Below are 57,671 nucleotides of genomic sequence, written 5' to 3' on the forward strand. Positions count from 1 at the left end.
CGTTCGCGGTGGACGTGCTCGAGCCGATCTGGCGCCGTATCGCGAAGGCCGTGCTCGATTCGAGCTACGTGCGATGCGACGACACGGGCCTGCGCGTGCTCGATCGAGACCACCCCCAGGGCGTCAAGAGGGGGCATGTCTGGGCCTACGTGGGTGCGGGTCTCGTCGTGTTCCACTACACGCCGAATTGGAGCGCCGAGGGGCCGGCCGCGTTCCTGAAGTCGTTTCGAGGCTACCTGCAGGGGGACGGCTACGCGGGGTACGACAAGATCCTCGCGGGACAGGTGGGCGGCGACGGTGAAAACGACGGTATGGCGCTGGTATCCACGGAGCGTCGCCTCGGGTGCGGGATGCACATCCGGCGAAAGTTCGAGGAGTCGGCAAAGCTGGGAGATGCGAGGGGCGCCGTGGCACTCGCATTGATACGGCGAATCTACGAGCTCGAGCGAGACTACAAGGAGCGCGGTCTATCGGCCGAGGAGCGCCTCGCGGAGAGAAACGCGCGGAGCGTGCCGATCCTGGACGAATTCTATCGGTGGGTCCACGAGATTCACACGCAGCAGATCCCGTCGACGCCCCTGTACAAGGCGACGCGATATGCCATCAAGCACGAGGCCGCCTTTCGGCGCTGCTTCAGTGATGGGCGCTTCGAGATCGATAATGGCGAGGTGGAGCGGCGTCTCCGGTGGGTGGCGCTCGGGAGGAAAAACTTCCTGTTCGCCGGCTCGGACAAGGGGGCGGAGAGGCTGGCGATTGCCTACACGATGACCGGCTCATGCCACATGAACGGCGTCAATCCGCTCGCCTACCTGACAGACGTCATCGAGAAGCTGCAATCAGGCTGGCCCAAGGACCGCCTCGATGAGCTGCTGCCGAACGTCTGGAAGCCAGGCCTGGCGACGTCGGAAGGCTGACGGGCGGCGAGAGCGCCGCGCGAGTGTCGACAGACCCGGCCGGGGCGCGGACAGCGCCGGTGCCGGGCGCGGCGCTGGGGGATGTAGTTGGCCGGGCGGTTACGCACGTTCGGCTATGCGATCAAATCCGAACTAGAACGCTCCCGGGGACCTTATCGTTGACCCCCCTGGAGCGCGCGCGTCCCCACGCTGCGCGCCACAGCACCCAAGCACGGTAGCCGAAGCACCAGAGCGAACGCTCCCCTCCGTCGGCGCTCGGCGCGGTCGTGCTCGACGGTGCAGCTCTCCGGGCGCTTATACTAGCGCTCCCCCCCCGTCCTGACCCGCCGGCCGTCCCGTGCACGCGCTCCGGGTGCGCCCGTTTTGTCTTGTAGAACCGGACCTGCCTGTGAGATCCATTCTCGTGTGGGCTTGGGTGGCGTAGAGAGCTTCTGGTCAGCGCGCCTCGCTGCGGCTGTTGAGACGCGAAACGGGATCGTCACGACGCACGGCGGGCACGCAGGAGCTCGCGGCCACTGGTATAGGTTTTGTCAGGGGTTAGCTGGCGGCGGGCAAATGACACAGGTAGACGCCAAGGAGACATCATGACGGTCAAGCGTATGGACAACATTGGCATCGTGGTAGAAGACCTCGACGCCGCCATTGCGTTCTTCACCGAACTTGGCCTCGACCTCGAGGGGCGCGCCCCCATCGAAGGAGACTGGGCAGATGGCGTCACTGGATTGCGCGACATGCGCGTCGAGATTGCCATGATGCGTACGCCGGACGGTCACAGCCGGCTCGAGATATCCCGATTTCTGGCGCCGCCTGTGGTCGCCGATCACCGCCGCGCCCCGGTGAACGCTCTGGGGTACTTACGCGTCATGTTCACCGTGGAGAACATCGACGATACGCTCGCCCGGCTGGGCAAACGCGGCGCGGAGCTCGTCGGCAAAGTGGTCCAGTACGAAGACACGTATCGGCTCTGCTACATCCGGGGCCCCGAAGGAATTCTCATCGGGCTTGCCCAAGAGCTCGGGCGGCAGACTTCCCGATGAGCACATGTGACAGGTACAGACCTGATAGGGGTGCGTACGCGCGGTGGCGAATGACCGTTTGAGGGGGTCTAACAAATCGCTCAAGCCGACCCCTCCGGCCTTCGGCCTCCGGGCGGCTTAGCTCAACCGTTGGGCAACGTTCTGGAACGTACCCGTGGAGAGGTACAAAATGACAAGCTGGCTGCGATACTGGAAACCGACGGAAGCCGAATATTGGTGGTCAAAGCCTCAAGAGATCATCGTCCGCTCATGGTCAAAACAGTATGTCACACGGAAAGTGAAAGTCGGCGATGTCCTCTGGTTTATGTCGGTTGTTGAAGGCACGCTATACCTGATAGGTCGGCAAGATGTCGCCGAGATTCTGACCGCGGACCAGGTGTCGCGCCGTCACCCGGATCTGATGGATGCGCCATATGCCTTCAGCGCGAAAACCCCAATCTACCCTTCGGTGAAGGCGAGTCTGATGGGCATCGCGCCACATCTTAGGTTTGTTGGAAAAGTCGACCGTCTAAACATAAAAGAAGGAATAGATGGTCGGTACCTGCAGAATCTCTGCGAGCTTACCCCCAAGTCGCACGATCTGGTGCTGGGCGTTTACGAGACAGCGCGCGCAACCAAGATTGGCAAAGTTCGTGGTGGCGGCGGTATTCGCGATGCCTCGGCCCCGAAGGTGGCGCAGGCTCCAGAATCTATGAGTAGCGTGGTAACGGCGCTGGAACGGGCTAGAGCCCAGACCTTTCTTGTCGAACGAGAAGCGCAGGCCACAATCGCGGTTAGACGAGAAGCGGCATTGCTCCGACGCTACGTCGAATATTTGAGCAAATCAGGCTGCATTGTAACATGCAGAGTGCTGAATAGGGGCAGCGAGCGGCTCCGAATTGATGCGTTCAACGAAACGAGAAAGCAATTGATTGAGGCGAAGAGCGACGAAACGCGAGACAGTGCGCGTTACGGAATCGGTCAGCTCTTCGATTATAGGCGGGATTTTGACCGTGATGTCGATTTGGTTCTGCTGGTGCCGCGGCGGCCCAAAGCGGATGTCGAAAAACTGCTCGCTGATTGTGGCATCGTGTGCGTTTGGGAAGCAGGCGGGAGTTTCGAAGAAAGTCGTTTGCGCAGATCTTGCTAAGTACGCGAAACGCTTAGCTCGATCACCAGCGTCGGGCTCAACCGTTTCGAGCACTTAGGAAGATGCGATAGATGGTCAGGCCTCACGGGGGGAGGCTCCGTTCGTGACGTCCAGCGTCCGCCCGTGACGAACACCTTGCGCAGCCTCGCACGGCCCACGCAGACTGTTTTCACCTTGGCGCACCGAACGAGGAACTTCGCGGAACGGCGGCGTTCAACGAGCTGGACCACCCGAAAGCTCGTTCCTCTCTCACCTGACCAAGAGGTACCCCTGTGCGTCGACTCGCTCAACTCACCCTCGCGCTCTCCCTGAGCGCATGTGCGCAGTCCGCTCTCCCCCCACCCGCAACCACGTTGACCCCGAGCTCCGCCGCCGGCCCGACGAGCGCCGCCCAGGAGCCGCACGTCGCCAACGTGCTCCGCGGCCTGCGCCCGTTCGTCGAGGTCACCGGCCGGCCGCCCGTTCGCTGGACGCTCGAAGAGCGCATGGCCCACCACCATGTGCCCGGCGTCAGCATCGCCGTCATCGAGGGCGGGCGCATCGCGTGGGTCCGCGGCTTCGGCGTGAAGACGGCCGGCTCGGCCGACCCGAAGGACGCGGTCACGCCCGACACGCTCTTCCAGGCCGGGTCCGTCAGCAAGCCCGTCACCGCCACGGCGATGCTCCGCCTCGTCGAGCGCGGGACGCTCGAGCTCGACACCGACGTCAACCGCTACCTCAAGACGTGGAAGGTGCCCGACAACGAGCACACCACGAAGGAGAAGGTCACCCTCCGCCGGCTCGCCAGCCACACCGCCGGGCTCACCAATTACGGCTTCCCAGGCTACGAGCGGAACCAGCCGATCCCGACGCTCGTGCAGATCCTGAACGGGACGGCTCCGGCGAACACCGATGCGGTGCGCGTCGACGCCGTCCCGGGCTCGATTTCGCGCTACTCCGGCGGCGGGACGCTGGTGATGCAACTGCTCATGATGGACGTCACCGGCAAGCCCTTCCCTGACCTCATGCAGGAGCTCGTGTTCGGGCCGGCCGGGATGACCCACAGCACCTTCGAGCAGCCGCTGCCCGCCGCGCGCGCGGGCGAGGCGGCCCGCGCCCACCTCGGCGAGGGCAAGACGATCCCTGGCGGGTGGCACGTGTATCCGGAGATGGGCCCGGCCGGGCTCTGGACGACGCCGAGTGATCTCGCCCGGTTGGCGATCGCGATCGCCGACGCGCACGCCGGGCGGTCCAAGGCGCTGCTCTCGCAGGCGACGGCCGAGCAGATGCTCACGCCGGTGAAGGACGGCTACGGGCTCGGGCCCGAGGTCGGCGGGAGCGGTCGCTCGCTGGAGTTCGGGCACGGCGGCACCACCACGGGGTTCCTCTGCAACCTCACGATGTACCCGGAGATCGGCGTGGGCGCGGTGGTGATGATGAACAACGAAGAAGGCGGGCAGGGCCTGCTCGGCGAGATCCAGCTCGCGCTGGCCGCGGAGTACGGCTGGCCGGGTCGCGCGCCGATGCGCGTGACGGCCATCGAGCTCAGCGCGGCGTCGGCGGCCGGCGTCGCGGGCAGCTACGCGCTGCCGGCCAGTATGGGCGGCCCGGCGGAGGTGAAGCAAGAGGGCGGGCGCCTCGTGCTGTACGCGCCGAGGCTCCCCGCGGAGGAGCTCATCCCGCAGTCGGAGACCGAGTTCGTGATGGGGACGCTCGGCTGGCGCGTGACGTTCAAGCGCGAGGCAGGCGGCAAGGCGACCGGGATGACCGTGGACGGGGGGGGGCAGGTCGTCGAGGCGACGAGGAAGCCGTAGAAGGCGGACGGGGGGGCGCGTAGCGTGATCGGGCAACGACCATGACGTCGAAGAGAGCCGCAAAGGCGCCGTTCGCGGGCAAGATGTACCTTCAGGGCGTGTACGCCGTCGCCGAGCGTATCCCCGGCGAGGCCCGCTTCCCGTTCAACCTCCCCTTCGTTCGGGGTCTCGACGTGGGGCTCGATCAGCCGGTGACCTTCTTCGTGGGCGAGAATGGCTCCGGGAAGTCGACGCTGCTCGAAGCCATCGCGGACCTTTGTGGCCTCCACGTGGCCGGCGGAGGGAGCGCCGATACTTTGTACACCTCGCACGAGCAAGGCTCCGAGCTCGCCCGTGTGCTGCGTCCGCGCTTTCGTCATCGGCCCCGGGACGGCTTTTTCTTCCGCGCCGAGACGCTCGTGAACTTCGCGACGCTCCTCGAAGAGCGCCAGCGCGATCCGGATTTCCTGGGAGATCCCTACATGCGTTACGGCGGCAAGTCGCTCCACCGCCGATCGCATGGCGAGGCGTTCCTCGACGTCTTCCAGCATCGCATCCACGACGGGCTCTTCCTCATCGATGAGCCAGAAGCGGCGTTGTCTCCCCAGCGGCAGCTTACGCTCCTTTATCTCTTGCGGGATCGCGTGGAGCGCGGCCGGGCGCAGTTCATCATCGCCACACACGCGCCCATCCTGCTCACCTTTCCGGGGGCCGTCATCCACGACTTCGACGACCCCGCATTGCCCGAGATCGCCTTGCAGGATACGAAGCATTACCAGATTACGCGAGGGATCCTGGAGCACCCCGAGCGGTACTGGAGATCCGACGGAAGCGACGACCCAGCAGGTTGAGCGCGGAAGGAAGCAGCCGCAGCCGCTGCCGGGGTCCACAACATCGATGGGTTCGTCGCTTCGTCCTCGATCTGGCCGAGAAAAACCGCCATGCAATCATTCCCCTTGACCAAGCCTGGCATCGGGAGTACTCGCACGCCCCGAACGCAGGAAAAAGAGAGGCATATCTCATGGTCAGCACGCGATCGTCCCTTGCCCTTGTCGCCATTGTGCTTTTCGGTCTGGTTGGTGCGGGTTGCGAGAACAAGCCCGCGGCGGAGGGCGCCAAGCCCGGAGAGGCCAAGCCGGAAGGCAAGGCCGAGCCGAAGGCCGAAAAGAAAGCAGCGCCTGCGAGTGCGAAGGTCGCCTCCTGCAACGTCATCAAGGCCGAAAGCATCTGCCGGCAGTACGGCGATGCGAACATCTCGGCGGCAGGCGAGGACTTCCTCAAGAACATGTGCACCGGCGAATTCAAGATGGAGGCGTGTCCGGCCGACAAGCGCGTCGGATCCTGTGCGACTCCGGAGGGAACGAAGGTCTACTACAACGAGGGCCCGCTCCCTATGGCGGCGGATGCGGCGGCCAAGGCGTGCAAAGAGGGAGTGCCCGCAGGGGAATGGAAAGCGGGACAGTGAGCAGGGCAAACCCCCCGTCTTCACGCCTTTGGCTTCGTGAAGGGAAGCAAGCGGCGGGGATTGTCGATGAGCAGCTTGCGCAGCTCGGCGTCGGTCAAGCCCACCTTGCGGAAGCGCGGCACGACCCGCTTGAGAAGGTGACCATACCCCCAGCCGCCGCGGCCCTCTAGCATCATCTTCATGCAGATGTCCTGGGCGACCAGCACCTGGTCGCCGTGGCCCGCGTCGAAGAGGTGTTTGACCGCCCGGATCCGCGTGTCGTCCTGTGGCATTTGCATGTCGATGCGCGCCCAGTAGGACTCCATGCCGAACACGTCGTATTCAATGGTGACGCCGCGCCGGATCAGGCTGGTCTGATATTCGAGGTCCTCCTCGCTCCCGTCCATGTGACTGAAGACCGTGCGGCTCAGATCGCCTCCCGCGGCCTCGATGGCGTCCGCGATGGCGTGCCCCTGGCGCTTGAGGACCATGTAGATCTGGTGGATGTTCAGCATGGCGCCCGTGGCGCCCTGGGCGCGGGCGGCGGCGCGCACCACCTTCATTTCGTTGGGGGTCATCGCGTCGACGCCGATTTCGCCGATGTGACCACACTTGATGCCCGTGCCGTCGACCCCCTCATTCACCTCGCGCACGATCTGCTCGTAGATCTCGCCCTCGCTCAACGCATCCATGTCGGACGGGTGAGAGACCGCGGCGTAGTAACCTGCGCCCATCGTGACATGCAGCCCCGTGGTCTCGGCGATGCGCGCGAGCGCCCGCGGATCGCGGCCGATCCCGAGGGTGGTTGTGTCGACGACCGTTCCTCCGCCGGCCTTTTTGAACTCGAGGATCTCCGCGATGGCCTCCTGCTCGTCGAGCAGCATGACGTTGTCGCGGTTGCCCGCGGGATCCGAGAGGATATCCATGCGCCGCTCGATGGCATAAGGCAGCTCGCCGAGCGAGGGATCACCCTCGGGCGGCAAGTATCGGCAGCGCATGTCGATGAGCAAGTGCTCGTGCATCAGGGTCGTCCCCATCTGCTCCGGCTCGATCAACCCCAGAACCGTCTGCACCTTGCCCACGCGTTCGTTCTGCATTGGCACCTCCTTCGAGCGGCCAGGATAGCCTCCCACAAAGTCCGCGTATGGATATACACGACCGCGCGGGTGGCCTCCACGGACGTGACCACGCACGTGGTGCGCCGGCCTCGCGCGAGGTCGAGGACTTCGGCCATGCGGATCTGCTCCACGCGAACGACGCGCTCGCGCTCGCGTGGGCGCCGCTCGCGCTGTGGCTGCTCGCCCACGGAAGCGGGAGGGGGCACGGGGAGGGCGCGCGACGGGAGGGCCGTCGTCGTGGTGGCTCAGGCCGACGGACATGGCGGAGACCGTAGCGCATCCTGTACGCTGGGGGCCGATGAAGATCTTGGCGCGCGGCGCGGTGATGGCTGACGAACTCCCTGTCTTCGAGGTGGTGGCTGCTCGGGATGACGAGGATCGTCTCGTGCTGACGTTCGAGGGCGTCCTTCGGGTCGACAATCCTTATCGTCACCTGTGGAGCTTCCTTGAAGAGCTCGGCCGGATCCTACCCGAGCGCGCCTTCGCGTCGGTCCGGATGGACTTCACGCGGATGCGGTTCGCCAACGACAATTGTTTCTACGTCATCATGGATATCGTGGACGCGGTTTACCTCGGTGTCCCCGGCGCACCCGTCACCGTTCGCCGCGGCGCGAACGAAGATTGGCAACAAGAAACATTGCCGGTCCTCCTCAACCTGAGCGAAGAGGCCAACGCCGCGAGGACGACGTTCGAGGATATCGCGGTGCGATGACGCAACGATCGGGGCACCTGTTCGCACGGGCGCATAGGGCAAACCCATGTGGAGCGCCCGTTTCTTGCCCTGAGGCTCCCCGCGCTTCGCGGGCTACCGCATGGGGCTCGTCCCCTCCGCGTGCCCTCGAGAGGACGTCACGAAACCGGATCCCATGAATCCGCGGCGGCGAGCCAGCGCGCGTGGATCAGGTGTTTTGGATGCGGGAGCCAAGCGTTCGAGCCCTCGACCGATGGTATGTACTGCGGAGCTGGAATCCGCTACGATCGGCCGTCCTGATGGTTCGCACAGGCCTGCTCATCGCGCTCCTCTTGGTTCCCTCCTGTGCCAAATCGGCGTGGACCGCGGACGAGGTCGTTGGCGAGTTTCGCGCCTACGGCCTGCCGACGCGCGGCGCGCGGGAGCCTGGCCCAGGGGACTGCCCCGTGGGCGGCGCACATCCTCGCAACGTGCGCCGCTTCGACGGTGACACGGCCAGCGCCGCGGGATGGGCGTGTATCCTCCAGTTCGACGATGCGTCGACGGCGTCGACGGCGCACACGGAACTTCGTGGCAGCAAGGGTATCGGCAGCGCTTCACGGCGAGACAATATCGTGTTGCTGCTGAGCGCCGACTTTGATGGCGCTTCCGCGGCCGCGTACGGGAAGGCGCTCCAGGAGATGTGGGGCGGCGAATGAGCGCCTTGGACCCGGAAGGCTCCCTTTTACAGAACGCAGCGGCCTTCTACGTTGCATTCGAACTCGATCGGGTAGCCCCTCAGTTGGCAGTCACCGGGCAAGATGCATTCGTTCTCGCACTGGGTGCCGTTCCAAACCGTCCCCATCGTCGCGCATGTGATGCCGTCGGGGCCGTCGAGCGCGTCGACGCACATCGCATACAGGCCACCTTCTTCGCGGTGATAGCAAACGCCCGTGTTGCCGTACATCATCGTACAGTCGGCCTGGCAGTCCCACGAAGGCAAAGCCTCGCTCACCAGGACGCACTTGCCCGACGGGTACGTCCCTAACCCGTTGCTGTTGTAGCCCGTCGTCGGGATGCACATGAGCTCGGGGCTTTGCGCGCCGCACGAATCCACGTGGTTCGGATCGCACTCGCAGCCCGGCCACTTCGTCTCGTTCGTGCACGTGCGGCAAATGCCGACGTGTTCGTTGGGATTGGTGCCATACGCGACGCACACGCGCTCGATGCCTGTATCGGGATAGTCGTCCAGGCAATATTTGTTCTGCGCAAAATTGCCGTCCGGGTGCCAATACTCATCCGTCGCCGAGAGGGGCGGCGACTGCTTGACGGTCGCGCACAACCCGCCCTCGACGGTGCCACAGCCCTCGGGCGGGCAGTCGACCGGCGGCCCAGGCGGAGGCTCCTCCGGCGACCACGGCAAGGAAGCGATGTCGCCGCAGCAGAGGGTGCCCGCCCTGTTGGTCGTGGCTGTGCCGCAGCCTCCGAACCACTTGTTCTGTACGCTCCCGTTGAGCCCACATTGAATGATGTCCACCTGTCTGCCGAGCGCGTCGGTCGTGTTGTCCGTCGTGACGCGCATCGGCCCCTTCCCGGTCGGGCACTGAATGTAGGCCGAGCCTGTGCCAACTGTACAATTGCCGGACGGCGGCATTCCGCCCGCGGCTACTCCCCGATATCCGAGGTTGTCGTCTGTCCAGTAGTTGTAGAGGGGCCGCTCGTTGTCCGTATTCAGAGCCACGTATTCGCTCGCGTCGCAGACATGGAACCCAGGCGCGCAGAGGTCCGCGCGGTTTTGCCAGGTCACCGAGCCGGAGCAGCCGAACATCTTCGTCGAGCTGAGCGTCTGGGTCTGGTTCGTGTAGAAACGCTGGACATTCAAGACGCCGCCGCCGTTTTCGTCCGTGCACCCGTGGGAGACCCCGAGCTCGGACGTGCTCTCGCAGCTTCCCGTGAGGGGACAGTCTGCATTTCTGTCACACCGCAACTCGGTGCACAGGCCGTTATCGCATGTGCCGCTGTCGCACTGCGCGTTCGCGTTGCACGCCACAGGCGAACCATCGCATACGCCGAGATTGTTCTTGAACGGGTAGCGTTGCTTCAGATCGGCGAGGACCTTGCGGACCGCGCCGGAATCGTCTCCCGTGTTGTGCACGAAGGCGATATAAGCGATGTCGGCCTCGGGCACGAACTGATACCACGTCGTCCCGTACAGCTTGCCGTCGTGTTGTAGAAAGGTTCGATTCTGGACGAAGTCCAGGCTGGTCGTGTTCACGCGATCCAACGTCAAGTTTCGGCCCGTGGCCGAGAAGAACGCCGGGTCCCTCGTCATCCGCTTGATTTCCGGCGAAAGATCGCGGTTCATGCGCGTCAAAAACCTCGCTGCGTCCTCCGCGGTGGCGGCGTAAGAGCCCTGCGGCGCGGGCGGGACCCAGCCGCGGGTGACCCAACTGTGGGTCCCCGGTACGATGTAGCCGTTCTCGATGGCGTAGTTCTTCGAAGAGATCAGCGGGTGCGTCTCCTGGAACAGATTTCCAACCCAATTCGCCTCTTCGACCGGGTCGTCGGTGAAATCCGCCGAGTCTCGGTCCAGGCTCGCCGGGTATCCACGGAAGGTGTTGGACACGCTCGGCCCCCAGGGCTGCGCGGTTTGGATGTAAGTCTCGAGGCTGGTCTGAGACCAATGGTCGATGACCGCGGCGGCCATGAAGATGCCGGTGTTCGAGTAAATCGTGTCGCTGTCGTCGTCCCCGTCGGTGTAGTCGACGGTGATGGGAATCGGGCAGTTGGGTTCGCCGTTCGTGCGGTCGTTGTAAAACAACGCGACCTCTTGTCGCATCTGGGCAGGCGTGCGCGGCTTCCAGTAGTCTGCCGCCGGCGTGGGGTATTCCTTTCCAGGGAGAGGGAGCACGCAGGTCCCGACGCTGCATTCGTCGTCCGACTCGCAGAGCTTCATGTCGCACGTGTCGTCGGCGCCACACGATCCGCTATCACAGTCGTCCGTCTCGGTCCCTTCTGTACATGCGTCTCCTTTCGTCGAGCAATACCCCTTGTCCGGACGACCTGGCTCTTTGCAGTACCCTGCTCTGTGGGAGACCAGGTGTTTGAGCTTCTTCAGCTTCCGAATGTTCCATTCCGGCGTGTTGAGGTTCACCCACGGCATCGCGTCAGCGAGGGTCGACTCCCAGGTGAGCGTGTGGCCATTGATCGTCGGGGCCGATTCGACGAGCTTCGACAGCGCGAGGACGGTGTACACCTTGGAGATGGAGCCGAGCTGAAACGCGTCCTGGATCTCCATTTCCTTGGTCACAGGAGCGCAGGGCGGATCACAGAACGAGCGGTCCTTGTACGCCAACCCCGACGCGCCGATGGCGACGATCCGGGTTCCATGGACGACGGCCGCGATACACCCCTTCTCGTGCTCCGAGTTCAGGCGATCCGCGAGTTGCATCCCGCAATGGGTCGCTGACAACCACGGGCCCAGATCTTCGTAGTTGTGCGCGAGGTTGGAGGGGAGGCCCGAGGCCTGCTGCGTGGAAGCGATGTTCTCGGCCGGTGAAGTCGATTCATTTTGGGGCTGCGCGTCCTGCGAGCATGACCATGTCATGACGCCGGGCAACAGAAAGAGCCCAACCGTTGCAGCATTCAGCTTGCGCGTCCGGTACATTGAATTGTCCTCCAGAGGAGTGGATAGGACGTGATGTGCCTACGCGATTTCCAGCAAGCCACGTGCCGACGCCCGTGCGTTGCGGACAGAGACCTCGGTGCCGCCGGTGCGTACGCGCCAGACGCGGATCCCACGCCTCACCGGGAGGACTGGTACGTGCGCGTGACAGAGGCTGTCACGGCAACGTGACAATGTCTCAGGCGCGTGACACTGGCCGCTCCCTGGAAAACCGATGAACGTTTTCCCGCGACCGGGCACAGAGGGCGAGCGTCCTCTCGGCAACCATTCTTCGCGATCCGGGAGACCACCGGTCACTCACACGGAGAGCCATGAATCTTCGCAACTTCTTCTTCAAGACCGCCATCTCGTCCCTCACCCTCGCCCTGCCGGCCCTCGTGGGCTGTGGCGGCTCGGAGCCCGCGCAACCCGGGCAGCCTGGGCAGGAGCTGCTCGCGCCCCCGGAAGCGGGCAAGGGCGTGCAGTTCAAGATGGTCACGAAGCTCGACCCCGGCACCGAGGGCGAGCATTGCATGTTCGTGAAGGCGCCCGCGGAGGGGCTCTTCGTCAACCGTGACGAGGTGCGCTACTCGAAAGGGAGCCACCACTTCCTGCTCTTCCAGACGAGCTACGACGACATCCCGACCCAGAAAGAGGACGGGACGATCGTCGACACGAGCGGCGTGTTCGACTGCTCCGACGGTGCGACCGATGGCTGGGAAGTGGAGAAGCTCGTCGCCGGCTCGCAAAACGCTGACGGCGACTCCATGCTGCGTTTCCCCGAGGGCGTGGCCATGAAGGTGCGCCCGGGCGCCGTGCTTCTCATGAATGCGCATTACATCAACGCCTCGATGAATGTCATCGAGCCCGAGGTCCGGGTGAACCTCTACACGATCCCCGAGGCCGAGGTGAAGACGGAGGGCGACATCCTCTTCATCTACAACCCCTTCATCTACGTCGGGGCGCAGGCCGAGGGCCGCGCGCGCATGCGGTGCCCGGTGCACACGGACATCACGATCGCGAACGTGCAACCGCACATGCACGCGCGCGGCGTTGGTTATGCCGCGTCGATCGTCGGGCAGGCGGATCCGTTTTATACGAGCACCGAATGGGAGAACGTGACCGTCAAGGATTTTGGCGAGGGCCTCCAGGTCAAGGCTGGCGAGTGGTTCGATTACTGGTGTGACTACTCGAACGCGGAGGCGAGGGACGTCTTCGAGGGCCCGCGCTCGACGGACGAGATGTGCATGCTCCTCGGCTCGTATTACCCGGCCGATCCGGCCACGGCGCACTGCCGCGCCGAGCCCGTCGGCTCCGACCAGCCGAACTTCATCGGTGCCGAGTGGGTGGGCAATGGCAAGGCGACGTGCGCCGAGTCGTTCACCTGCGTGCAGCAGGCCCTCAGCGCGGGCCAGGAGATCACGCCCTGCGTGACGAACGCTGACGCCGCGGTCTCGCGGGAGTTCTCCGACGCCTTGCGTTGTTTCCTCAAGAAAGCCGGCCCGAGCCAGGATCCGGCGATCGTCTGCAAGACCGAGCTCGACGCCTGCCTCGCGAAGTGACCCGCCCCCGCCGGCTCACGCTCTCAGGGCCCGACGTCTTCGTTCGGCTGCACGCTCTCGATGTAGCTCTCCAGCGGGCGTCCGTCGTCGAGCAAGACATCCACGAAATCCCCGAGATCGACGCCGGCCTCCTGGATCTCCGTCCCCACGTAATCGAAGACCGTGCCGCAATGGGAGTTGTTGCGCTCGCGCCAGTAAGGAATGAAGTACGCGAGGTTCTCGCGCGTGTCGAACTGCGCGGTGAGGAGCTTCGTGTCCTCGGCCCATAACGCGAGGATCTCCTCCTTCTCGAGCCCGGGATAAAAACGCTCGTACGAATAGAGCGAATAATCCATGTCGCGCTGGAAGAACGTGATGCCCAGCCGGTCGTCGGGGAAAGCGTCGGCGAGGGCCGTGTTGATGCTGCCGAGATCGCCGGGCTCGATGGCGACGGGCAGGTCTTGGTACACGGAGTCGACGTCCCACGCCTCGCGGATCGTCTCGTGCAGGTATTTCGAGGGACCCGCGCTGGGGAAGATGGGGCCGGAGTCGTCGAGCATGTAGCCTCGACCGACGGGGAGGCCCTTGCGCAAGAAGTAATAATTGGCGAGCGAGCCCGCCCCGCCCGCGCTGCAACCCGAGACGAGCAGGCGCGGGATGTGCTCGAATTGCTTCGCGAGCCAATCGGTGACGAGCAGGTTGTTCGGGTGGCCGCTGTGGTGGAACTCGACCGCTCCCTCCCCGGGGGCGCCGACGTAATCCGTTACGCGGTTGCCGGAATGGATGTCGCCCGTGCAATAAGGGAAGTAGACGAGGTTCCAGTCGCGCGCAGGGTTCCCCTCGTCGCGCCGCAGGAGCGGGAAGACATGCTGCATGATGACCATGTGGTCGTCGTCGATGCCGTTGGGGTTGGCGGCGCCGCGAATGCCCGTCTTCCCCGTACAGCTATCGTAGTCCCAGCACGCGCCGCCTCCCTCGAACATGACGGCGAGGTCGTTCGACCTCTCCGACCAGTTGACGAAGAACTTGTACTGGCTGCCGTTGCCGCACACCGTCCCGGGCACCTCGACCTTGAGCCACTCGCCATAGACGCGCGGCTCCTCCACCGGGGGCGCCGAGACCACGTCGTCCCCGCACCCCACGAGGCACGCGGCCGAGGCCGCCACGAGGAAAGAAAGAACGGGGGCGAACGAGCCTGCGCGGGGACGGTTCATTGGCGAAGGATAACCGGCGTCGCCCGGAAAGGCGGCAAAAATCCCCCCCCGCGGCCCCGCTTGTATCCGTAGGCAACATCACGCCGAGGCAGGCCCGGGAACTCTTTCCGCTCTCAGCGGTCCTTGCCCAAATGCTCTCGCGCCGCGCCTTCGCCTGCGTCGTCTTCCTCACCTCTTGCGCGCCCACGCCACCTCCCGCCTCGAAAGCGCCTGAAGCCTCCGTCGACCCTGCGCCTCCCATCTCCTCCCCGCCTGCTCTCACGAAAGACGCCGAAGCGAAACCTGCGCTCAGCCTCGAACCGCTCGTCGCGGGCGATGTCGCTCGGTGGAAAATCACCAATCGCACATCCGCGCCTCTCCAGCTCGGCATCGAGAACGCACAGCAGCATTGGGCACGCGATTGCCGCTCGCCGCTGCGACGCATGGGCGACGACGGGCGCGCTTGGTGCATGCCGATCCACGTCAAGACGGACGTCCCCGCTTATGCGACGCTCGACCCGGGCGCGTCCGCGGTGCTCACGCTATCGCTGCAGTTCGATTCGCGCGGCCCCGAGCCCGCGCTCCCCGCAGGTCGATACCAGCTCGCGATCCCCACGACAAACCCACACGACCGCAGCAGCGGCCCCACGGCGAGCGTGAGCTTCCGCCTCGAAGGCCTCGACGAAGACGAAGCACGCTCGCTCGCCCAGCGCGTCGCATTCGCCACAGAGCACGGCTGCGCCCAGACCTCCGAGCTCGGACAACGAGCCCTCGCATGGACGGCGCCCGAAGCGATCGCGCTTTCCGCCATGGATGCGCCTGGTGTGCCGTGGATGCGCGCGCGTTATGCGCGGTTCCTGGTGATGTTCCCGGAAGCCCAAGAGCGCCTGCGAAGCGCCTTGCGGGGCAGCTCCTTTGACACCGCCGTCGCGGTGAACGCGCTGCTCTCGGTCCGAGCGCAGCCTCCGACCGAGGTGCGCGAAGAAGCGCTCCGCGCCCTGCCGAGCGCGCTGGATGTGAGCGGCTTCGATCCGATCCTCGTGCAAGCCGTCGCAAACAGCGACTATCGTGCGAGCATCCTCAGAGCCGTCGCGTGGCGCGTCGAAGGCCGCTCGGAGGCCGAGCTTGGCCCCTGGGAAGCAGGCCTCGCGTGTGCGAGAGCGCGCGTGGGCGACGAGCTGCCCTTTGCGGACCTGATCCATGCCTTTCGCTTGCGCGCGCAGAAGGCCAAACCAGAGCTCGCCGTAGCGCTCCGCGCCCGCGCAGACGCCTTCGAGGCACAACTGCGCGAGCGACGGGACGAGATCGACCAAGCGCTTCGAATTGCACGCGCAGGGCGTCCTCCCTCGGACGGCCATCACGCTCCGAACATCGGAAGGGGCTGCGGTTATGGCACAAGCGGCCCCCGTCCCGAGCCTGCATGCGCAGGCGCCGAGATCACGCCGAATGACCCTGCGCTGCGCTTCTTGTCTGCGCCCATGAAGCTCTTCATCGAGTAGGTGCCGCGGGGCAGCGTGGAGCGGAACGAAGAGCTGAAGCGGCTCGCGGAATCCGAGGGGTGGCGGGGGGTCCTTGTCGGGGGGCTAGCCCCTGGAGCCCTCTCACGCCCCCTGTAACATGCACTGTTACAGGTACACCTGATGAGGGACACCCCGCGGCTCCCCATCCAGCCGTCTGGCGTCAGACTGCGGACCCTCGGACCGCCCTGAATTGGCAGTTTCCTCTCAGGAGGTTGCCGTGCCGAGCCGTGGAGCGGCGACTGGCACGCTCGCTGCAGTAGACGACCCCCGTCCCACGCCCGATCAGAAAACCCCCAGCAGGAAAAATTTCGATGAGCGACGACGTCAACGACATCCGTACCAAGGTCCAGGCGCTGATGGCCCAGGCCCAGGCCGATCTCGCCCAGATGGTTTCTTACGAATCGGTGTTCGCGCCGGCGGACAATCCGCCCGCGGATTGCAACAAGATGGTCGTCTGGCTGGCGAAGGCGTTCACCGCGGCGGGCTTCACCGATATTGCCGTTCACGTCACCTCCGACAAATCCAAGACGGTGACCGGTTACAAGAAGGGGCCCCCGGGCGCCCCCACCGTGCTCCTGTACTTCCACCACGACGTGCAGCCCGTGCCGAACAGGGCGGAGTGGAACACCGACCCGTGGACGCTGACCCCGCAGAACGACGGGCGCTGGTACGGGCGCGGCGCGGCCGATTGCAAGGGCAACATCGCAGTGCACCTCACGGCCATCCGTGCGCTCGGCGACGACCTCCCGGTCAACCTCAAGATCGTCGGCGAGGGCTCCGAGGAGCAGGGCACCGGCGGGCTCGAGGACTTCGTCGCCGACCCGAGCAACCATGATCTGCTCGCAGCCGACGCCATTCTGGTGGGGGACGCGGGCAATTTCGCGGACGGGACGCCGACCCTGACCACGTCGCTGCGCGGCGTCGCCAACGTGATCGTCGCCGTCGACACCCTCGAGGGGCCCATGCATTCGGGTCAATTCGGAGGACCGTCCCCCGACGCCCTCGCCGCGCTCATCTCCATGCTGGCCACCCTGCGCGACGCCAAGGGCAACACCACGGTGCGCGGGCTCGACAACAGCATGACCTGGTCGGGGCAACAATACCCGCCGGATCAATTCCGCACGGATGCGCGCGTCCTCGATGGCGTGGATCTGCTCGGCAGCGGCACCGTGTCGGACATGCTCTGGGCGCGGCTCGCGGTGACCGTCTGCGGAATCGACTGCCCGTCCGTGGACGAGGCCACCCCGGCCGTGCAGGGCCACGCGCGGGCGCTCGTCAGCCTGCGCATCCCGCCCGGCATGACGGCGGAGGCGGCGCAGCACGCCTTGATGAATCACTTGAAGTCGGTCGCGCCCTGGAACGCGAGGGTCACCCTGACCCCGTCCGCGAGCGGCGAGCCATTCCGCACGTCGACCTCGGGGCCGGGCTACAATGCAATGGTCGCCGCCATGGGCGCCGCCTACGGCAAAGAGGTCGTCGCCATGGGCCAGGGCGCCTCCATCCCGCTCTGCAACGTCTTCCAGACCTCCTTCCCCAAGGCGGAGATCATGCTCTTCGGCGTCGAGGAGCCGAAGGCGTTGATCCACGCGCCGAACGAGAGCGTCGACCCCTCCGAGATCGAGAACATGGCCGTCTCCCTGGCGGTCTTTCTGCAGAAGTTCGCGAAGGCCACGGGCTGATCTTCCCCCGCCCCCCACCCGGGTTGCCCGGGACGTGGATTCCCGTCAAGCCCTCGGGCCGAACGCTCGTATCCCTTCAATGGCTGACCCGGAGGAACCCCCAGCACCCGTTCGTGTATCCGAAGCTTCCCTCGTCGCGGTACAGGAAATCGCCGACCACGCCGAATTTCCCGCCGGCGCCGTAAAGGGGCAAGACGTTGTGCGCCGTCTGGACGCTGGCCCCGCCTTGCGTGGAGACCACGAACCAGTCGGGGTTCGGCCCGATCACGGTCGAGTTGAGAAGGAACGGGCGGTAGCCCCATTCGTGGCCCCATAACGTGAAGGCGTGCTGCCGCGCATGCCCGGAGGGCTGGAGCTGCCGGATCCGCAAGGCTTGCCCCGCCTTCGCCCGCAGGATCGGCGTGGCCGGATCGCCGAACACGTACGAGTTGTGGATGTCACCGAGCTGGTGCTCGTTGTACGCATTGAAATCGGTCTCGGGCCGGAGGCCGAGGCGCGCCCAGATCGGCTCGGTGGCGTAGTTCCACGCCTTGTGCCCCGTATCCTCGGCGTCGTCCTCGCCGCCGAGGTTGCGGATCGCATTGCCGCAGTTGAGATCCCCATCTTCGCAGCGGAACCGAGAATCGTCCGACCGCATGGGCACGTCGTCCTGGAGCAGGAGGACGTGCTCGCGGAACGATTTCGCCCCCCCGAGGCCGGGGTGCGTCACGGTGGCTTGTGCTTCCGTGCCGGGATCGGTCGCCCAGGTGGCGAGCTCCGGCTCGATCACGAGCGCGCCCACGCCGCCGTGGGCCCCGCCGTGCACGACGTCCGCCATGTTGCGCAGGTTGATCGCGCCGAACTCGATGGGCCGGGGCTTTTTGCCCTGCCAATCGCCGGCGTACCAGACGTACGTGCGCTCCTCTCCCGGAGCCACGGTCTGCGGGGGGTTGTGGCCGACGTTCGCGCCGTCGGAGACGGCCACGTCGTAGGTCACGAGCTGCGGGTGCAGCGAGACGTGATTCGATTTTCGCACCTGGTTCACATTGAACCCGTCGGTGATCGGCGGGTGGTAGTTCCAGTGCGGCGTCTGGGGCAGGACATGGGGCAGCTCGTTGCGCAAGGTCACGCGAATGCACTCCCCCGCGGCCGCGCGCAGGATGAGCGGCTCGGGGCGCCGGAGCCCATGGCGGAGATCGGAGAGGTGCTCCTCGCGCACGAAGAGGATGGCCTCCGGATCGTAGAGGTCGAAGTCTTCATTGTACGTGAGCCGCCCGTCCGGCAGGTGGTCCGCGGCGGTGATGGCGACGACGTGGTATTCGCGCTCTTTCGCGCCCGCGGGGCAAATGCGCGCATCCGTGTCGTAGTACGAGCTGCCTATGGGGACGCTCGCCCAGGAAGATCCGGGCAGCGGCCGGAGCCAGGGCTTTCGCTCCCCATAGCAGCGCATGAGCCCCCACATCCCGTTCCAGAGGTCGTCCGTCGGCGCGCTTGCGTATAGGTAATCGACGTGGTCCGCCCCCGTGCTCGTCGACCATTGATTGCCGGGCATGACGAATTCGAGGTGCTCCGAGATCCCGATCGGATTGCTGTTCGAGTATCCGCTCTCCGGGTCGGCGAACTCGTAGAGCCACTTGTTTCCGTGCAGGGTCCAGACGTGTTGCTCCTCGTGGGCCCCTTGGATCAATCGTATGTGCACCTCGTCTTCGGGGTACGCTTCGAGGATTGGCGTCGAGGGCTCGCCGTGCAGATCCGAGCGGAAGACGTTCTGCATCTCCCCGACCGGGCCGTCTTTTTGCACGAGCGTGTCGTCCGGGCCGGGCTTCCCGATGCGCAGCGGGATGGGCTCGTTCCGGTAATTGATCAGCATGGTCCCCGGGTCCGCGGCGGAGATGGCCTCCGGCGGGAAGGGCTCGTGCGTGACCGCGAGCGGCAGCGGCGCCTCGACGGTCCCAGGCGGGTTCACGGGCTCGCCGTAGGCGTCGTAGGCGAGCGCGAAGTCCGCGAAGGCGATGTTGAACTCGCGGAATGACGTGCCGTCGCCCCTCGTGATGTCGGCGCGGAAGCTCGTCGGCCCGCCGTCCTTTCGTGTGCCGAAGGCTTGCCCCGTCCTCGAATCGCGGTAGGTCGAGCCCTCGGGCTCGATGACGAGCGCGCCATAGAGGCCGTGCTGCTGGTGCGAGGACGGCGACAAATGGTCGTGCGTGAAGACGGTGCGGCTCGTGCGATCCCGGCCGATATCGTCGAGGATCCGCGCGGCCCATTGGCGCTGCACCGTCGTCTGCGCAGCGAAGGCCTTGGGGATGCGGGGGTGCGTCTTGGGTGTGAGGAAGACGCGGTTTCCTTTCGGCGTGATGGCGCCGCCGCTCGCGTTTGCCGCTGCGATGCGATCCTCGACCTCCCCCGGGGCAAACGTACCGTCCTCGTAATTAAACCCGTTCGCCCCTCCGTCCGAACTCGTCACGTCGAATTGCACGAGATGGATGTGCTGGCCCACGATGTCCGTGGGGGTGCGGATCTGGAAATCGTCCTCATCGAGCACCTTGGGGAGCAGGTTCGTGGCCTCGGCATGAATGCAGTCGTTCGAGTTCACCCGCATGTACAGCGGCTCCGGGGGCCGCGTCCCTGCGTAGGTCGCGGGCAGGTCCTGCTCGAGCACCATCATCCGGAGCTGCGGGTCGTGCCAGTAGTTGTCGTTGAGCAGGCCGTTGATTTCCACGAACGCGAATTGGAACGTGCGCAGCGGGACGTTTTTCGGGCAGGGGTCGGCGAACGGCGCGCCCATCGCCGGCGGCCTGCCATTGACGAAGAAACGCGCGACCTGACCGAGAGGCGTGCGGGTGGGGTAACTCGCGCCGGCCCAGCCGTAAAGCGTTGCGTCTGGCTTGCCGCCAGGGAACGTGCCGGCGTGGAAGGCCATGGCCCCCTGCTCCGAGGCCGTTCCATTCTGCGGCAGGAGCACGAGGTCCGCCTCGAGGATCTCCACGTCGAATCGTGCGACCCCGCTGCCCCGCACGATCGCGTTGTCGGGGACCGCGTCGATCTTGTGCCGGGGCAAGCCGCCGTCGAAGACCATGTCGAGCGGCGGCTGCGGCGGCCTGTGCCCCGCGTCGGCGGGGACGTAGAAGGGATATCCTGGCATCGCCGGGCGCCATACCTTCTTGTTCCCCTGGACGACCAGCGTGGGCTCGTAGGTGGGCATGAGCGCCATTCCACGCTCGGGGATGGGGACGAGGGCGGGCGTCGGGGTGCCTTTCGGGATCTCTCCGTCCGGCAGCCTCCGCGACGGCGATCCGTTCTCGAATACGTCGTGCACGCGGAGCAGCCCCCACATGCCTTGCGCGAAATGGGGATAGAGGTGGCAATGGAAAATGGCGTCGCCGGGCGTGAGGACGCGGTTGCCTGCTCCCCCGAACAGGAGGTCGTAGGTGAAGGTCGCGCCGGGGCCGATCGTCTGCGAGTCGCGGGCCATGGCGTCGTCATGGCCCGGGGACTGGAGCCACTGGTGGGCGTGCATGTGGAAGACGTGCGTCTCCTTGGGCCCCGCGTGCAGGTTCCGGAAGCGGACCGGATCGCCGAGGTAGGCGTGGTGGACGTTCGAGGGATCCTCCGGGAAGAGGGCTTCGAGCGCTCCCCCGTCCTCGTCCCGCGACAAGAGCATCGCCGGATCGCCGTTCGCCCACGACGAGAGGAAGAACTCCTCGAACTTGCATTCGGCGCAATCAGCCGCGGGCCCGAGGCGGGCGCGGTTGGCGAGCAGCTCCGCGCCCAACCCCGCAGCGCCGTAGTTGATGCCAAAGCCGTCGCGGACGCCGTGGAGGCTCGGGTCCTCGTCGAGTTCGGGGAACGCCTGCACGGCCCTGAGCTCGTCGTGGAAGAGCACCGTCATCTCGCGGAAATGGCCCTGATCCTTGGAGACCGTGGTCCCCGCTTCGGTGTGCGTGTAGCCGGTGATGATGGCGTAGAGATCGCTGTGCACGATCTCCAGCTCGCCGTTTCGGTCGTCGAGGATACGAAGGATGGGCGTACCATCGGGAAACGTCGCGTCGTAATCGATGCGGGGCGGCAGGAGCGGGTCCTTGTCGTACGTCGCCACGGCCGCGAGCTCCTTGCCCGTGACCTGCGAGCGATACCAGACCGCGTTCTTCGGCTCGACGTGGACCGCGCCGAAGAGCCCGAGCACGATTTGCCCCCCGAGACCCTCGCCGCCCGCCATGGCCCCGCCGCTATGGGCGAGGAACGTGCCTTCACGGTCGGCGAAGAACCGATACGTGCGGGTCTGGCCCGGCGCCGCGAGGGCGGGCGCGTTTTTTCCGACGTTCCCGGCCAGCGATTTCTGATCGAGGACCTGGAGCCCGCTCACGTGGAACGACGCGCGCCTCGTCGCGGTCGAATCCGATCCGATGTCGCCTCCCACGTGGAAGGGGACCTCCGCGTCGGGAGAGATGTCGCCCACCGTGGGGGCGAGCAGGTTCTTGAAATGAACGACGAGCTCGTCCCCGACGTTGACGCGAAGCACGAGCGGCCTCGGTCGCTTGTCGGGCGCGAGCATGGCGTTGCCCGGACCGATCGGCTTCGCGTCGTCAATGGGGACGACGTCCCGCTCGAGGGCGAAGATCATCCCGTCGGGGTTGAACGAGCCAAACCTGTTGTATACGTACACCTGATCGAGCGCGACCACGCGCGCGACGATCGTGCGGCCTCCGTGGGGGGGGTTCGGGGAGGGCTCGCTCGGCGGAGCGACGACGGCGAGTGAGGCCGCCCCTGCCGTCCCCGCGCCGGGCGGTGACTCGTCGGGGTCGCTCCCTCCGCACCCCGACGCCAACAAGAGGACGAACGCCAACCATCGCAACAAAGAAGGTCCAGGTCTGGACACGGTATACCCCCATCACATGGATTCGATATGCCTACGAAAAAAGCGCGAGGGCCCGAGATCACCGGTAGGGGGCGACCGTGAGCCATTCCGATACACGCACGATCTCTCGCGCGACCGGATCGACGCGGACGACGTATGCGCCCGTCACACCGACGTGATTCCCGCGGCTGAAGCTGAGCGGCGCCGAGAGGCCGACCTCGAAATCGCGCAGCGTCTCGAGCGCCGCGACGAAGGCTCGCCGTGTCGGACGCCCCCCTGCGCGGCGAAGCCCCTCGATCAAGGTCCGGGCGGCGACCTCCACTGATATCGCGAGCCCGATCCGCCCTGCCGGGGCGCCTCGCGCTTGCAGGCGGGCGCGGAGGTCCCGGACCCTGGCGGAGACGCGATCGTCGACGGGGCCCGCGTGCACGAAGAGCGTCCGCTGCGCGGCGCGGGGGTCGAGCGCGGCGGGCGCGTCGCCGAGGATCGCGGACGGGGCATAAATCGGCACCTCGTCCGCGGAGGAGAGCGCCCGGACGAACGCGCCGAGCTCCTCGGCGGTCCCGCCGAAGAGAATGGCGTCGGGCACACGCGCGCGCGTCTCCGCGGCCGCCGCCGCCGCGTCGAAGGAGCCTGGCACGAAGAGCCACGCGGAGGGCGCGGGCATGTCTCGCCGCGCGGCCTGGCCGCGCGCGAGTCCGTCCCGGAGCAGCCTGCCCGCGGCGTCGTCGGGAGCGATCACGTGGAATGCGGGGGTTCGCCGGGACGTGGCCGCGTGCGCGAGCACGATCTGCGCCAGCATGTCGAGGCCGGGTCGCACCTGGAAGACGCGCTCGGCGTCCGGCGGCGTCGGCCCGAGGGGCGCGAGATGGGGGATCTCCTCGCCCTCGTCGTCCCGGAGCGGCTCGGCCGCGATCGGGCTCGACATCATGGCGAAGACCTCGCGCCGGGCGAGGCGTGCTGCCGCTGCATGCGGGCCTCCGGGGCCATTCGAATCCTCGAGCACGAGCTCGATGCGACGTCGAAACACCCCGCCCTGCACCTCGATCTCGGCGAATACGTCGGCGGCGGCCGCGGCCATCGCCGCCCCTTGCGCCTTGGCTGGGCCCGACATCGGCCACGCTGCGCCGACACGGATCACGCCCTCGGAGACGCCCGGCTCGCGCTCGTGACCGAGGCAGGCGAGGTACGCTCGCAGATCCGCAAGGGCCGACGTATCGAGCGTGAACCTCGGCATGGCGGGACCGAGGCGCCGCGCGCCGACGTGCCCTTCCCGGATTGCGGCGAGGAGCGTCGTTTCGTCGTGTCCGGGGCGGCCCGTGCGTGCATCGGGCGAAAAGAGGCTCTCGGGCGTGAGCGCGGGCGCGGCGATGCCTCCCTCTTCGGTCCCTTCCCCCGAGAAACCATGGCAACGCGCGCACGCCGCGCTCGCCCCCGAGAGCATGGCGGAGCCGTCGCCGACGAGCCCCACGAGGGGCTCTCCCTCGGCGCCCCGGCCCTGGTGATAGATCGCCTTGCCGCGCCGCGCGGCGGGGCCGAGGCTCGCGCACGAAGCGCCTCGGTCGCGCGGCGCCTCGGGGCGGCTCTCGCTCCCTCCGAGGAGCAAACAAGCGCCCATGAGCACGAGGGCGCCCATCCCCCAGCGCTCGATCACGGCGCCTCCGTGTTCTCCGCGGGACGACGCAGCGCCGCGATCTCGGCGCGCAGGCGCGCGGGGGAGGCGAGCCCGTCGACAAGGACGAACTTGCCCTGGCCGTCTCCGATCACGGTGAGCGGGCGATGCTCCTCCTTGACCCTCGCATCGCCGCCGAGCGCGCGAAGGGCCCGCGACAAACGATCCGGCTGTCCCGTAAGGAACGTCCAGCCCTCCCGCCGCCCGAATCGGTCCGCGTAACGGCGCAACGCCTCGGGGCCATCGATGGCCGGATCGAGGGTGAGCGATACGAGACATATATCGTTTCCGAACGAATCGCCGAGGTCGTGGGCGAGCCGCGCGAAGACGGCCGTCATCGGCGAGCAGATCGTCGTGCACGTGGTGAAGACGAACTGGATCGCAAAAGCGCCCGGGCCGAGGGCGTCGCGCAGCAGCACCGTTTGCCCGTCCTGATCGACGAGCTCCACGTCTGGCACGACGACCTTGGCGAGGGGCGCGACGCGGACGTCGGCGCCCGGGGGCGGAAGCGGGACGGGCGGCGCGCCCTTGCTTTCCCCCTCGCATCCCGCGGCGAACATGGCGGCACCCACGAGGACCAGGGCGCGCGCGTACCGGAGCGGATGATTTGCAAGGGCCATGCTCATCGCTTGGGGTCGTCGAGGTGGTCGACGAGATAGACGATGTCCTCGGGGCGCGACGTTGCCTGGGTCTTCACCCAGTTTCCGGTCGAGAGATTGCCGACGTAGAGGGTCGTCGCGTGGTCCTCGGGCTTGCGCAAGAGGCCCCCGATGCGGCCGAGCACCTTGTTCACGTCGTCCGGTGCGCCCGTCAGGAAGTACCATCCGGCCGTGGCTCCGTGCCGATCGGCGTACTGCTTGAGCACGGCCGGGGTGTCGTTCTCCGGGTCGGCCGTGACGGTGATGATGTGGATCTCCTTGCCCATTCGCGCGCCGAGGAGACGCTGCACCTTCGCGAGGTTCGCCGTCATGGCGGGACACGCGCCCTTGCACGACGTGAAGGCGACGTTGATGAGCACTTTTTTTCCCCGCAAGAGATCGTCGTGGAAATGGCGGACCTTTCCGTCCTGATCCACGAGCTTCGTATTGGTGAAATAGCGCGCCGCCGCGTCTTCGTTGGCCTTCGCGCCCGACGCCGGCGGCGCCTCGGCCACCACGGGCGCCGCGGCGAGCGCGGCCAGGAGCCCGAGCGAGACCTGCAATGTGACGACCAGGAGCCGCTTCACTTCCGACCCCCCTTTCCCCCTTCGCTCGCGGGCAGAACCTCGGAGTCGCCTGCCCTGACGCCCAGGGTCCATGTCGCGCGGCGCATCAAAGGCCCCGCCTTCTGGTTCGGACGCACGACCAGCCGATATCGGCCGGGCGTGGAGGGTTTCACCGTGATCGCATAGACCGAATCCCCCTCGGCCTTCGGCACGCCGCGCCACACGTATCCCGTCGGATCCTGCGTGAAGAGCGCCGTGAGCGCGCGCGGGGCGATGGGCTCCCGCAGCCGGAAGCGGAGGGTCGTGGTCTGACCCGCGACGAGCTTTTCGCCAGGATCGAAGAGGGGCTCGATGCCGAATGCATCCTCGCCCGGGCGCGAATCCCCGTCCGGGAGGGACCATTCGAGGCAAGCCGTGACCTTGCGGGGTCCGTCGATTTGCACGGCCACGTCGTGGACGCCGCCGCCGTCCATGCGGAACGGCGCTTCATAGACCCCCGGTTCGATTTCGTGGAGCGAACGATCGACGATCCGCACGGCGCGTGGCGAGCGCCCGTAGGCGGGGTGCGTCGCGATGGGCGCCATCATCCCCTCGGCGTATCCATAAAGCGTGCGGTCCACGGGGTGCGCGACGAGCATTCCGCCCCCCTCGGGCAAGGGAGCCATCGGAGCCGCGAAGCTCGGCGCGAAGTCCCCGTCCGGCGCCGCTTGCCCCATGGCGACCTGGACGAGCTTCGGCGGCTCGTTCGCCGGGTCGCCCGCGAGCCCGAACATGGAGAGGTGGCTCGACCCGAGCTCCCGCACGTACACGAAATTCCGCGTGAAGGAGACGTGATCCGGGCGGGACAGCCTCCTCGTCGTCTGCACGATCTTGCCCTGGGACGCATCGAACACATGCACCGCGCCCGCCTCCCGCTGGGCCAGCCAGGCGAACCTGCCGCCGGGCGCGAATGCGACGGACGCGCCGCCGCGGGCCACGGGGATTCGCCTGGTCACGGCCCGGCTGGCCTCGTCGATGACGACGAGCTCGCCATTGTCGCGCGCGGCGAGGATCATGGCTGCCTCGTCGCTGCCCGCGAGGGCGACGACACCTCGGCCCACGTTCACCTCGGCGAGGAGCTCGCCGTGTTCGGCGTCGAAGACCTTCATCGTCTCGCTGTCCGACGCCGATACCCAGGCGCGCCGCCCCCCCGCGAGGAAGACGATCTCCTGATGCCCAGCGCCCGAGCCCAACGTCTTCCGTTTCGCCCGCGCGTCCCCGTCGATCACGCTCACGGTCCCGTCGCCATCGTTTCCGACCCAGAACGAGCGTGCATCGCCGCGGGGCACGATTCGCGTCGGGTGGTCGCCGACGTCCTGGCTGCCGCGCACGCGGCCGCGGAGCACGTCCACCTCGGCGACCAGGTCGCGCTCCGGGATCGTCACGAAGACCGAGGTGCCCTGTGGCGCCGCGGCCCAGTCCGCGGCCTGGCCGGGCAGGGCGACGAGGCTCTGGAGCTTCGTGCGCGCGAGGGCGACGCGCGGCTCGATGATCGAGAGGCTCGGGTCTTCGTTGAGCGCGAGGACGAGGTATCCGTCGAGGACCGAGGCTGGCTGCGCGGAGAGCAGCCCCCCGGCGAAGGACGCGACGAGGTTTCGGCAGGCCTCGTGAGCGAGCGCCGTGCCCCCTTCTTTCCGTGCGGACAGCCATACGCGGGGCCGGAGGCCGACCTGCGCTGCGCCCGTCGCAGCGTCCTTCACGGAGAGCCTCGCGCGGGCCACCCGCCACGCGCCGGCGGCGTTCGTCGCGCCGTCTTCGAACGTCGCGGACCAGGCAATCGTCAGGCCATTGTCTGCGACCTCGACGGACACCGGGGCCGAAGGCGCGCCCGCGCTCTCTCCCGCGGCCGGCGGGAGCGAGGGCTTTTCCTTGGGATCCTGCCTCGCGCAGCCGCCTGTGTGCAGCAGCCAGGAGGCGAGCCAAAGGACGAGCGCGCGTTGCTCCGCCAGGGCGCGGAGGCAAAGCAGCCGCCGCCGCCCCCATTGCACGACAGAATTCGGTTCCATGGTAACCAGTCTCTCCAGGTTCGCGCGACTAGGATGTCGACGCGCTGCCGTGCGCTTGCCGCTTCTTCGGTCAGGCGCCTCCGGAGCCGCCTCCAGGTGCGCCGCGCCGGGGCGCTGCCCCGGACCTCGACCCGAACCAGGGCCAGCCCTGGACCTTTTGGGGAAAAATGGTTGTTCATGGTTTTCGCTGAGGCTGCCCAACGATTGCTGGGAGCTCCAGGGGATTTCGTTCGTGCTCCTGGGGCGGCACGACGAGGCGCTCGTTTACACGTCTCGCGACGTCATCGACCGGTGAGGATGACCGTAATCGCGTGCGTTCGTAGGGGCGCACGGCCTACGTTGATCCGTACCGTCGCTTGCGCGGAGGGCACGGCTCGCGCGGAGGGCGAGGCCGTGCTTCGTAAGGACGGAGTGGCATTTCACAATGGCGGGGGCTCGTTCCGCAAGGGCGGAGTGACGTTCCGCGAGGGCGGAGTGGCGTTCCGCGAGGGCGGAGTGGCGTTCCGCGAGGGCGGAGTGGCGTTCCGCGAGGGCGGGGTGGCGTTCCGCGAGGGCGGGGTGACGTTCCGCGAGGGCGGGGTGACGTTCCGCGAGGGCGGGGTGGTGTTCTGCGAGGGCGGGGTGGCGTTCTGCGAGGGCGGGGTGGCGTAAGAAGCTACGCGGGTGAAGGCGCCGAAGGAGGCGGGGGTTCCGGTCGAGTAAGCGGGGCCGCGGAGGGCGGCCGAGCGGGAGTTGCTTCGCGCTCGGTCGCCCTGCCGATCCGGATCATGCTCATTTCGGGTGCGCCGCGGCGCTCACGCCGCTGCGCGGGCGGCGAATGCGCTACTTGAACACATCCATGGAGCCAAGCAGCCAGTTCCCGGGGGCGTTCGGGTCCGCGCTCAGGTAAAACTCGACGATCGCCTGCCGGAACTCGGCGCAGCTCAGCTCCCCGCTGCTGTCGCGGTCGAGCCGCTTGAACCACTCGGTGGAGGTCGACGGAGGAACCCCCACCACGTCGTACATTCGCACGAATTCTTTCTGCGAAAGGCTCCCGTTGCCGTCGCGGTCGAGGGCTGCAACCATCCCCTCGGCGATGCGACCCACCGCATTCTGAAAATTCTCCGGAGCGATGACGCTGGTGCTCATGATGCGGAGGAACTCCGGGAGCCCGATCTTCTCTCCCGACGTGCCTTGACCGGACTCCAGCAGGAGGCCCCACCAGTGCATGAAGGACTGCTTCATCGCGGTCTTGGTCTTTTCATCGTCCTCGGCTGCCAGGCCGGTGAACATCCCGGCCATCTTCTCGAAGTCGTCCCGGGTGAGAAAACCATCGCCATTCTGGTCAAACCAGGTGAATAGGAAGCCGAACTTCTTGGCCTGCAAATCAGTCGTCATGAAGATATCCCTGTCGCTCGATCTGGATCGCTCGGGATTCCCGTCTGGAATCCGCTGCGCCAAATATCCGCTCCATACGAACACCATGCCTCCGCCCACGGCAGCGAGAAACCTCGAAAGGCGTGGCGGAGACCATCGTCGCGGAGAGTAGACACCGGAGCACTCGCTGGCGTCAACCCGATCGGAAGGCGGATCCCCCCGCTACCTCGCGTGCCCGACAGGTGTGCGCCTGGGCGAAGCCGTGGAGGATGCGCCGCGGCTTTACGGGCAGGCCGTCGCGTACATCAGGCGCTTCGCCGACAGGTCGTGGTGAGCGATGTGCACGCGGCCCGTATCATCCACCTTGAGCGAGCCGCCGGTCGCGAAGCTCGTCGGGTCCACCTCGGTGGTCTGGAAACTCCCTGTCGCATGGCTCGCATAGCTCATTCTCTGTGCCCCGATGTCGAGGTACGCGACGTGCGAGACGCCCTTCGCGTCGAGCGCGGCCGAGGTCGCGATGGAGCTCGTCGTGATGGGCTCTTTCGTCCAGCTCCCAGGTGTGCCCTGCATATGGAGGAGCCCGTCGTACGTGGCGGGGAAGATGTGCCGACCGCCCGTCGCGTCCACGAGGAAGGGGTTCGTCGTGTCGTACATGTAGCTCGACGTGACCTCGGCCTTGTCCCAGTTCATCGCGTCCACGCGGGCGGCGTGATAGACGCGGAAGTAGATGTTGTTTTCGCGCTGGGTATAAACGATCTCCGGGGTGCCATTGCGGAGCGCGAGGGAGGTGTTGCTCCCGGGCTGGAACGCGGTATTGACGACCTCGACATCGGCGACGAGCGAGAGCCCGTTGGCCGCTGCCGGCTCGACGACCTCTGTTTTCCACGCCCCGTCCTCGTACGTCGCGTGCTTCACGGCCCCGTTGGCGTAATCCTTGTAAAGGATGTGCGGCCTTTCGTCGACGAAGACGAGCTGGCTTGCCCCGCGCCCTCGCCGTCCTCCCTCCGCCACGAAACCGGGCGCCGGCTGTCCCCTGTGCGTTGCGCGCACGGTTTCCTCCGAGGTGGACGGCGTCGCGGCCGGGGAGCTCGACGTCGAGGTGTGAAAGCGTGAGCTGTCGCCGTCGGCGCGGAACGTAGGCAGGGGTCGTATGGCTGCAAGGCAGAACGGCGGGCGCGATGATCTGCCGCGATGGCGCGAGCATCAATTGCTGTCCGGACATGTGCCGGTGATCTTCGGGGACTCACCGCACTCGACAGTGTAATCGCACGCGCCGTCTTTTATCTCGCAGCCGCCCCAGCCCCAGTAATCATGCGAGCAATACGCCAAGTTGCATAACTCGCCCTTCTCCGAAGGGGGTGGATTGCCCGTGCATTCGACCTCGCAGCCAGCGCAGGTGCAGCTCCGCGTGCACCAGCCGTTGCTCCGCGAGCACGGCCCGCCGGCTGTCCCTCCGGCGCCGCCGCTTCCTCCGCCTCCTTCATTGCAGGCACTCTCCCTATCGCAGATGCCGACAGGCGGACCGCCTCCGCTGGCCCACGGGTCGCAAAAGAAATGACCGGAGGGATCACAGGTGCATCGGATACCACTCTCGACGCCCGAATACGCACAGGTCGCTCCCGCCGAGCAAGGGGCGCCCATGCCGCAGCGTCGCTTGGCGAAGGAGTCGTCCCCTGATTCCGTGTTGGCGGCACCATCACACGCACCCAGCGTAAACGCAGTCAGGAATGTCATCCACGCCGCGCGCGCTATCGATGCTATCTTGGTCGAGTTCATGGCGCATCCATCGGAGCAACGGTTGGGCCAGGCATCGTCCGCGGAAAGAATCGCGCCGACGCCGCAGTTTGGCGACATGCCGGACGTTCAGGGTTGGCGCACAATGGCTCAATACAGGACCTTTAAAGCACACGTCGAGGTGGGCGGCGTCGCGGCCGGGGCCGCCGCGTTCACCGTTTGATCCCTCGACACCTCCCCGCCGGCCCGGCTACATTCGCAAGCCATGCGCCTCGTCAAGGACCTCTCGCTCCCCCTTGCCGCGACAACCCCCGTTTTTCCCGGCGATCCACCGCCGGAGCTGCGTCCGCTCGCGCGCATTCGTGACGGCGCGCCGCTCGACGTCTCGAGCCTCCACCTTCACGCCCACGTCGGCACCCACCTCGACGCGCCCTCTCATTTCGTCCTCGGCGCCCCGGATCTCTCCGCCTTTTCGCCCGAGACCTTCGTCGGCCCCGCGTTCGTCCTCGATCTCGCGCGCCTCCCCAAGGACCGCATCGAGGCCTCGGACCTCGGCGACCTCACGCGCATCCCGCGCCGGAGCCGTCTCCTGCTCCGCACGCGCAACAGCGCCCGCTGGCAGGAGCCTTCTCCCACGGTCGACCTCGCCTTTCTGGATCCGCAGGTGATCGACGCGTTGCTCGCGCGCCGCCCCGTCCTCGTCGGATTCGATGCCTACAGCCTCGACCCTCTCGATTCGACGACCTTCCCCGCCCACACCCGCCTCGCAGCCGCGGGGCTGCCCGCGCTCGTCGCGCTCGATCTCGGTGGCGTCGAGGCGGGCAGCTACACGCTCGTTTGCCCGCCTCTGCCGGTCGCGCTGGAGGCGAGCCCCGTGCGCGCGCTGCTTTTTTCGATTTGATGCAGCGGAGCGCCCTGGCTCACGTGGTTCCGTCCCTCGGCACCTCAGTGATGCCTCTTCGCGGCCTCGGGTGAAGGATTCGGCAGGATCTTGAAGACCCCTGGCCGATCCGGATCGTCCACGCGCGCTGTGCGTGTCCCCAGCAGGAGATGCAGATATCCCTCGGCTGCGCCGGGCGGGGTGACCACGAACCCGAGCGGCGTCCAATGGTCGATGTCGCGCCGGGAGGCATACGGGAGGATGGCGACGGTGCAGCCTTGCGCCAGCGTGTCGCAGAGGCGGCGCACGAGGGCGAGGTCGATATTGCGGCCCTCGTGCGCGGGGTCGATGACGAGCTCGCTGATGTAGAGGGCGTCGTTGCCGCCGCCCTCCAGGTATTCGTCCTTGGGCCAGTCGTTCTCGAAGAAGATGTCGTGGAGCGCTTCGATCTCGCCGCTGTCGGCGTCGAGCACGTCGAGGAGGGGTACGTTGAGGTCGAGGGCGCTGCCAATGTGAATGCGGGCGACGCGCGCGTGGCCGATTCGAGCGGGGCGCGGGGCGTCGTCGTCGGGGAAGATGTCGATGGAGAACCACGTGACGAGGCCGGAGGAGTCGTTCGGCTCGCTGAGGGGGATGTCGGTGGAGACGTGGATGCGCATGGGCCCTCCCGAGGATCGGTGGGGAGGCTTGCACGTGGTGGTCGGCGGGGTCAAGGGGGACGCGGCACGGGGTGAAAGGATGAGCCTTCGTGATGACCGTGGTTCCTGACGTCGAGCGTGGCAGACCACCGCACGCTGCCGTTATCGCCGCGAACGTGGTACTGGCGCTTGTCCCGGTCGAATTGCAGCACCTCCTCGTGCGCACGCGACGACCCGACCTCAAGGTCACGACGACGCGCCGGGCCTCCCCTTCGGGACCTCCGTATCCTCCGCGTTCCCCTGCTTGATCGCATATCGGAGCGCAGCCTCCAGCGTTCCGAACGTCTTCAGCGCGCCGAGATCGAGCTCCAGGCTGACCACCGTACTCGCCATGCTCGGCGAGATCCCGGAGACGAGGCATTGCGTGCCGAGCAGCCGCGCGGCCTGCACGACCTTGAGTAGGTGGCTCGCCGCGCCCGTGTCGATCACGTCGACGCCCGTCAGATCCAGGATCGTAAAGCGTGCCTGCGTCCGCGTGATCTCCTCGAGCAGCGCCTCCATCATCCCCCCGGCGCGCGTGCTGTCGACGAGCCCGACCACCGGCATTGTCAGGACGCCCTTCCACAACCGGAGGATCGGCGTCGACATGGCGCGGATCGCCTCTTCTTGTCGCCGGATCAGCTCGAGCTTGCTCCGGAGTTCTTCTTCGATGCGCGTACGCTCCTCGACCTCGCGGCGCAGGTCCTCCTCGATGCGGCGGCGCTCCTCGACCTCGCGTTGCAGGCGCTCGAAGGCAATCGTGAGGTCCGCCTTGGTGGCATTCTCGGTGCCGATCAGCGCTTCGAGGTCGTCCTCGATCGTGCGCGCCGTGGGGCGCACGACGAACTCGTCATAGGCGTCGCCGCGCGCCTGGAATGCGGTCTGCTCGGCCCGACAGTGCGTCTCGAAGATGCGAGAGCAGTGGGCGCCGAACTTGCCCGCCATCGTACTGGTTCCCCAGGTGACGCCGAGCGCCTTCTGGTAGAGGCCCTCCCAGCTATTGTGGACCCGGAACCACGCCTCCTTCTTCGCATGGTCGAGCCGCACGAGCTCCCAGTGGCCGTGCCCGACCGCGGCGGCGCTCGTGCCGAGGTACCGGAACCCGTCCTCCACGCTTTGGCGGTGCTGCATGATGGCCGCCACCTCGCCCTCGATGCTTTCGCGGCCCGCCTGCTCCGCGGCGATCACGAAACGCTCGGTGCCGACCATCTTGTGGATGCCGACCATGAGCCCGGCCAGCGTCGTCTCGATCCACATGAGGACCGCCGGGTTGCCCCAAACCAGGATGCGGCCGTTCTCGCGATCCCACTCGAAATCCACGCCATCCACGCTGATCTTCGGACGCTCGTTCATCGCTCCTCCACCCACGCCTGGTAAAATTCGACCTGGTCGGACGCTTGGACCGCCATGCTACCGCGTCCCAAGAGGAGGGCCTAAAAATGCCACGCACCCCGCGGGCGATTCCACGCGTAACCGTCGTTGCCGGACGCGCGCATCGGGTGTACTTCCTGTCGTGGAGGGCTCTGGGTGGCCATGACAAGGATAAAAATTGGATACCTGCACGCCGTGATCCTCGGTATGGGTCTCGTGTTCCTCGGGATCGCTTGTGGCGACGAGGCTCCCAGCGAGGCCACCTATGCCACCGGCGGGGTGGGAGGGGGCCTCGGCGGTGACGCATGCACGGCGAAGATTCTGGTGGGTCTCTTCGACGACGATCAATGCGAGAATCTGGTCTTCAGCTACAAGGTGGACATCGCAGAGCCGTGCTCGGGCTGGACGAGGGAGGTCGCCGGCGGGACGAAGGACAACTCCGCCACCCGTTTCCAGTGTTTCAAGGATCGGCTCTGCTACACGCAATACGTCAATACCTACACCTGCGACGCGCAGGGCGCGGCCATGGTGGAGGACAAGGAGGCGAGGACGACTTGCCTCGACGATCCGACGCCGGGCATATGGGTCAAGCTCCTCGGTGGAACGGAGAGTTGCCCCGACGCTCCGTCGGGATTTCAGTGCCCGGTCGGTGGGGGGACACCCGGGATCGCGGCAGCGTGTGAAGGAGATTGATGCGGAGGGAGGTCACCCTGGAGCATTCACTGCACATCCGGGGGATTCGCGGCCGTGCTCCATCACCGCCGCGCCTTCGGAACCTCGATCTCCGTGACGACCTCGCTCTCGATATCGAGCACCGTCGGATCCCGCGCGCACTCCCAGGTCGTCACGTTTGCGAAGAGCGTGACGGCCTCCTCCTCGCGAAACACACCTCCATCCTCGTGGATATGACCGAAGATGTGGAGGCGAGGGTTCACCTGACGAACACGCGCCCTCAGATCCGCACAGCCATAACGATCCCCAGACCACGAGCGATCACCGATTCCGAACGGGGGCGAGTGCGTGATCAGGACATCGATCCCCACGGGAATGGCTTCCCATTTCTCCGCGAGCGCCTCGCCCCGAGGGAGGTTGAACGCCCAGTCGTGGAACGCCGGCTGCCAGGGGCTGCCATAGAAGGTGATGCCATCGATGCAGACCCCGGAATCCTCCAGGTAAAGGACACCCTCGCCGAGCAGCGCGCGAGCTTCGCGCGGATGGTGGACGAAGGCCCAGTCGTGGTTTCCCGCGACCACGACCTTGTATCGATGGGGCAGGCTGCGGATCCACGCGGCGGCATCCGCGAGCTCGTCGAGATCCCCGAACTGGCACAGGTCTCCCGCGTGAATGAACACGTCGCCTTGCGGGACCACGAGCTGCGCGTGATAGAGGTGCGTGTCTCCGACGGCGACGATCCGCATGGCGCGAGGATAGCAGCACGGAGGGATGTGTGCAGTCGTTCGGTCGTGGCGCGTTCCCGAAGCGGCTCTCCGTCTACTTCTTCACGACCGGTTTCCCATCGCTCCGGCACGAATAGAACGAGTTGTACCCGTCCACGGTCGCGCTCTTGACGTTGTTCTTCCACGCGCAGGTGGGCATGCAGCAATCCTGCATGGTCGTCGTGTGATAGGGCTCGTTGTTGAGCGTGCTGACGAAGCCGGCCGCCTTGGCCTGCGCGGCCGTCTGGATGTTCGGATCGGGCGCCGGCAGGCCCTGGGGAGCCAGCTTGCAGCCTGTGACCTCCGTCAGGTGCTCCGGACAAGCCACGCGCTTGGCGAGGACCTTCCAGTTCTCATGGTAGTACGAAGTGGCCTGGTTCGACTGGATGCAAGACTTGCGCGTCTCCTCCTGGAGCGTGGCGTCCGCGGCCGTGATGGTATTGCACGCGCTGGTGATTTTCTGCTGGCAGGCGCCGGACGCGATCAATGCGTCGCTCAGGTTTCCCCCGTCATCGCATTTCATGCTGTCGGGCCCGGGCTTCACGCCGCCGTTGAACGCTTGCCCCTCCGAAGGGTAGGTCTGGTACTGCGAATACCCGAACTTCGTCCCGTAGTTCAGGTCGGCGTCACATGCGTTGAAGGCGCCGAGGCCTCCCGCTCCCATGTAGATGTCGAAGCCCGTCGCCCCCGAGGCCTGGGTGTTGAAGCTCTGCACGAGCAGCGGCTTCGGCGGCGTCAACGTCGAGTTGGTCAGGTACCTGGGTGCGTCGAAGACGAGCTGGTAGCACTGGCAACACGAATCGGGCAGTCCCATGTCGAGGTTCGTCCCGTCGGGGTCGTGGCCCGCGACGGCATAGTTGAATTTGCCCTCGAAGCCGTCGTCGATCGCGGCCTGCTCCATCTCGTTCGCAAACAGCATGTAACGAGGGCAGGCGAACTGAACGGGGACCCCGTCCTTGCCGCCCTCGCAGGCGTTTTTCGACGTGGGACCATAGTCGTTCGTGCACGCGCCGCCGCACGTGCTGCTCGCGTCCCCCTTTTTGCAGCCATCGACGGAGAACTGGTTCGAGCATTCGCTGGGCGGCGGGAGCGCATACCCCCCGGGCATGTCCGGGCCCGTCCCGCTGGACGTGTTCGAGGAGGTCGAGGCCCCGCCGCTCCCCGTGGGGGACGTCGTCGAACTCGAACCATCCGTACCCCCGGCGCCCCCCGCGTTCTGGGTGCCAGAAGCGCTGTCGCAGGCAGCATGAGCAAGGCAAAGGACGATCGGAACCAGGCGCGTCAACTTCATGCAGAACTCCAAAAATTGTGAAGGTAGTAGGGAGGGGACCCAACGAGGATTCCAAGAGAAGGACGAGGCGTCAACGCAAAGCGTCATGCCACGTGCTGGATTTCGACGAGGTCGTGCGCCGCGCGGCGGCGTCCGGACGACCCCTCGAACGATTCCCCGCGCCCCTACGAGCGCACGCGATTGCGGCCGTCGTGTTTGGCTTGGTAGAGCCTTTCATCGGCCGCCCTGATGAGATCGCTGGCGAAGCAGGTTTTCTCGTCCGCTTGGGCGACACCCGCCGAGAGGGTCAGCGAGATCGTGTGCTCCTCGAAGGTCACCACGTGGGCCGCGACGGCCGCGCGGATCGTCTCGGCCAGCGCCACGGCTCCCGCAAGGTCTGTCCCGGGGAGCATCCACGCGAACTCTTCCCCGCCATATCGTGCAAAGACATCACCCGGGCGTACATGCTGCTGCGTGAGCGAGGCGATCTCGCGGAGCACCTGGTCACCCGCCAGGTGCCCGAACGAGTCGTTGATCCTTTTGAAATGGTCGAGGTCGAACAACACCAGCGCGAGCGGATGCTCGGAGGGCTCCGTGCGCCGCAACGTGGTGTCGAGTTGCTCGATGAGATGACGGCGGTTGTACGCCTTTGTCAGGCCGTCGATCGGCGTCGTCGTGTACCGTGTTTCGTCGATCATCCGTCCGCACTCGGCGCAGCAGCACTTGAAGATCGTGTTTCCGACGCGGACCCGATCCCCGCAGCGGAGCAGCGCCTCCGGCACCCGCTCGTCGTTGACGAAGGTGCCGTTGGTGCTGTCGTTGTCGACCACCCAGAAGCCCTCGGCGCGCTTCTCGAAGCGCGCGTGACACCGCGAGACCCCCTCGCTGTCGATCGGGATCGTATTTTCCGCGCGGCGTCCGACCGTGACCACCGTGACGGCCGGGTCCAGTTTGTACGGATGGCCGAGGAGCTTGCGATCGCGCGTGTAGATGACGATGAGGGTGTCGAGGCCTGCCGGGTCGTGCGAGGAGCAGAGGATCATAAGGGCGCCGCTGGGGTTGGCTTGGGCTCCCTAGAATAGCGTGACGGGGCCTCGTCCCTGGCGCCCGCCAGGCGGATTTTCCCTCCGCCACCCCCCCGCGCCCGTTCCTGCCCGGGAAACCTGCGCGGCCTGGATCCTGCTCCCGCCGGGGCCATGGTAGCGATGCTCGAACTGGCCCCGGCCCACGAAAACGTCCTCGAAACGCTGACCGTCGGGCCCCGCGGGCCCCGCGAGCGCGCGCTGGAGGAGGGGATCTTGATGCTCTCGGACGCCGATCTGCTCGCCATCGTCCTCGGCACCGGGCTCGTCGGGTGCTCCGTTTTCCGCCTCGCGAACGAGTTGCTCGAGCGGGTCGGCGGCCTCGAAGGCCTCGGGCGGCTCGGGCCCTCGGCGATCGCCGAGATCCCCGGCGTGGGCACCGCCAAGGCCCTGCGCCTGCTCGCCGGGCTCGAAATCGGCCGGCGCTCGCTCATGCGCTCGATTCGCCCGCGGCCCGCGGTCTGCAACTCCGCCGCCGTCGCCGCCTGGTTCACGAGCCGCCTCTCCTGGCGCGAGTACGAGGAGTTATGGGTGATCTCGCTCGACGGCCGCAACGGCCTGCGCAGCGCGCGGCGCGTGGCCCAGGGCGGCGTGCACGGGCTCGGCGTCACCCCGCGCGACGTCCTGCGCGTCGCCCTCCAGGACACGGCGGCCGCCATCATCCTCGTGCACAACCACCCGAGCGGCGACCCTGCGCCCTCGGACGCCGACGTGGCCATGACCCACAAGGTCGCCGAGGCCTGCCACGTCGTGGGCGTGCCCCTGCTCGATCACGTGATCGTCTCGAGCACGGGCCAGTACGTCTCGCTGCTGGATCTCGGGATCTTGCCCCCTGCCGTGTGAGGCGCCGCCCTCGCACCCCACGCTCGCGGGGACCGTGGGGGCTCCAAGCTTTGCCGAGTTCTTCCCTTTCCTCCCTGGATGATCGGACACTTGCGCGTCGGGTGGCCACGCGCCGCTCGCCCTGGAGCTTCCTCATGCATGAACTGCTCTCCCGGCTCGGCCTCGCGCGCGACGAGAACCTCGGCGGTTTCGACGGCGAGCACTGGCTCGGCACAGGCACGCCCCTCGACGTGATCACCCCGATCGACGGCGCGCGTATCGCCTCCGTGCGCCCGATCCGCCGCGCCGAGTACGAGCACATCGTGGCGCGAGCCGAGGCCGCCTTCCGGACGTGGCGCGAGGTGCCGGCCCCGAAGCGCGGCGAGGTCGTGCGCAGGCTCGGCGACGCCCTGCGCGCCCACAAGAAGGACCTCGGCGCCCTCGTCACCCTGGAGATGGGCAAGATCACGGCCGAGGGCGAGGGCGAAGTGCAGGAGATGATCGACGTCTGCGATTTCGCTTGTGGCCTCTCGCGCCAGCTCCACGGCCTCACGATGCACAGCGAGCGGCCGCGCCATCGCATGTACGAGCAATGGCACCCGCTCGGCGTCATCGGCGTGATCACCGCCTTCAATTTCCCGGTGGCCGTGTGGAGCTGGAATGCGGCGATCGCGGCCGTCTGCGGCGACACGACGGTCTGGAAGCCCTCGCCGAAGACCCCGCTCACGGCCATCGCCACGACGCACCTCGCGGCGCGGGTCTGCCGCGAGAGCGGCGTCGATCCTGCCGTCTTCTCGCTCGCGTTCGGCAGCGTCGAGGACGTCGGAGAGCCCATGCTCGCCGATCCGCGCTTCCCGCTCGTCTCGGCCACGGGCAGCACCCGCATGGGCCGTCGCGCCGCCGAGGTCGTCGGCCGGCGTCTCGGGCGCACCTTGCTGGAGCTCGGCGGCAACAATGCCGTGATCGTCACAAGTCACGCCGACCTCGACCTCGCCACGCGGGCCATCCTGTTCGGCGCGGTCGGCACGGCCGGGCAACGTTGCACTTCGACCCGTCGCATCCTCGTCCACCGCTCGGTGCGGGACGAGCTCGTCAAGCGCCTCGTCCGGGCCTATGCCACGGTCCGGATCGGCGATCCGCGCGCGGCCGGCACGCTCATGGGGCCCCTCGTCAGCCATGACGCCGTCGCCGCCATGCAATCGGCCCTCGCGCGGCTGAAAGAGGAGGGCGGCGAGGTGCTCTACGGCGGCGCGCCGCTCGACGGCCCCGCGTTCCCCGGCGGTCATTACGTCGAGCCGTGCATCGCCGCGGCGAAACATGAGTATCGCATCGTGCAGGAGGAGACGTTCGCGCCGATCCTCTACGTCATCGACTACGGCGGCACCTCGCGGCCGCGGGATCACGCTACGCTCCTCGGCGAGATGCGCGAGGCGATCGAGCTCCACAACGCCGTCCCCCAGGGCCTCTCGGGCTCGATTTTCACGCACCACCTCGTCGAGGCCGAGGCCTTCCTCGCCCACACCGGCAGCGATTGCGGGATCGCGAACGTCAACATCGGCACGAGCGGCGCGGAGATCGGCGGCGCGTTCGGCGGCGAGAAAGACACGGGCGGCGGACGCGAGAGCGGCTCCGACGCCTGGAAGTCCTACATGCGACGGCAAACGAACACCCTCAACTGGGGCATGGACCTGCCCCTGTCGCAGGGCATCACCTTCGGAGAGCCCTGAGCATGCCCCGCTTGCCCCTCACCGAGCCCGAGCTGCTCTTTTCGAGCCAGGCCCCGCGTTCCTGGTCGGGGTTTCTGGAGCGGCCCGTCATCGCCGAGCAGGGCTTGCTGCTCGCGGGCGACGACGCCTCCGCCGTCGGCGTGGACGGCGCCACCGGGCGCGCGATTTACACGCTCCACGTGCCGCTCGAAGCCACCGACGCCTACGCGGGCCTGCCCATGCCGTGGAACGACGGCCGCGCGCTCGTGCCGGTCTACCAGAAAGACGCCTCGCTCAAGGTCTACGACGTCAGCCCCGCGGGGGCGATCGGCCTCGTCGATGCGCCCGGCGCCGAGGAGGAGGCGCGCGGCAACGACATGCGCATCTTCGGGAGCGACGGGAGCTGCAAGCTCTTCCTGATGCCCCTCGCCCGCGCGTCCGACGACCATTACCTCGTTTCCTGGCTCTACCGCCAGGTCCGGTTTTACCGGACCGAATGCCGCTCCTTCGCGCGAGGCCTTCGCTGGGGCAGCGAGGAGGCCATGCTCGCCACAACCTCGAACGTCGTGCTCGGCGTGACCGTGCCCGTGCGCGGGACCGACGATCGGGGGACGCTCGTGGCCCGGTCGATCGAGGACGGCCAGGTCCTCTGGTCGCTCGGCGCGCGCAGCCGCACCGTCGCCGGGGCCGGCGCGGGCATGTTTTTCGTCCTCGATCGCTCGGCCCGCGTGGCCGAGGACGCCGCGCGCAAGATCGCTCGCGACGAGGAGCTGCTCGAAGCGCTCGCCGAGGAGCCCGCGCTCATGGGCGAGGCCCTCGACTCGCTCCTGCGCAGCCTGCTCGCGCAGCGCCCCGTTCGCGCGCCCTCGCGGATCGTCGCGCTCGACGCCGCGACGGGGATCGTCCGCTGGGAGGCGCAGGTGCCCGGGGACGTCGTCTCGATTGCGGGGCCGGGCGGGGGCATGCTCGCGGTCGTGGGCGTCGCGGGTACGGCCGCGCATCTGCATCGGTTCGACGCCGAGACGGGCGCGGCGCGGGGCGCCTCGTCGCTCGGCGCGGGCTGGCCCGGCTCGCCCTTCGATCCCTGGAGCGGGCGCCTCTCGTTCGAGCTCTGGTCGACCGAAATGCCGGCGATCGTCGCGGTGGACGAGCATGCCATTGCCTGGTCGAGCCCCGAGGCGCTTTTCGTCGAGCGCCTCGAAGAGCCGTTCACCCGGCTCTGGCGCTGGACCTTGCCGGCCCCGTGCCGCGCCTTCCGCCCGCGGGTCCTCGACCGTGTCCTCAACGAGCCGTCCATCAGCGTCGGCGACGGGCGCATCTACCTGCGCGACGGCTGGAGCCTCTGGGGCATCGGCGAGCGCCGGTAGCGCTGCCGACGTTCTTGTGCGATTCCCGAGGCGAGCGGCGCGCCGGAGGCCGGAAAATCCGCCAATGCTCCCATGAATCCGCGGGCAAACGATCGTTCCAGCTTGATCGGGCTGCACGCTCGAATCACGTTCGGTTTCATCCGGGGGGGAACTTCAACCGGGTGGATGAAACAAATGATTGCACGCCGTGAATGGTCTTACTTCGTCGTCATGGCCCTCGCCGCCATGACCCATGGTTGTCAGGGAGAACTTGGCGAGACCGGCCTCGACGACGCGGCGGACTCCACCGCGTCCGAGGCCGAGGCCGAAGCGCCGGCCGATTCCGAGGACGCCGAGCCCGCCGAGGTGACGGACGAGGCCGCCCTCACCGCCGCGGGGAGCCTGCGCGACACGCCGGGCTCCGCGAGGGCCGGCAGCGAAGGCCTCGAACCGAACGATGCCCGCGCGACGGCCAAGGACGCGCCGCTCGGCGTCACGGGCAACCTCTCCATCACCAAGGGCGATGAAGACTGGTACCGTGTCGTCGTGCCTGCGCACACCATCGCGCGGGTCGGCATCGAGATGAAGCACGCCGCGGGGGACCTGGATCTCGTGGCGTACGATGCGCAGGGACGCCTGCTCGGCTCCCGCAACGGCGCCGAGTATCCCTACACGTTCCGAGGCCAGGAGACGAACTCCGAATATTATGGCTTTTATTCCGAGGACGGCGGCTCGGTGTATTACGTCCGTGTCCTCGGCCATGCGGGCGCGACGAACACGTACAGCCTGCGTCTCAATCACTATGCTTACAAGGACAGCCAGACCTGCACGGGCGCCGGGTTTTCCCTCGCCGATTGCGATGGACGCGGCAGCAGCGGCAGCGGCCTGATCCCGTTCCCGTTCGCGGATCCGTCCGATTCGGTCGTCGGGGACGGCTACAACTTCGCCTCGTACTCCAATTATCGCTTTGCCCGGCGCGAGCTCGTCATGCTCGTGCGCCACGCCCTCGCCGAGACGCGCAAGGCCTTCCCGGGCACGAAGCCTCTCTCGCTCATCGACATCTGCCAGATGGACGGCGTCACGCCCGGCTACGACGTCGGCGACCCGCGCCATCCGCAGAGCACGCATGATCAGGGCGGCAACATCGACATCTCGTACTTCCAGACCGACGGGTCGAACGACGCCGAGATCGTGTGCAACGACGGCGCGAGCCACGCCGACGGCTATTGCACGGCCGGCGCGGCGAAGACCCACATCGTCGATCTCCCGCGCCAGGCCTTCTTCATGGCCAAGCTCTTCGCTTCGCAGCGCACGCGCGTCATCGGCACGGACACCGTCCTCGCGCCCCAGCTCCAGTCCACCGCGAAATCACTCGCGGCGCTGCCCGCCGGGGATCGCAGGAAGATCAGCCAAGCCGAACTGAGCGCATTCTCGAGCCGGCTCGCGTATGGCTCGGGCTGGCCTTATCACCACCACCACATTCACCTCAGCCTGGAATGGCGGTCCCAGGGGAATGCGCGTGGGGGTGAGGTCTCGCCGCTCGCGGCGCCCGCGCCGTTCCACACGATGCAGGCGCCCGGCGAGGCGGTCGATTCGCTCGACATGGCCTGGCCGCCGCGCCCCTGAGGTACGTCGGGTCGCAGAGGCGCGGGCTTTTCTTTCGCCTGCGCCTCTGCGATCCTTCGTTCATGACGGACGCCCCCACGCCCCTCACCGAGGAGGAGCGCGCCCTCGTCGCGACGCAGCTCGCGAGCCGCCGCTCCGTGGCGAACCGCTTCGCGACCATCGCCGCGATTCCGAGCATCCTTTTCGTCCTGAAGGTCGTCCTCGACGGCGCGGGGCGCGGCTCGAAGGGCGCCGCCCTCTTGGGCCTCGCGATCGCTTTCGTGATCGTGGTCGGCCTGCTCGTTTGGTATTTCGGCTACCGCCTCGTCTCCCTCCTCGGCGCCGACCTCGCCGCGGGCGAAAAACGGCGGATCACGGGCAAGATCGAGCGCATCACGAGCGAAGGCAACGCGTACGGCGAGACCATCACGTACGTCACGGTCGGCGGCGAGCGGTTCGTGACGCGCGGCCGGTTCTTCGACCGCTGCCGCGGCGGCGAGCCCGTCACGCTGGACATCCTGCCCCGCTCGCGCGTGGCCCTCACCGGGCGTGTGCTCGAAGCCGAGGAGACGCGCTGATTCAGGGGTTCTCGGGGTCGTCGTCGCCGAGCGCGCGCCCCAGCCGAGGCTCGGCGCGCCCGAACTTCTTCACGGAGCGTCGTTTCCCCAGACAACCCGCGTCCAACGCAATGCGCGACAGCGTGTTGTATGGCGTACGATCCTGACGCGAAGGCAAAAAAAGAGCGCCTACTCGACGGCGGGGGGGGGGACCGGAGCAGGCGCTCGCGTAGAGATAGAGCAACCTCTGGGCCAGGCACTTCCTGACCGAAATTCGAGGGGTTGGCCCAGCTCGACCCGCCCGGCCCTTCACCCCTGCAACCACGCGCCGACAACCATGCAGGACCGGAGCGGCCTCCGGGCGCACGCGAGGCGGTCGCGGGGGCGCACCCGACCCGCGCATCGGGTGGATCGTGCAGATCGGCGGCTGCGGCGCGGACGGATGCGCGCGTGGACGGCGGATGAACACGTCCACGCGCGCACGCTGCGGCGTCTCGGCTTGCAGCGGACAAAAAGAAAGAGCGCCTACTCGACGGCGGGGGGGGGGACCGGAGCAGGCGCTCGCGTAGAGATAGAGCAAGCCCTGGGCCAGGCATCTCCTGACCTGAAATCGCAGGGTTGGCGATCAGGCGGTCCCCGCGGCATGCATCGGTGAAAATCACGACGACGAACCTGCAGGACATGTAGGTAGGACATCCTACGAACGCCGGCTCAGTCGACCTTCGGCGCCGCGCGGTGGAAGCGCATCACGACGTTGGGGTCGGGGACGAGCGAGGCGCCCGCGTTCTGCTTGCCCGGGTACTCGAGGATCGACAGGACGTACCGGATGCTCTCGAGCCGCGCCTTCCGCTTGTTGTTGGCCTGCACGATCATCCACGGGCTGAAGCTCGTGTGCGTCCGGCCAAACATGGTCTCCTTGTACCGCGTGTAGCTGTCCCACAACGCCTCGGCTTTGCCGTCGAGGGGCGAAAGCTTCCATTGTTTGAGCGGGTTCTTGCGCCGCGCCTCGATCCGCGCGCTCTGGATGCCCTTCGAGATCGAGAACCAGAACTTCACGAGCACCACGCCGTCCTCGACGAGCATGTGCTCGAACTCCGGCACCTGGCGCATGAAGCGCTCGTACTGCTCCTGCGTGCAGAACCCGTTGACGGGCTCGACGACGGCGCGGTTGTACCAGCTCCGGTCGAAGAACACGATCTCCCCGCGGTTCGGGAGCTGGCGCATGTACCGCTGGAAATACCATTGCCCCGTCTCCTCGTCCGACGGCTTGGGCAGCGCCACCACGCGCATCGCCCGCGGGTTCAGGTACTCCGTGAAGCGCCGGATCGAGCCGCCTTTGCCTGCCGCGTCGCGCCCCTCGAACAGGATCGCGACCCGCCGGCCCTCCTCCTGCACCCAGCGCTGCATCTTCACGAGCTCGACCTGGAGCTTCTCCAGCTCGTTCTCGTAATCGATGGCCGCCTTGATGCGCCGGACGTCCACGCTCTTCGAACGCAAGAGCTGGATGAACTCGCGCGACGCGTGCAGGTCGGAGAGCTCTTCGAGCGAAAGGATGGACTCCGGCAGGGTCGAGGCCGGCAGGTCGCAGAGCGCCTGCACCACGGGCTCGATTTCGCTTGACCCGGGCGGATGAATCCGCGCGCCTTCTTGCTGCCCGCGCGTCCCTCGAACGCCCCCATTGCCCTCGTCCTGCCTGGCCCCCTTGCTCGGTCCTAGCGACATGCGCACCTCGCCCCGCCTTGGTGGTCGTGGTGGCAAATGCTACCCATCGAAAGGTGAGCTGGCGCGTCGTGTTGTTCAATTTCGACGGTCACCCGCCGCCCGACGAGCTCGTGCAGGGCTTTCGGGCCCGGCCCATGGGGTCGCCCGCGTTCGTGCGGGCGTCGATCTCGTCCTTGCTTTGCGACGTCGATTGGTCCGATCCGTCCAGGGCTACCTTCGACGAAGGTGAATACACGATGTGGCTCGCCTTGCCCGTCGGCGACGTCGTGGATCGCGTCGAGGTCGAGGTCGCCGGCGGCGGCAACCCCGTGCCCGTGCTCTCGCACCTTTGCCAGGTCAACGGCTGGTTCGCATACGACGTCGGCGAGCGCGTGTTTCTCGACCCGGAAGAGCCACGCGCGAGCGGCTGGGAGGCGCGCTTGCGCCTGCCAAAGCACTGACGCGTTCATTTGCTGGAACCCTGGCCTCGGGCTCGCGATCGTGCGCCACCTCGTCGTTCTGGTGATCGACGACACGCACGTGGCGAAGCCGCTCGATCCGAGCGCGCTCGCGGCCGTGATCGAGTGGCTCTCTACTTCAAAGGCGGCGGTGCGATCTCGCGCAAGTTGAGCCCGCCGGGGTACTGATAACTCGTGTACGTCCCGTATCCCATGACCTGAAGGCCCACGGGCAGGCTCGCCTCGAGCACGTGCGCTCCACCGCTCGCATTCGAGAGCGGCACGCGCGCGATGCCGAAGCCCGAGCTCAGGGGCTTCGGCTGGAGGGAGAGCGTCATGCCATCGAGCGTGAGCGTCGCCGAGAGGGGCATGATCACGTCGGCGTAACTCGCGTCGTAATCGGCAGGCGCGAGGAAGACGTATTTCTTGCGGTACTGCTCGACCGCCGTGGCGAGGCTCTGCGCGGGGTCGCCTTTTTGCTGGTCCGTGGGCAGGTTCGGGTAGATGAGCGAGGCGCCGATCTGGAACGAGGCGACGCCGAACTCGTGGTCGCCGACGACCTCGAAATCCAGCGCGACGATGCCAAGGTCGACCATTTCACCGGCCGCGAGCGTGCTCGGCGCGCCGGAGGGGGCGCTGCCGGGGTAGGTGAGCTTCGTGCCATCGACGTTGCCGACGAGGCGCACGACGTGGCCGACGGGCGAGGCGGTGGGGCTCGTCGGGACGGTGACGAAATAATGTTTGCCGAGCGTCTCGGCGGGGAAGACGCTCTCTTCGAGGTGATCACAGGCCACGGCGTCGTGGGGCATGTTCGAGCAGGAGATGCCGGAGATCACCTGCACGGGCGCCGATGTGGTGACGAGCGTGCCGCTGAAATCGGAGCCCGTGCCGCCGACGACCTGCACGACGTCGCCGCGGTTCAACGCGAGCGTCGCCGTCCCCCCAGGCGGCGTGCTCGGCACGCCCGCGCCGCCGGCGATCGAGGCGGTGTCCGAGAGCTTGATCGTCACGCCGGTATTGTCCGACAAGCCTGTCACGGCGATGTAGGGCGGGAACTCGAAATTGTTCTCGGGGTTCCGCCACGCGGGCGGGCCCATGATGCGGTAGGCGCGGGTCTGCGCGGTGCTCGGCAGGAGCAAGGAGGCGTCGTTCGAGTAGGAAAAACACGGCGTGTTGGGGCAGGCGTACGCGGGGCACGTCGACCAGTCCTTGCCCGGAGGGCCGCCCTTTGCTGCATATTCGAGGGCGTTGAACTGGTAGACCGTGACGGGGCGGGTCGAGACGAGGTGATAGGCGCCGCCGTTCGCGCGGACGGTCTGCGTCTTGATCGACGGCGTCGCGCAGAGGAAGGGCGTGACCGTCGATTTCAGCTCCTCCACCCAGGGCAGATAGATCGTCGAGAGGCCACTCGGCGCGACGTCCGCCGTCGCGATGACCTCGCTCCCCCGGCTCACCGTGACCGAGGCGGGCTCCTCGCCGGCGTTCGCCACGACGACCGCGTAATCGAAGATGCCCCACACGAGGTTGTCGACGACCGTCGGATAAAAATCGCAGCCGACGTAGCTCCGCGCCTCCGCGGCCTCGGCGCACGTCTTCGGATCCGTGGGCGTGTCGGGCCCGCCGCCCGATCCGGCCGGATCAAAGCCCGCGGCGCCCCCGCCGCCGCCCGCGCCGTCGCTGCCGCCCGCGCCCCGGGTCGAGGCCGCGGGGCCCGTGGCGGAGCATGCCACGCCGAAGAGCGTGAAGCCGAGGGCGAGCCCCGCGAGGGGGCGTCCGGGATAGAAATCGAAAAAGACAGGGTATTTCACGGCCGTGCCCACCACCATTCCGTGCCCGCGGGGCCGTCGCGGCCTCGAGCAGCGCACGGGGGCGATCGTACCACGACGAGCCCTTCCCGGGAGGCCGGGGTCCCGGGTAGACTGCGCGTGATGCGTGTTCGTCGTTTCGCACGGATCGCCATGTTCCTCGGGCTCGTGGGCTGCGGCGCGGCCGCTCCGGGGGACCCTTCCAGGTTCCCGGGAAAACCCGCCCCGACGAAGGGACGCGCGGACGTGGCGTACGTCGCGATAGGCCCTCGCGCGCTGCTCGAAGGAATCGAGCCGCTGCTCGTGCACCGCGAGGCGCGGGGCCTCCCGGTCGCGCGGGTTTCGCTCGAAGAGATCGCCCGGCCGAACGGCGGCGGCGCGCCGTCGCCGGAGCAGATCGAAGGGGCGATCCGGCAGGTCGCGTCGCGTGCGGGGAAACGACTTCGGTTCGTCCTGCTCGTGGGGGACGCGCCGGGGTATGGCGAGTCGCTCGGCGGGTCCTCGTTCGTGCCGACGTTTTACCGGACGAAGATTCACTACGAGAACGAGGACATCGAGGAGTATGCGTTCCTGGAGGCGAATCTGCGGGAGGAGGATCGCGGCCTCTTGCGTTACATGGAGGGGAGTTATGCGACGGACTTCCCGTACGCCCTCGCGCACGTCGGTGCGCCCGGACAACCGGAGCTCTCGGCGCAACGAGCGCCCACCGCGCTCGCCGTGGGGCGGGTGCCGGCGCGGACCGCGGACGAGGCGCGTGATTTCGCGAAGAAGGTGATCGCGTACGAGACGGCGCGCACCGAGCGCGCGTGGCGCCGCAGCATCTCGCTGTTCAGCGCGCCGGCGCGGTTTGGCCCGGTCGCCGATCTCCTGATCGAGAGAAGGATGACGCGTGTCCTGGACGAGCAGGTCCCCTACGACTGGGACGTGGACATCGTGTTCCCGAAGGCAGGGTCGCCGTACGCGTATCCCTTCCCGGAGCTTGGCCATCGGCTCGTCGAGCGGCTCGGCGCGGGCGCGCTGATTGCGGGCTACGTCGGCCACGGGTCGCCGATGTTCCTCGACACCGTCCGCTTCAACGGCGCTCGGTACAGCACCGGGAACATGCTGGATTTGGCGCATGTGCGAATCCCCGAAGGCAAGCCCTTTTTCGTGGCGATCACATGCAGCACGGGGTTTTTTGATCTCCGGAACGGGCGCCGCTCCATCGCGGAGGCCCTCGTCATGAACCCGGAGGGCGTGATCGCCACGTTTGCGTCGAGCCGCGAGAGCCACCCGTATCCGAATGCGCTTTATGGAGAGGCGATCGTGCAGACGTTCGTCGAGGAGCGCGCGCCGACGATCGGGGAGGGGATCGTGACTGCGAAGCGGAGAATGCACGAGGGGGAGGTCCCGCTCGCGCCGTTGCTCTTTCAATCGGATCCGGTGGAGCTCGCGGAGGAGCACTTGGGCCTCTACAACCTGCTCGGCGATCCGGCGACGGTGTTGCAATACCCGGCGAGCGCCGTGGTGAAGCTCGCGGGAGGGCCCGAGTCACGCGCGCCGGGCGCCGAGGTGGCCATTTCGGTGGAGGCCTCCGGGATTCCGACGGGAACGGCGCTCCTCACGGTCGAGACGAAGCGCAGCGTGGTGCGGACGAAGATCCCGGGCGAGGCCGAGCTGGAAGCGATGCCCGAAGAACAGGCGTGGGAGGTGCTACGAAAGACCTATGCCGCGGCCTCGGACAAGGTGATCACGCGCCTCGAAGGAGCGTTGCATGAAGGGCGCGCGGAGTTTCGCGTGAAGCTGCCGGTCGAGGCCGGTGAATACGTGATCAAGGTGTTCGCCGCGGGGAGTGGGCAGGCGGCGACGGGGCACGCGCGGGTCAAGGTGGAGAAGCCATAGGTGGCTGGGCGGCGCCGGTCATTCCACCTTCACGGTCACCGCCACGTCGCGGTTGTCGATCACGCATTGCTCGGACGTGCAGACCGAGAAGTAAAACTTGCCCGACACCTGCGCGTCGCCGGCGTTTTGCGGGACGAACGGCACGCGCATCACGGCGCGGCTCGCGGAGACACTCACGCCCTCGGTCCGCACGATCGGCGTGGGATACGTGACGCCCGCGGCCGCCGCGCCGAGCTTCATCTTGTACGGATATTCTTGATTGCAGTGGAATTCGCCCTTCGGGACGAGCACCACCTCGACGAAGCCTTGCTCCCCGGCCTTGTACCGGCCTGACGATTGCATCCACAGGCTGAAGCTCTGCTCGCCCACCTTCGGGGAGACGACCGGCGGAGGCGGCTCGGGCGTGGGCGCCGGGGCGGCGGCAACCGCGGGCGGAGGCTCGGGCGTGGTGGCAGGCGGGGGCGCCGGCGCAGGCTCGGGCGCAGCGCTGGGCGCAGCTTTTTTGGCGGCGTCTGCTTGGGCCGGGTCGGCTGCTTTTGCTTTGGGCGCCTCGTGCGCCGGTGCCGCGCCGGCGTTTCCCTCGCTTTCGGGCGCCTTCGCGGCCGGGGCCGCGGGCGCGGGCTTTTCGGGCGCGGCGGACGCCTCCTTCGCTTCGGGCTTGGCTTCCGGCTGGATCGTCGCGCGGTCGGGCTCGGCGGTGGGCTCGGCACCACCTTCCTTGCAGCCCGCGGCGAGGAGACAAGCCGCCGCGGCGAGCGCCCCCTGCACAACGAAACCACGCACGTGCGTCGCCTGTATCGAGCCGCCCGAGAGAGCCATACCATTCGAGGTATCCGATCCCGTAGCTCCCGTAAAGCCTCCGGCTCGGATACGACTCGCACGATTGCGACGTCCATCGCCGCTCCGCGCTGCCCGCGTTGCATTGCGCTGGACAGCGTCTCTACGCGTCCGCTGTTTCGACCGCCCTCGCCGGAAGTTTCTTCCACGCCGCGATCGCCATCCCCACCGCGACGGCCGCAGCCACGAGCGCGACCACGCCACGCGCGCGCGGCCCGTCTCCGAGCAGCCCGCTCTTCCACGTCACGTCGAGCAGCCCGCCGCGCAGCCCCACGCCCGCGAGCAGGGTGAAGCCCGCATGCGCCGCGACCGACGCCCACGCGACGCCGGTGCGCGCCCAGAGCACCGCGAAGAGCGCGCCCTGCGCGGCCGCGAGCACGAGCGCCTCCCACGACGCACCCGGCACGAGCGCGAGCGCGGCGACGCCGGCGAGCACGGCGTACCCGATCCCGAAGCGCGGACCGAGCCCCGCGCGCGCCGCGACCACGAGCGGCAAACCCCGGTAGAGCAGCTCGTCCCGCGTCGCCACGGCCGCCGCGCGCAGCAGGGCAAACCCCAGCGAGCTCGACGGGCTGCCCGCGCTCACCGTGGCAAACCCCGCGAGCACGGCCACGAGGAGCGGCACCACGACGAGCACGAGCGCGACGCCGAGGCCGAGCCCGATGCCACGGAACGCGCGCGCTCGTGGCTCCTTGCCGGTGCTCGGGTCGGGGTCCCATCGCACGCCCACGCGGTACGTCCCGAGGTCCACGATGATCGCGCCGACGAGCGCAGCGACGAGCGGATTGCGACCGACGACGACCTCCGCGAGGCGCACGGCCGCCGCGGTGCCGAGCAGCCACGCGGAGCCCTTGGCGATCTCACGCAAGGCGGTCCGAGGTGCGTCGAGCCGTACGGTCGCGGAAGGCACGGGCCGCATGGTGGCATGTTTCCGTGAGGGACGCTTCGCTCGCCGCGGAGGGCGCGGCCCCGACAGACAGGCGTTGCGGGCCGGATCGCCTTGGAGTAGCTTGCGCGCGCTTTCCGCCCCGCGCGTGTTTCGCCGTGGCGGACGCGAACGTGGAGAAGAGGTCCATGGTCCGAGCGCCGGCGATGCAAGAGAACGATCTCGATACGAGCGGCTCCGTGCTCGGGCGCGGCACGCGCGTGCGTGGCCGCGTCGTGGGCGAGGGAGATCTGCGCGTGGAGGGCCACGTCGAGGGCGGCGTGAGCCTCACGGGCGAGCTCGTGATCGAAGAAGGCGCCGAGATCAACGGCGACGTCGAGGCCGGGGTCGTGACGATCGCCGGCACGCTGACCGGCGACGTCTCGGCGCGTGGCCCCGTGGCGATTCGCGCGTCGGCGAAGGTCTCGGGCAACCTCGGCGGCACCGAGGTGAGCCTCGACGAAGGCGCCGAGTTCGCGGGGCGGATCGAAGCGGATTTCGAGCTGCCGGCCGAGCTCACGGGTGGCCGCGCCGGCGGTCGGTAAAAGTTTTTCCGAGGAACACGAACGTGCTGCGGCGCGCGCGGCGAGGGAGCGTGGAAGGTGGCGGGTACGATCATCGGCAGCGGCATCACGATCGAGGGTGAGATCACCTCCGACGAGGAGGTGGTCGTGGCCGGCACGGTGCGCGGCAAGCTGAGCGTCGACGGCGGCGTGACCGTCGAGGGAGGCGCGGTCGTCGAAGCGGACGTCGCGGCTTCGTCGCTCTCGGTCGGCGGCAACGTGACGGGCAACGTGAGCGCCTCGGATCGCGTCGATCTGCTCACCGGCGGGCGCCTCGTCGGCGACGTCAAGGCGGCGCGGCTGACCATCGCGGACGGTGCCTCGTTCAAGGGCAACGTCGACATGGACGTGTAAGCCGATGACGACCCCCTCGACCATCGGCCGCGGGACCACGATCCGCGGCTCCATTCGCGGCGACGGGGACCTCGACCTCCACGGCTTCGTGGAGGGAAGCGTCACCGTTCAGGGCGAGCTCCTCATCGGCGAGACGGCGCTCGTCAAGAGCGACGTCTCCGGCCGCCGCATCATCGTGCGCGGCGCCGTCGCGGGCAACGTGTCGGCGACCGAGCTCGTCGTGCTCGAGCCCGGCGCGCGTGTCGTCGGCGACATCGGCGCGCCGCAGATCGGCATCCGGCCCGGCGCGCTCGTGCGAGGCAACGTCTCGACCGGCGCCCCGCTGCCCGTCCGCGCCCTTGCTGCGACGGCTGCTGCGCCTGCCCAGGCGGCACCGCGTGGTCGTGCCGCGCCTGCTCCTGCGGCGGCGCCTGCGCGTCCCGTGGCGGCGCCTCCTGCCCGCGCTGCGGCGCCTGCCGCTCGCCCCGCGCCTGCGCCTGCGCGTCCTGCGCCTGCGCCGCGCCCGCCGCCTGCGCGTCCTGCGCCTGCGCCCGTGGCGCCGCCTCCGGCCCCGGTGGCCGAGCCTGCGGCCGCGGCATCCGACGAGGAGCCGGAGAGCGCTCCGGCGGTGAATTCCGGCGGCCCCCCGCCCCCGGTCGTGCCTGCGGTGCCCAAGGGTGCCAAGGCGCAGATCCGGCGCGGGAAGGGCGCAGGGAAATGAGCAAAACCGAGCGCGAGCGGCTCGTCGAGCTGCTCCGCGAGCGATCGTTTGAACGCAAGCGAGTCGTGCTCGCCTCCGGGCGCGAGAGCGACTTTTTCATCGACTGCAAGCAGACGGCCTTGACCGCCGAGGGGCACTTCCTCCTCGGCGCGCTCATGTTCGACGCGCTCGACGGCCTGCCGCGATGTGACGCGGTCGCGGGCGTGGAGCTCGGCGGCTGCCCGCTCGCGAGCGCCGTCTCGCTGACGAGCTTCGTCCGCGGCCGCCCGCTCCCGGCGCTGTACGTGCGCAAGGAGGCGAAGGACCACGGTTCGAAGCGGCTCATCGAGGGGGATCGCGCGATCGTGCCGGGGATGTCGGTCGTGATGCTGGAGGACGTGATCACGACGGGCGGGTCGACGCTGAAGGCCGTCGACAAGATCACGGCGGCGGGCGCGCGCGTGGTGGGCGTGGTGGCGATCGTGGATCGGCTCGAAGGTGGGGCTGAAGCGATCCGCCAGGCGGGTTTGCCGGTGGTCGCGATCTGCACGCGGCGGGATTTCATTCCGGACGCGTGACGGCGTGGACGCCCTCGCGGAGGGCGTGGTCACGTTCGCGGAGGGCGCGGACCCGTTCGCGGAGGGCGCGGACCCGTTCGCGAAGGGCGCGGACCCGTTCGCGAAGGGCGCGGACACGTTCGCGGAGGGCGCGGACCCGTTCGCGAAGGGCGCGGACCCGTTCGCGAAGGGCGCGGACCCGTTCGCGGAGGGCGCGGACCCGTTCGCGAAGGGCGCGGTCACGTTCGCGAAGGGCGCGGTCACGTTCGCGAAGGGCGCGGTCACGTTCGCGAAGGGCGTGGTCACGTTCGCGAAGGGCGTGGTCACGTTCGCGAAGGGCGTGGTCACGTTCGCGAAGGGCGTCCTAGCCCTCGCCTGACCGCGAGGACGCGTTCCCCCGAACGCGTCCTCGCCCTCACTCCGTCGCTTCCTCGTCCGGCCAGGCGAGGTGGTCGAGCTGCGCAAGGAGGTCATCGCGCCCGATGCTGGACCAGGCGGCGCGGGCGGCTTCGAGGTGGTGCCGGCAGAGGGCTTCGGTGGGGGCGAGGGTGGCGAGGCGTTTGTGGGTCCAGCCGATGGAGAACGGCTCGGCGATGCGCTTGTAAAGGTGGAGGGCCTGCTCGAACTGGGCGCGCGCCGTGTCGTCGTCGCCGTCCGCGCGCGCGATGTCGCCGAGGCGTAGGATGCAGTTGGCCTCTCCGAGGACGTCGCCAACCGTTCGGAAGAGCGGGAGCGCCTGTTCGTAGCGAGCACGTGCGGCGTCGTGATCGGAGCGTTCGAGCGCGATGTCGCCGAGGCTTCGGATGCAGTTGGCCTCGCCAAGGACGTCGCCGACCTTTTGGTGGAGCGGGCGGGCCTCTTCGTAGCGAGCGCGGGCCGTGTCGTGATCGGAGCGACGGAGCGCGATGTCGCCGAGGCTCTGGATGCAGTTGGCCTCGCCAAGGACGTCGCCGACCTTTTGGTGGAGCGGGCGGGCCTCTTCGTAGCGAGCGCGTGCGGCGTCGTGATCGGAGCGGTAGAGCGCTATGTCACCGAGGCTGTTGATGCAGTTGGCCTCGCCGAGGACGTTGCCGACCTTTCGGAAGAGCGGCAGGGCCTGTTCGTAGCGAGCGCGTGCGGCGTCGTGATCGGAGCGTTGGAGGGCGATGTCGCCGAGGCTCTGGATGCAGTTGGCCTCGCCGAGGACGTCGCCGACCTTTCGGAAGAGCGGCAGGGCCTGTTCGTAGCGAGCGCGTGCGGCGTCGTGATCGGAGCGTTGGAGGGCGATGTCGCCGAGGCTCTGGATGCAGTTGGCCTCGCCGAGGACGGAGCCGACCTCTCGGAAGAGCGGGAGGGCCTGTTCGTAGCGAGCGCGTGCGGCGTCGTGATCGGAGCGGTAGAGGGCGATGTCGCCGAGGCTCTGGATGCAGTTGGCCTCTCCGAGGGCGTCGCCGACCTTTCGGAAGAGCGGCAGGGCCTGTTCGTAGCGAGCGCGTGCGGCGTCGTGATCGGAGCGGTAGAGGGCGATGGCGCCGAGGCTCTGGATGCAGTTGGCCTCGCCGAGGACGGAGCCGACCTTCCGGAAAAGCGGCAGGGCCTGTTCGTAGCGAGCGCGTGCGGTGTCGTGATCGGAGCGCCCGTACGCGCTCTGCCCCAACCGGAACAACCCATCCGCCTGCTCCGCGTCCCGCCCCTCCGCCTCGAACGCCTGCACCGCCCGCAAAAGCTCCTCCTCCGCCTCCGCGTACCGGTACGCCCGCGCGAGCGCCGTCCCCAGCCGAAGCCGCAACCGTGCCGCTTCGATCGCCGAATGCCCCGTCTTCCGTTCGAGCACCCCCTGCAAGATCCCCGATAACCTCTCCACCTCCGCCGCGGCGTCCAGATCCGGGGGCTCATACGACAACATCCTCGCCGGCGGTTCGCTCTTCGGCCCCGCGTCCGCCGCGTGCACCTTCAATTCATACGCCCGCCAGCTCACCAGATCCGGTGCGCTCAGCGAAAGCGCCACGAACGCCTCGTCCGAAGCCACGATCACGAGCGGCCCCGGGATCCATGTCGGCAGAGCGTCCCGCGCGAAGTTGAAGCTCGCGAGCGGCGGGGACGCCTGATCCCCCACGATATGCTGCTCCAGCCCCGTCAGCACCACCATCGTCCGCTCGGCATCTTCGAGCCCGAGATCCCTCAGCCGATAATGCGGCCACTCCCCCGGCTGAAGCTCCACCTCCACGAGCGGCGGCACCTCGTCCTGGCCCGCCCACCCTCGCAACCGCGCCAGGATCTCCTCCCGCACGGGCCCCGGCGGCGCGTGGAGGAAGATCATCGTGAACCCGAGGCTGCCCGCGAGCGCCTCGCGCAACGTATCCGCTCGACCGTTCGAGTCGATGTCGAGCGCGATGCGGTTCATGCAGGCGCCTTCGCCTTCCCCGCGTCCTGGAAGGCACGCGTCCGCCGCGCGAACGGGTGCACGTCGTACCACGTGTCCTTGTTGTATTCGAGCACGATGAGCTCGTAGAGCAGCCATTGCCGCAAGTCGTCGTCGAAGTCGTCCGGGAACGACCCCGTCCTGACGACATGATGCAACTCCCGCAAGAAGCCTCGTCCCTGAAGGAGCCGCTCCATGTTGCTTCCGAACTCTCGCAGGACATCGTCCACGTCCGCCCGCGTGAGGCCGAGCGTAGGCTTGTTCAGCGCTCCCGTCGTCACGATGCGGAACAAGTCTCGAAGGCAGCCGCCGGATTGCATGATGGCATGACGAATCGCGTCCTCGTCCGCGAACACCACCGACAGGGCGATACGCTTTTCGAGCAGCCCCCGCAGCGCGGCAATGCCTGCTTCGTCCGGCGCATCCACGTCCAGACCTCGCTTGCGGACCGTGATCATCGGCAGGACCACGTCACTCGGCGCGCTGAAAGCCTGTCGCAAGCGCCCCTGGGTGAAATGCAGCGAAACAGGGATGGTCACGATGATGTGGACGTCGGCGTCCTGAATCAAAGGCAATTGCTCGATGAAAAACAAATCGTGGGTCGTGCGCTTGCTCCCGTCGTCGAGCGGGAGGCGCTCCACACGCTCCAGGTTGTCCGCGATGATGACCAGGTCGTCGGTCCCATGTTCGGCCATCACCGGACGAAGCGCCTGAAGCAGCTCTCGCAGCTCCGTCACCAACGAGATGACGTGGTCGCGGCTCACGTCGCGGAATCGCTTCTGCACGCCGGGCGACTTCATGACACCCAGCTTGACCTTCGCTTCACCGACGGGGATCTCGGCTTCCAGCGTCAGGCCAATGGCCTTGAGCCAGGAGACCACACGCTTCCACATCTTGCCGGCCGTCTGCTTTGCGACCGTGGATTTGTCGATGAGGAGGCCGAGAAGCGGATCGTCGAGGAGCGCAGAGAAGAGCGCCGTCACGAAATCCGGGAGCTGGACGTCGCGGACGTCGAGGTACTCCTGGACGTCCACGAAGAGCACATGAAACGCGACGTCGTCCTTGGGCTTGCGAAGCTCCCCCTCCAGCCAGCGGAGCTCGGTGGACTTCCCGCTGCCAGGATGCCCGCTGAGGAGTTGCACCTGGTAGGTGCCGACAAGTGCGCCCCGGATGCACTCCTCCATGCGCTTCGTCCGGCTTCCGCCTCGCACCGCGGACAGGTCGGTACGCAGGAGGCGCAGGTCCTTGTCGACGAGATCGAACCGAGGGTCACACGCAGCACGAACCTCCCGCGCCTTGCGCGCGGGCAAATGCAACTGTTCCGTCAGGACGATCTTCGGACGAGCCATGCGCCCGCCACTGTGCCCCAACCCCCCCGGCGCTGCCAACCTCCGCGCTTGTTACTCCGCCGCTTCGGCCACCTTCGGCATCAGCGGGTACCCGAGCGCTTCCCTCTGCGCGAGGTAGCTCTCGGCCACGAGCCTCGCGAGCCCGCGCACGCGGCCGATGAACCTCTGCCGCTCCGTCACGCTGATCGCGCCGCGCGCGTCGAGCACGTTGAACCGGTGCGCCGCCTTCACCACGAAGTCGTAGGCGGGCAACACGAGCGCCTTCTTCGGGTCGGGCTTCGCGCCCTTCGCCGTCGCGTCCACGCCTCGGAAGAGCAGCCGCTTCACCTCGGACTCGCACTTGTCGAAGGCCGCGAAGTGCTCCTCCACGTCGGCCTCCTCGAAGTTGTACGTCGACCACTCCCACTCCGCGCGCTGGTAGAGCTCGCCGTAGCGCACCACGTGCCCGCCGGCGCGCGAGTAGTCGAGGTCGTACATGCTGTCCTTGTCCTGCAGGTACATCGCGATGCGCTCGAGCCCGTACGTCAGCTCGCCCGAGATCGGCTTGCAGTCGATGCCGCCGATCTGCTGGAAGTAGGTGAACTGCGAGATCTCCTGCCCGTCGAGCCACACCTGCCAGCCGAGGCCCCAGGCGCCGAGCGTCGGCGACTCCCAGTCGTCCTCGATGAAGCGCACGTCGTGCTGCAGCGGGTCCGTGCCGAGCGCGCGCAAGGACTCCAGGTAGAGCTCCTGGATGTTCAGCGGGCTCGGCTTCAGGATCACCTGGAACTGGTGGAACTGCTGCGCTCGGTTCGGGTTCTCGCCGTAGCGGCCGTCGGAGGGCCGCCGCGAGGGCTCCACGAAGGCCACGTTCCACGGCTCCGGTCCGAGCGCGCGGAGGAAC

50 protein-coding genes (1 of these 50 running past the window's edge) are annotated in these 57,671 nt (G+C 67.6%); 28 read left to right on the forward strand and 22 right to left on the reverse strand.

What is annotated here, in order from left to right; all coding sequences use genetic code 11:
• The 6 genes from tnpC to QHF89_RS15165 all read left to right on the forward strand — a co-directional run.
• Positions 1-914: IS66 family transposase (gene tnpC / locus QHF89_RS15140; RefSeq protein WP_136968831.1), on the forward strand; the 914-nt coding region annotated here is incomplete at its 5' end.
• Positions 915-1,498: 584 nt separating this feature from the next.
• On the forward strand, positions 1,499-1,951 hold the full coding sequence (locus QHF89_RS15145) for a VOC family protein (RefSeq protein ID WP_136968830.1): 453 nt from the start codon (positions 1,499-1,501) through the stop codon (positions 1,949-1,951).
• A gap of 169 nt (positions 1,952-2,120) precedes the next feature.
• Positions 2,121-3,080, forward strand: coding sequence for a hypothetical protein (locus QHF89_RS15150; protein WP_136968829.1), 960 nt, complete (start codon positions 2,121-2,123; stop codon positions 3,078-3,080).
• Positions 3,081-3,433: 353 nt separating this feature from the next.
• Positions 3,434-4,873: a serine hydrolase gene (locus QHF89_RS15155; protein WP_136968828.1), complete on the forward strand. Its 1,440-nt coding sequence runs from the start codon at positions 3,434-3,436 to the stop codon at positions 4,871-4,873.
• Between the two features lie 41 nt (positions 4,874-4,914).
• Entirely contained in the window at positions 4,915-5,703 is a 789-nt protein-coding gene (locus tag QHF89_RS15160; protein WP_284720513.1) for an AAA family ATPase, read from the forward strand.
• Positions 5,700-6,317 carry a hypothetical protein gene (locus QHF89_RS15165; RefSeq protein ID WP_284720514.1) on the forward strand — a complete coding sequence of 206 codons (618 nt, stop codon included), beginning with the start codon at positions 5,700-5,702 and terminating at the stop codon, positions 6,315-6,317. The genes QHF89_RS15160 and QHF89_RS15165 overlap by 4 nt, the downstream gene beginning before the upstream one ends.
• Positions 6,318-6,337: 20 nt before the next feature.
• On the opposite strand, the gene QHF89_RS15170 is transcribed toward QHF89_RS15165, so the two are convergent.
• Entirely contained in the window at positions 6,338-7,393 is a 1,056-nt protein-coding gene (locus QHF89_RS15170) for a phosphotriesterase family protein (protein WP_136968826.1), read from the reverse strand.
• 280 nt (positions 7,394-7,673) lie between these two features.
• Between QHF89_RS15170 and QHF89_RS15175 the strand changes: the two genes are divergently transcribed.
• Both QHF89_RS15175 and QHF89_RS15180 read left to right on the forward strand, forming a co-directional pair.
• On the forward strand, positions 7,674-8,126 hold the full coding sequence (locus QHF89_RS15175; RefSeq protein ID WP_284720515.1) for a hypothetical protein: 453 nt from the start codon (positions 7,674-7,676) through the stop codon (positions 8,124-8,126).
• Positions 8,127-8,404: 278 nt separating this feature from the next.
• Entirely contained in the window at positions 8,405-8,803 is a 399-nt protein-coding gene (locus QHF89_RS15180; protein WP_136935076.1) for a hypothetical protein, read from the forward strand.
• Between the two features lie 26 nt (positions 8,804-8,829).
• Here QHF89_RS15180 and QHF89_RS15185 read toward each other — a convergent pair whose 3' ends face one another.
• Positions 8,830-11,691, reverse strand: coding sequence for a serine hydrolase (locus tag QHF89_RS15185; RefSeq protein ID WP_284720516.1), 2,862 nt, complete (start codon positions 11,689-11,691; stop codon positions 8,830-8,832).
• A 389-nt stretch (positions 11,692-12,080) separates the two neighbouring features.
• On the opposite strand from QHF89_RS15185, the gene QHF89_RS15190 reads away from it, so the two are divergent.
• Complete coding sequence (locus tag QHF89_RS15190) at positions 12,081-13,310, forward strand: hypothetical protein (protein WP_136968823.1); 1,230 nt, start codon at positions 12,081-12,083, stop codon at positions 13,308-13,310.
• Positions 13,311-13,333: 23 nt separating this feature from the next.
• Here the strand turns inward: QHF89_RS15190 and QHF89_RS15195 are convergent, their stop codons facing one another.
• Positions 13,334-14,503, reverse strand: a complete 1,170-nt coding sequence (locus QHF89_RS15195; protein ID WP_136968822.1) for a pectin acetylesterase-family hydrolase — start codon at positions 14,501-14,503, stop codon at positions 13,334-13,336.
• Positions 14,504-14,952: 449 nt separating this feature from the next.
• On the opposite strand from QHF89_RS15195, the gene QHF89_RS15200 reads away from it, so the two are divergent.
• Positions 14,953-15,981, forward strand: a complete 1,029-nt coding sequence (locus QHF89_RS15200) for a hypothetical protein (RefSeq protein ID WP_136968821.1) — start codon at positions 14,953-14,955, stop codon at positions 15,979-15,981.
• Between the two features lie 332 nt (positions 15,982-16,313).
• On the forward strand, positions 16,314-17,681 hold the full coding sequence (locus QHF89_RS15205; RefSeq protein ID WP_136968820.1) for a dipeptidase: 1,368 nt from the start codon (positions 16,314-16,316) through the stop codon (positions 17,679-17,681).
• Positions 17,682-17,757: 76 nt separating this feature from the next.
• On the opposite strand, the gene QHF89_RS15210 is transcribed toward QHF89_RS15205, so the two are convergent.
• From QHF89_RS15210 to QHF89_RS15230, 5 genes are all read right to left on the reverse strand, one after another.
• The gene (locus QHF89_RS15210) at positions 17,758-22,512 is read right to left on the reverse strand and encodes a multicopper oxidase domain-containing protein (RefSeq protein WP_284720517.1); all 4,755 of its coding nucleotides are present in this window, start codon (positions 22,510-22,512) and stop codon (positions 17,758-17,760) included.
• A gap of 82 nt (positions 22,513-22,594) precedes the next feature.
• The gene (locus QHF89_RS15215) at positions 22,595-24,169 is read right to left on the reverse strand and encodes an ABC transporter substrate-binding protein (RefSeq protein ID WP_136968819.1); all 1,575 of its coding nucleotides are present in this window, start codon (positions 24,167-24,169) and stop codon (positions 22,595-22,597) included.
• Positions 24,166-24,813: an SCO family protein gene (locus QHF89_RS15220; protein ID WP_284720518.1), complete on the reverse strand. Its 648-nt coding sequence runs from the start codon at positions 24,811-24,813 to the stop codon at positions 24,166-24,168. Before QHF89_RS15220 ends, QHF89_RS15215 begins: the two co-directional genes overlap by 4 nt.
• A complete protein-coding gene (locus QHF89_RS15225) occupies positions 24,810-25,412 on the reverse strand; it encodes an SCO family protein (protein ID WP_284720519.1) in 603 nt (200 codons plus the stop codon). Before QHF89_RS15225 ends, QHF89_RS15220 begins: the two co-directional genes overlap by 4 nt.
• A complete protein-coding gene (locus QHF89_RS15230; protein WP_136968817.1) occupies positions 25,409-27,436 on the reverse strand; it encodes a hypothetical protein in 2,028 nt (675 codons plus the stop codon). Before QHF89_RS15230 ends, QHF89_RS15225 begins: the two co-directional genes overlap by 4 nt.
• A 411-nt stretch (positions 27,437-27,847) precedes the next feature.
• Between QHF89_RS15230 and QHF89_RS15235 the strand changes: the two genes are divergently transcribed.
• Positions 27,848-28,087, forward strand: coding sequence for a hypothetical protein (locus QHF89_RS15235; RefSeq protein WP_284720520.1), 240 nt, complete (start codon positions 27,848-27,850; stop codon positions 28,085-28,087).
• 171 nt (positions 28,088-28,258) lie between these two features.
• Here QHF89_RS15235 and QHF89_RS15240 read toward each other — a convergent pair whose 3' ends face one another.
• Both QHF89_RS15240 and QHF89_RS15245 read right to left on the reverse strand, forming a co-directional pair.
• Positions 28,259-28,813, reverse strand: a complete 555-nt coding sequence (locus QHF89_RS15240; RefSeq protein ID WP_284720521.1) for an EF-hand domain-containing protein — start codon at positions 28,811-28,813, stop codon at positions 28,259-28,261.
• Positions 28,814-29,074: 261 nt separating this feature from the next.
• Entirely contained in the window at positions 29,075-29,707 is a 633-nt protein-coding gene (locus QHF89_RS15245; RefSeq protein ID WP_136968815.1) for a hypothetical protein, read from the reverse strand.
• A gap of 847 nt (positions 29,708-30,554) precedes the next feature.
• Between QHF89_RS15245 and QHF89_RS15250 the strand changes: the two genes are divergently transcribed.
• On the forward strand, positions 30,555-30,749 hold the full coding sequence (locus QHF89_RS15250; protein ID WP_136968814.1) for a hypothetical protein: 195 nt from the start codon (positions 30,555-30,557) through the stop codon (positions 30,747-30,749).
• A gap of 42 nt (positions 30,750-30,791) precedes the next feature.
• Complete coding sequence (locus QHF89_RS15255) at positions 30,792-31,427, forward strand: cyclase family protein (protein ID WP_136968813.1); 636 nt, start codon at positions 30,792-30,794, stop codon at positions 31,425-31,427.
• Positions 31,428-31,471: 44 nt separating this feature from the next.
• On the opposite strand, the gene QHF89_RS15260 is transcribed toward QHF89_RS15255, so the two are convergent.
• Both QHF89_RS15260 and QHF89_RS15265 read right to left on the reverse strand, forming a co-directional pair.
• Positions 31,472-32,065: a hypothetical protein gene (locus tag QHF89_RS15260; protein WP_136968812.1), complete on the reverse strand. Its 594-nt coding sequence runs from the start codon at positions 32,063-32,065 to the stop codon at positions 31,472-31,474.
• Positions 32,066-32,290: 225 nt separating this feature from the next.
• A complete protein-coding gene (locus QHF89_RS15265; RefSeq protein WP_136968811.1) occupies positions 32,291-33,436 on the reverse strand; it encodes an STAS domain-containing protein in 1,146 nt (381 codons plus the stop codon).
• Positions 33,437-33,616: 180 nt separating this feature from the next.
• Between QHF89_RS15265 and QHF89_RS15270 the strand changes: the two genes are divergently transcribed.
• Complete coding sequence (locus QHF89_RS15270; protein ID WP_136968810.1) at positions 33,617-34,147, forward strand: hypothetical protein; 531 nt, start codon at positions 33,617-33,619, stop codon at positions 34,145-34,147.
• A 62-nt stretch (positions 34,148-34,209) separates the two neighbouring features.
• Here QHF89_RS15270 and QHF89_RS15275 read toward each other — a convergent pair whose 3' ends face one another.
• Positions 34,210-34,872 (reverse strand): metallophosphatase domain-containing protein, encoded by a 663-nt coding sequence (locus QHF89_RS15275; RefSeq protein ID WP_136968809.1) that lies wholly within the window; start codon positions 34,870-34,872, stop codon positions 34,210-34,212.
• Positions 34,873-34,945: 73 nt separating this feature from the next.
• Positions 34,946-35,998: a hypothetical protein gene (locus QHF89_RS15280; RefSeq protein ID WP_136968808.1), complete on the reverse strand. Its 1,053-nt coding sequence runs from the start codon at positions 35,996-35,998 to the stop codon at positions 34,946-34,948.
• Between QHF89_RS15280 and QHF89_RS15285 the strand changes: the two genes are divergently transcribed.
• Positions 35,997-36,140: a hypothetical protein gene (locus QHF89_RS15285; RefSeq protein ID WP_284720522.1), complete on the forward strand. Its 144-nt coding sequence runs from the start codon at positions 35,997-35,999 to the stop codon at positions 36,138-36,140. The genes QHF89_RS15280 and QHF89_RS15285 overlap by 2 nt on opposite strands.
• 205 nt (positions 36,141-36,345) lie before the next feature.
• Here the strand turns inward: QHF89_RS15285 and QHF89_RS15290 are convergent, their stop codons facing one another.
• Complete coding sequence (locus tag QHF89_RS15290; protein WP_136968807.1) at positions 36,346-37,203, reverse strand: diguanylate cyclase; 858 nt, start codon at positions 37,201-37,203, stop codon at positions 36,346-36,348.
• A gap of 162 nt (positions 37,204-37,365) precedes the next feature.
• Here QHF89_RS15290 and radC point away from each other — a divergent pair, with 162 nt between their 5' ends.
• The 5 genes from radC (at position 37,366) to QHF89_RS15315 (ending at position 43,299) form a co-directional block, all read left to right on the forward strand.
• Positions 37,366-38,085: a RadC family protein gene (gene radC / locus QHF89_RS15295; RefSeq protein ID WP_284720523.1), complete on the forward strand. Its 720-nt coding sequence runs from the start codon at positions 37,366-37,368 to the stop codon at positions 38,083-38,085.
• A 134-nt stretch (positions 38,086-38,219) separates the two neighbouring features.
• A complete protein-coding gene (amaB, locus tag QHF89_RS15300) occupies positions 38,220-39,791 on the forward strand; it encodes an L-piperidine-6-carboxylate dehydrogenase (RefSeq protein WP_136968805.1) in 1,572 nt (523 codons plus the stop codon).
• A gap of 2 nt (positions 39,792-39,793) precedes the next feature.
• The gene (locus QHF89_RS15305) at positions 39,794-41,137 is read left to right on the forward strand and encodes an outer membrane protein assembly factor BamB family protein (RefSeq protein WP_136968804.1); all 1,344 of its coding nucleotides are present in this window, start codon (positions 39,794-39,796) and stop codon (positions 41,135-41,137) included.
• 174 nt (positions 41,138-41,311) lie between these two features.
• A complete protein-coding gene (locus tag QHF89_RS15310) occupies positions 41,312-42,742 on the forward strand; it encodes a PPC domain-containing protein (protein ID WP_136968803.1) in 1,431 nt (476 codons plus the stop codon).
• A gap of 62 nt (positions 42,743-42,804) precedes the next feature.
• Positions 42,805-43,299, forward strand: a complete 495-nt coding sequence (locus QHF89_RS15315) for a hypothetical protein (RefSeq protein ID WP_136968802.1) — start codon at positions 42,805-42,807, stop codon at positions 43,297-43,299.
• A gap of 690 nt (positions 43,300-43,989) precedes the next feature.
• Here the strand turns inward: QHF89_RS15315 and ppk2 are convergent.
• Positions 43,990-45,000, reverse strand: a complete 1,011-nt coding sequence (ppk2, locus tag QHF89_RS15320) for a polyphosphate kinase 2 (RefSeq protein WP_136968801.1) — start codon at positions 44,998-45,000, stop codon at positions 43,990-43,992.
• A gap of 53 nt (positions 45,001-45,053) precedes the next feature.
• Between ppk2 and QHF89_RS15325 the strand changes: the two genes are divergently transcribed.
• Positions 45,054-45,440, forward strand: coding sequence for a hypothetical protein (locus QHF89_RS15325; protein WP_136968800.1), 387 nt, complete (start codon positions 45,054-45,056; stop codon positions 45,438-45,440).
• A 131-nt stretch (positions 45,441-45,571) separates the two neighbouring features.
• On the opposite strand, the gene QHF89_RS15330 is transcribed toward QHF89_RS15325, so the two are convergent.
• Entirely contained in the window at positions 45,572-47,245 is a 1,674-nt protein-coding gene (locus QHF89_RS15330) for an IgGFc-binding protein (RefSeq protein ID WP_136968799.1), read from the reverse strand.
• A 120-nt stretch (positions 47,246-47,365) separates the two neighbouring features.
• On the opposite strand from QHF89_RS15330, the gene QHF89_RS15335 reads away from it, so the two are divergent.
• On the forward strand, positions 47,366-49,123 hold the full coding sequence (locus tag QHF89_RS15335) for a C25 family cysteine peptidase (RefSeq protein ID WP_136968798.1): 1,758 nt from the start codon (positions 47,366-47,368) through the stop codon (positions 49,121-49,123).
• A gap of 18 nt (positions 49,124-49,141) precedes the next feature.
• Here the strand turns inward: QHF89_RS15335 and QHF89_RS15340 are convergent, their stop codons facing one another.
• Together QHF89_RS15340 and QHF89_RS15345 are read right to left on the reverse strand one after the other, a co-directional pair.
• Entirely contained in the window at positions 49,142-49,906 is a 765-nt protein-coding gene (locus QHF89_RS15340; RefSeq protein ID WP_136968797.1) for a hypothetical protein, read from the reverse strand.
• A 157-nt stretch (positions 49,907-50,063) separates the two neighbouring features.
• On the reverse strand, positions 50,064-50,879 hold the full coding sequence (locus tag QHF89_RS15345) for a CPBP family glutamic-type intramembrane protease (RefSeq protein WP_136968796.1): 816 nt from the start codon (positions 50,877-50,879) through the stop codon (positions 50,064-50,066).
• Between the two features lie 155 nt (positions 50,880-51,034).
• Between QHF89_RS15345 and QHF89_RS15350 the strand changes: the two genes are divergently transcribed.
• The 5 genes from QHF89_RS15350 to QHF89_RS15370 are packed head-to-tail and all read left to right on the forward strand — an operon-like array spanning position 51,035 to position 53,417.
• Positions 51,035-51,430, forward strand: coding sequence for a bactofilin family protein (locus QHF89_RS15350; RefSeq protein ID WP_136968795.1), 396 nt, complete (start codon positions 51,035-51,037; stop codon positions 51,428-51,430).
• Between the two features lie 57 nt (positions 51,431-51,487).
• On the forward strand, positions 51,488-51,802 hold the full coding sequence (locus QHF89_RS15355) for a bactofilin family protein (protein ID WP_136968794.1): 315 nt from the start codon (positions 51,488-51,490) through the stop codon (positions 51,800-51,802).
• A 4-nt stretch (positions 51,803-51,806) separates the two neighbouring features.
• Complete coding sequence (locus QHF89_RS15360; protein ID WP_136968793.1) at positions 51,807-52,502, forward strand: bactofilin family protein; 696 nt, start codon at positions 51,807-51,809, stop codon at positions 52,500-52,502.
• Positions 52,499-53,059, forward strand: a complete 561-nt coding sequence (gene pyrE / locus QHF89_RS15365) for an orotate phosphoribosyltransferase (RefSeq protein ID WP_136968792.1) — start codon at positions 52,499-52,501, stop codon at positions 53,057-53,059. Before QHF89_RS15360 ends, pyrE begins: the two co-directional genes overlap by 4 nt.
• Before the next feature lie 4 nt (positions 53,060-53,063).
• Positions 53,064-53,417: a hypothetical protein gene (locus QHF89_RS15370; RefSeq protein WP_136968791.1), complete on the forward strand. Its 354-nt coding sequence runs from the start codon at positions 53,064-53,066 to the stop codon at positions 53,415-53,417.
• Positions 53,418-53,453: 36 nt separating this feature from the next.
• Here the strand turns inward: QHF89_RS15370 and QHF89_RS15375 are convergent, their stop codons facing one another.
• The 3 genes in view from QHF89_RS15375 to glyQ are tightly spaced (at most 51 nt apart) and all read right to left on the reverse strand, a layout consistent with a single transcriptional unit that may run on beyond the window.
• Positions 53,454-55,421: a tetratricopeptide repeat protein gene (locus QHF89_RS15375; protein ID WP_284720524.1), complete on the reverse strand. Its 1,968-nt coding sequence runs from the start codon at positions 55,419-55,421 to the stop codon at positions 53,454-53,456.
• Positions 55,418-56,788 (reverse strand): hypothetical protein, encoded by a 1,371-nt coding sequence (locus QHF89_RS15380; RefSeq protein WP_284720525.1) that lies wholly within the window; start codon positions 56,786-56,788, stop codon positions 55,418-55,420. Before QHF89_RS15380 ends, QHF89_RS15375 begins: the two co-directional genes overlap by 4 nt.
• 51 nt (positions 56,789-56,839) lie before the next feature.
• Positions 56,840-57,671 carry the 3' portion of a glycine--tRNA ligase subunit alpha gene (gene glyQ / locus QHF89_RS15385; protein WP_136968842.1) on the reverse strand. Its footprint extends 113 nt past the window's final position, so only the last 832 of its 945 coding nucleotides appear in the window; its start codon lies beyond the right edge, outside the window — the gene reads right to left on this strand; it ends in the stop codon at positions 56,840-56,842.

Origin of the sequence: Polyangium sorediatum (genome assembly GCF_029946465.1) — a bacterium.
Lineage (GTDB): Bacteria > Myxococcota_A > Polyangia > Polyangiales > Polyangiaceae > Polyangium > Polyangium fumosum.

Excerpts from the sequence above, each read along its gene's own strand:
- QHF89_RS15180 (WP_136935076.1), top strand. The coding sequence starts at position 8,405 with ATGGTTCGCACAGGCCTGCTCATCGCGCTCCTCTTGGTTCCCTCCTGT.
- QHF89_RS15185 (WP_284720516.1), bottom strand. The coding sequence starts at position 11,691 with ATGACATGGTCATGCTCGCAGGACGCGCAGCCCCAAAATGAATCGACT.
- QHF89_RS15190 (WP_136968823.1), top strand. The coding sequence starts at position 12,081 with ATGAATCTTCGCAACTTCTTCTTCAAGACCGCCATCTCGTCCCTCACC.
- QHF89_RS15150 (WP_136968829.1), top strand. The coding sequence starts at position 2,121 with ATGACAAGCTGGCTGCGATACTGGAAACCGACGGAAGCCGAATATTGG.
- QHF89_RS15335 (WP_136968798.1), top strand. The coding sequence starts at position 47,366 with ATGCGTGTTCGTCGTTTCGCACGGATCGCCATGTTCCTCGGGCTCGTG.
- amaB (WP_136968805.1), top strand. The coding sequence starts at position 38,220 with ATGCATGAACTGCTCTCCCGGCTCGGCCTCGCGCGCGACGAGAACCTC.
- QHF89_RS15360 (WP_136968793.1), top strand. The coding sequence starts at position 51,807 with ATGACGACCCCCTCGACCATCGGCCGCGGGACCACGATCCGCGGCTCC.
- QHF89_RS15175 (WP_284720515.1), top strand. The coding sequence starts at position 7,674 with ATGGCGGAGACCGTAGCGCATCCTGTACGCTGGGGGCCGATGAAGATC.
- QHF89_RS15230 (WP_136968817.1), bottom strand. The coding sequence starts at position 27,436 with ATGGAACCGAATTCTGTCGTGCAATGGGGGCGGCGGCGGCTGCTTTGC.
- QHF89_RS15205 (WP_136968820.1), top strand. The coding sequence starts at position 16,314 with ATGAGCGACGACGTCAACGACATCCGTACCAAGGTCCAGGCGCTGATG.
- QHF89_RS15260 (WP_136968812.1), bottom strand. The coding sequence starts at position 32,065 with ATGCGCATCCACGTCTCCACCGACATCCCCCTCAGCGAGCCGAACGAC.
- QHF89_RS15270 (WP_136968810.1), top strand. The coding sequence starts at position 33,617 with ATGACAAGGATAAAAATTGGATACCTGCACGCCGTGATCCTCGGTATG.
- QHF89_RS15315 (WP_136968802.1), top strand. The coding sequence starts at position 42,805 with ATGACGGACGCCCCCACGCCCCTCACCGAGGAGGAGCGCGCCCTCGTC.
- ppk2 (WP_136968801.1), bottom strand. The coding sequence starts at position 45,000 with ATGTCGCTAGGACCGAGCAAGGGGGCCAGGCAGGACGAGGGCAATGGG.
- QHF89_RS15255 (WP_136968813.1), top strand. The coding sequence starts at position 30,792 with ATGCGCCTCGTCAAGGACCTCTCGCTCCCCCTTGCCGCGACAACCCCC.
- QHF89_RS15305 (WP_136968804.1), top strand. The coding sequence starts at position 39,794 with ATGCCCCGCTTGCCCCTCACCGAGCCCGAGCTGCTCTTTTCGAGCCAG.
- QHF89_RS15350 (WP_136968795.1), top strand. The coding sequence starts at position 51,035 with ATGGTCCGAGCGCCGGCGATGCAAGAGAACGATCTCGATACGAGCGGC.
- QHF89_RS15275 (WP_136968809.1), bottom strand. The coding sequence starts at position 34,872 with ATGCGGATCGTCGCCGTCGGAGACACGCACCTCTATCACGCGCAGCTC.
- QHF89_RS15170 (WP_136968826.1), bottom strand. The coding sequence starts at position 7,393 with ATGCAGAACGAACGCGTGGGCAAGGTGCAGACGGTTCTGGGGTTGATC.
- QHF89_RS15345 (WP_136968796.1), bottom strand. The coding sequence starts at position 50,879 with ATGCGGCCCGTGCCTTCCGCGACCGTACGGCTCGACGCACCTCGGACC.
- QHF89_RS15195 (WP_136968822.1), bottom strand. The coding sequence starts at position 14,503 with ATGAACCGTCCCCGCGCAGGCTCGTTCGCCCCCGTTCTTTCTTTCCTC.
- QHF89_RS15285 (WP_284720522.1), top strand. The coding sequence starts at position 35,997 with ATGTCCGGGCCCGTCCCGCTGGACGTGTTCGAGGAGGTCGAGGCCCCG.
- QHF89_RS15280 (WP_136968808.1), bottom strand. The coding sequence starts at position 35,998 with ATGCCCGGGGGGTATGCGCTCCCGCCGCCCAGCGAATGCTCGAACCAG.
- QHF89_RS15220 (WP_284720518.1), bottom strand. The coding sequence starts at position 24,813 with ATGAGCATGGCCCTTGCAAATCATCCGCTCCGGTACGCGCGCGCCCTG.
- QHF89_RS15265 (WP_136968811.1), bottom strand. The coding sequence starts at position 33,436 with ATGAACGAGCGTCCGAAGATCAGCGTGGATGGCGTGGATTTCGAGTGG.
- QHF89_RS15380 (WP_284720525.1), bottom strand. The coding sequence starts at position 56,788 with ATGGCTCGTCCGAAGATCGTCCTGACGGAACAGTTGCATTTGCCCGCG.
- QHF89_RS15145 (WP_136968830.1), top strand. The coding sequence starts at position 1,499 with ATGACGGTCAAGCGTATGGACAACATTGGCATCGTGGTAGAAGACCTC.
- QHF89_RS15200 (WP_136968821.1), top strand. The coding sequence starts at position 14,953 with ATGCCGATCCACGTCAAGACGGACGTCCCCGCTTATGCGACGCTCGAC.
- QHF89_RS15290 (WP_136968807.1), bottom strand. The coding sequence starts at position 37,203 with ATGATCCTCTGCTCCTCGCACGACCCGGCAGGCCTCGACACCCTCATC.
- QHF89_RS15310 (WP_136968803.1), top strand. The coding sequence starts at position 41,312 with ATGATTGCACGCCGTGAATGGTCTTACTTCGTCGTCATGGCCCTCGCC.
- pyrE (WP_136968792.1), top strand. The coding sequence starts at position 52,499 with ATGAGCAAAACCGAGCGCGAGCGGCTCGTCGAGCTGCTCCGCGAGCGA.
- radC (WP_284720523.1), top strand. The coding sequence starts at position 37,366 with ATGCTCGAACTGGCCCCGGCCCACGAAAACGTCCTCGAAACGCTGACC.
- QHF89_RS15375 (WP_284720524.1), bottom strand. The coding sequence starts at position 55,421 with ATGAACCGCATCGCGCTCGACATCGACTCGAACGGTCGAGCGGATACG.
- QHF89_RS15160 (WP_284720513.1), top strand. The coding sequence starts at position 4,915 with ATGACGTCGAAGAGAGCCGCAAAGGCGCCGTTCGCGGGCAAGATGTAC.
- QHF89_RS15240 (WP_284720521.1), bottom strand. The coding sequence starts at position 28,813 with ATGACGACTGATTTGCAGGCCAAGAAGTTCGGCTTCCTATTCACCTGG.